Genomic DNA, 51,802 nt, shown 5'->3' on the forward strand with positions numbered 1-51,802 from the left:
AACCTTAGGATTTCTCCACCAGTTGCCTGTCAGTTACTGAGCGTCTTGGCACTTACTCAGGTTGGACTTTCACCAACTAGCAATTAACGGCTTGCTGGGCACGCCTTCAATAAGAAAAAGCTATTCTCCTTCTTGAAGAATAGCCCCCGTTAGTTGGATTTCATCCAAATCTTCATTGGCTTGCATAAAGGATAATTATTTTTCTTACCATTTGTTACTACATTTATTTCCGTTATTTTTATATCCATCCCTAAACACATAGTCTGCACTTTTGACCGAGTTTCATCGTCCTGAAGTGGTAGCTAAAACCATAAAAAACCCACCGACTGCAAGGGCAAACATATAATAACCCATAAAGAATAGAACGAAAGAACCTACAAGTGACATTATCATTATTATCAGTAAGTTTTTTAAAGATATATTGACTTTCTAAGCCATTAATTTTTACAATTTTTATAAAGTTACAATTACACTTTCTCGTTATTGAATTCGTAACGTCTATATTTGACCATAGTTATAATTCCAAGAATAGGTCCAATCGCTAATATTGCAAAGACCCACTCCCAACCAACGATTCTCTGAATAATAGGGATTAGATTTATAGAAAAAATAGTAAATAGGAAACCAATACACATCTGAAAAGTTAGGGCTGTACCAACATACTCATCTTCGGCTTTTTCTGAAACTGCTGCAGAAAATTGGGCAGAATCAGATATGACGGACATCCCCCAAATAATGGAGATAATTAGAGTTAACCAAATAAATTGCCCAAATGTAAAACCTATTAATATCGAACAGATAGCACTGATAATCATAGAGATAATCGTTAAATTGGCTCTCCCGATTTTATCTGAGATTAGTCCACCGACAACACAACCAATCCCTCCTGCAATTCCTATTGAAGTAAAAGAGGATAATGCAATGAACCAATGAGGAATTTCTGGTGAATTGGTTAAAAAACTACTAGTCAAAAATGCGGGAAGCCATGTCCACATCGCATATAATTCCCACATATGGCCGAAGTAACCGTAGTTCGCAAACATTACTGGTTTATTCATCACTACTTTTTTTATTAATTTTAACGAGAATGGCACTCTTTTCGATTTTACTGGGGCATCTTCTAAAATAAACAAAACAACGATAGCTGATAATAAAGCCAATACTGAACTACAAATGATTACAAATTTCCAGCTTAATGAAGAAAAGAATACAACAACAAAATGTGGCAATGATGATCCTAATGTTAGTGCTGCAATTAAGATTCCAATCGCCAACCCACGTTTTTTAGGAAACCATTCGGATAAAATTTTTACAGCGATTGGGTAGATACCAGCGAGAGTTACTCCAGTTAATATTCTTAGTAAAATTCCGAAAAAACTAGAATCTATCAGAATTAGCAAAGCATTAAATATTGCACCTAGAAATGCTGAAATTGCCAAAACTTTTCGAGCATTAAAACGGTCAGCAACCCCAAAATATGAACTAAATAATGCTCCTATCACAAACCCAATAGGAACAGAAGCAGAAAGCCAAGCTTCCGAATTAGGGCTAAGATTCCAAATTTCAATTAGTTCGGGCGCAATCACTGATGCACTATACCATAAGCTCAAAGCACATAATTCTGATAATCCAATCCATAGCAATGCTCTCCAAGAACCTTGAATAATAATACCCCCCAAGTGAATTAGAACAACTGATTCCAACATCTAATGTAAAGTAGAGAGCAATGTCTTTTAGTGATGTCTTAGCTTTCTTAATAAGATATTTTCATTTCTTTTGTTGCAAAGTATGAGAAAAAATAACTACCTGTTATCACGATGGCACTTTAACTAACCTGCCCCTTTAGTTAAAGTATTCAACAAAAAGGGCATCAATCCCTTCTTGGATCACCCCTCCGTTAGCTTAACAACGAATGTATTACCAACTATGAATTTCAAAGCAGAAATATCCAAAAGTTCTTCTTTTAATCCCATATTATTCATCTTCTCCTTCTTCATCTAACTTGCAGCATTACTTTAAGTAGAAAAATTCACAAACTCTTCTAATATATAACATATATTTCCAATCCTCTTTAAAGCTTTATTCCATTAAATGGCCCTTTTCATAAAGAAAGACGCTTTCCATATTTCAGAAAAGCGCCCTTTAATGGAATCACAAAAAATGAAGATTGATGTAAATACGCTTCTTGAACTAAAGCCCTCGTTACTTTAAGTACAATATTTCACAATCTTTCCTGTGTATTAGGAATAAAGGCGACATTCATATTGGAAAACTATAAAAAATTTTGAAAAGACATAAGGAAGACCAAGCAAGGCGAGATTTATATACTCTATATAAATATAAAATAGAAAGAAGCATCCAAGTTGGTTCATTTGGATGCCTTTTGTCTACAACCTATGACGAACACCCATATGATGTTCGCCCGAGAATAATTATTTTTCAGTTGCTGTCATTCCCATTGCAATAGAAATTCTATTCCAACTGTTAATTTGATTAACTATTAGAACAAAGTCAACATACTGTTTTTCGTCATAGTATTCACGCACTCTTTGATAAAGCTCATCTGGAACACGTTTTGTCGGTATTAATGTCACATGCTCTGTCAACTCTAAAGCTACTTTTTCTGCTTCTGTATAGAATTCACACTCTTGCCAAGCACTAATACAATATATTCTTTGTTCAGTTTCACCCATTTTTCGAGCATCTGCTGTATGCATATTCAAACAATGTGCACAGCCGTTTATTTGAGAAGCCCGAATATTTATAAGATCACGAAGTTTACGGTCTATACCTGTAGTTTTCGTGTACTTCACCATTTCCATCATTATTTTATGTACTTCTGGTGGTGCTACCTTGTAAATATCAATTCGTTGTTCCAAATTAATTACCTCCTAAATATTTAATATCTTATTAAACTACCTAAAAAAATATTATCTAATCTGATTAATATCTCCTTCAAACTTATTCAACAAATCTGTTCTGTTACTTTAAGTACACAATTTCACAATCTCGCTTAAACTTTAACCTAGATATCTAGGTGTTGTTCAACAATATGGACCGATTGTTGAATAAAAATAAATGACCATTCTTATTTGCTAGCTCAATTAAATAATATTTGAACTGTATAATGCTTTGTTCATTCTTGAATGCCCGTTGATATACCTCCGGTAACTCTTGATAAATTTGTTCGATCGTGATATTCATCAGTTGATGTTCTTGTAGCATAATTAGTGTTTCTAAGACTTCTTCCAAAATAGTCTGGGTAATTCGTAGTTCCTCTTTGTATCTGGCTTCTTCTCGCGTAAGTACTTAATCCATTGCTGCAAATAACATTGTAAATATTGAAAATAAATCTATTAATAGATGCAATTTATGTGGAAATATAATCCATGATAAAAAAGATAAGTCATATTGCAACAAAGAAGATAACCTAGATTGTTATAGGTAACGGAGGAAATTTGATAAAAGAATAGAAAGAAAAAATAAAAGGGGGTAATTCCCCTTTTTCAAATATTATTATGGTTTGTAAGTTTAGAACATATTTTGGAATCTCCCCTTCCTTGCCCGGACTATAAACTCATGCAGTTTTGAAGATTGCTAGCATCTGTTTTTCTAGTACATGTGTGTGTCCTAAAGTATTGATAAATTAAGGTTTCTTGCTTTCTGTTGTTTCCATGTAATTTCTAATTTTAATAATTTTGGCACCAAGCATGGCACCAAAAACCAAATTTAATAGAACAAGGGGAATAATTTCAAAGATGTGACTAATAAAAAAAGCATATGGAAAGCTAGGTCACATTCTTAAATGTCATGTTCAATACGATCATTCGGAATGTTCCCTAAGCTTAGCCGATGGTTAAGAAGGTCTAAATCTCTAGTACTAAAGACTTTTTTGTCTTCTTTCAAAATAACAAAATATGCCTTTTGTCCAATTACAAAATTTTACAAATAAAACTATAATTATTCTATAACAGAATTAAAAATTAAAGGAGGATATTATGAAAAGGTTCCTATTGCTTGTTACCGTATTACTTGTTGCCTTGGGCACCGTTCAGTTCCCGGCAACAGCGCAGGAAACTTCAAAGAAGAATTATATCGTGGTGCTTAAATCGACTCAAACAGACAGTGCTTCAATACATACACTAAAGGAATTAGGCGCGGAAATCATTTTCGAGGCCCCTCAAATTGGAGTTGTCAATATCAGCTCGGATGACCCTTCTATTTTGCAGAAGCTTGAAGGAAACTCCAAGGTCCTTGCTGTAACAGAAGATGTGGACATCCGTACTTCTGATGGAGAAGCCGAGGCCTTGAACCTTCAGGAAGCTGAAAACGCAGTAAGTGCTCAGCCAGATTTATACGAACAATATCAATGGGATATTAAACGGGTGACTAGAAACGGTGAATCCTGGAACATCAATCCGGGAAATAAAGAGACACTTGTGGCCGTTATTGACACAGGAGTCGATTTTAGCCATCCGGATCTAAAAGATAATCTTGTGTTCGGTAAAGCATTTTTCCCAGGTGCGTTACCAGGCGATGAATTGAAGGATTCCGGCTCACACGGGACCCACGTTGCTGGAACGATTGCAGCAAATGGGAGAGTAAAGGGGGTAGGAACGGAACTCGCCATTGCTTCCTACCGTGTAGCAAACAACCAGGGCAGGATGAACTGGACCGGCATATTATCAGCAATCACCACGGCTGCTGACGATGGTTCAGTATCCGCGAACTTAAGCCTCGGTACGTATAGCATTATGAATAACAAACAGGATCGTGCACTCCACTTGTCCTCTCAAAGGGCCGTCCAGTATGCCCTTAAAAAAGGGATGCTGATTGTCGGCGCCAATGGCAACGACGGAATGGACCTTGGTAAACGGATGAAAACAGAAAAAGGAACCGGCAAGGTATACGATGGCCCGCTATTCGACACATTCACGAGTATTCCAGGCGTTGTCAGTGTATCGTCAACCACAAACCGTGACACTTTGGCATACTACTCAAATTATGGGTCATCGAATGTTCATATTGCTTCTCCAGGCGGAGACTACGGCCCTAACTGGCCAAATCCGGAGAATGATACATCCAAGCGTGATCTCGAAGCGAGGACACTTTCCACAATTCCGGTTTCACAAGGCTCATACGGCTGGAAAATCGGAACTAGTATGGCTGCACCTAAGGTCACAGCTGCTGCCGCTCTAGTGAAAGCGCAATTCCCTCAATTAACTGCACAACAGATTGCCACCCGTCTTCAGCAGACTGCAGAAGATTTAGGAAAACCAGGCCATGATGAATATTTTGGCCATGGGTTGGTCAATGTGTATAACGCATTGCAAAAAAAATAAAGGGTGTAAGGGCGTGTGTTTCGGCATACGTCTTTTTCCTGTTTTAAGTGTCCGCCTTTAAGAAGAGGGATTCATTTTTAGTAGCCATTTTCTTAATCTTGATAGGTTCGCTTCTTAGTGCAGGAGTTTTCTCCCTTCTGGCAGCGATTTCCCTTCAAGACCTCCTTTATTTATTTGCCAGCATTTTTTATGTTTTAGCTGTTACTGCCTTCAATATAATATTTGGTTGAATTCTTTATCCTATTGCAAAGAAAATAAGGATAAAGTTTCAATCTACTTAATTTGTTTCCGTTATGCGAAAAATCCTTGTTTACCATTGACAAGGATTTTTTATTGGTTGCTCAATTCTTCAACGGTATTTTCTATCTCTTCTTTAACAAAATGACGATCACTCATAATATTTCCCCCATTATGAAAACTTCCTCCCATGTTCCTAATATTTTAATATTCATTTATTTTGGGGAAAAGAATTGATAACACCTGCTCCCTTTTCCTAAAAAGATCCATTATCTTTCTCTATTTTGCCTGTCCATTATAAAAAGTGGACAAGTCTAATGAGGGGTAAATTTACCCCTATTCAATCTTTTATCCCTCTCAGAGCCTTTCTTTTAGGTTCTAGGTTGCTTTACGTCATAAAGTGAACACACAGACTCAACAATAAAATCACCCGCTTAACTGATGTAATCTGGAGCGGGTATTTATTTTACTGATAAATTTTGCATTTATTTCTGTTTCTTAATTATCTAGTTTTTTAAGTCTTTTTTTAAATTATCTATTGTATTAAGACTTAGTTAAATAAGAACAAGATCATTGAGATAATCCGTTTTATCATTTTTACTTTTTTCTGTTGAATAAGAAAAAAACACCACTAATAAAACGATACAGGTACGGACCCCATCGTACATTAGTGGTGCTTCCGCATATTTAGAGTTGCTTTAATATCTGAATTCATTATTAACTTTCTAAAAGATTCTTAGCAAGATACTCCCCTTGATTTATCCCACCAGGGATTGCAAACATGGCACTACCGATATGCTTTGTATATTCGTTTAACAAATCTACTTGTGAAAGCTTTTTTAACATTGGAATAAGCTGCACTTCTGGATTTTTTTGAAAACTAATAAATGCTAATCCTGCACTCATATGTCCTGTTGTTTGATCGATGCCATCTGTATAAGAATAGGCGCGTCTAAATATTTGTTGACCTGACTCTTTAGCAAGTCGAACGTGTGAGTTAGCTGGTAATTGACTCAAATCAACTGAATCATGTTCATTTACTCTTCCATATGCAGCACCGCTCATTTTTTTCCTTCCGAATGTGTCTTCCTGACTCTTTAAAGAAGTGCGGTCCCAAATCTCTAGTGTCATTAGAATTTTTCTGAAAGCCATATACGTACCGTTCTTCATCCATCCTGGTTCATCTTGGTCGGCCCATACAATTTCATTTAAAGATTTTTTATCATTATTATCAGGGTTTGCTGTACCATCTTTAAAACCGAATAAATTTCTTGGTGTTTTCCCATCTGCCTTATTCAAAAATCCTGATTGCATCCAAGCTATTTCCGCTACCCCATTAGAAGCCTTCATTAAATTGCGAATGGCATGAAAAGCAACTTGCTGATTATCAGCACACACTTGAATACAGATGTCCCCTTCCACAAATGGTTCTTGAATAGCATCACGAGGCATCAAAGGGATATCTTTTAAGTATTTTGGTTTTTGATTAGCAATCCCAAAACGATCAACCCCATTTTTCATAAAGAAAGTAGGGCCTAATCCAAATGTAATCGTTAGATTAGAGGACGTTAAATCTTCTGATTCTCCTGTATCGGCTGGTGGAAGAAAATCATTTGAAGAACTAGCTGTTTTAACGCTCCCTTTGCTTAATGCTTCACTAAGATTAGTCCATTCTTTAAAAAGCTTGATAATTTCCTGTTTATGATCTGTTATTAAATGAAGAGCAGCAATATACATATAATCCTGCTGTGGTGTATCAATTCCAGCTTGGTGCTCTCCATAAAAAGGTATGACATCATTATTTATTTTTTTATTTTCTTTACTAGACGGTTGAGCCAAAACATCTGACATTGCTGTAACAGCACCGAAACCACCTGCGCCTAATGCCACTCCTACACCAGCAATAGCAGACATTTTAAGAAGATCACGTCTTGAATATTTGTTAGAGGTTTTCTCAGAAGACATTATTCCTACTCCTCTCTACTGTAAAATTTTTGCTGTTTGTGCCATTAATTCAGATAGTACTCCTAATTTTTGGCTTATTTCGCGAATTTGTTCTTTTGTTAATTCGGTATATAACACATACTGTCCGTTCTTTTTATAAGAATTTAATATTGTTGTCATTTGATTAAAATGAAGATCTAATTTTGAAGCAAGTTCTTTATCATTTTCAATTAGGGCAGGGAGTATTGCATTGTATATTTCGAATGACCCTTCAACGTTTGCTCCTAAATCCATTAAATCGACATGTGAATACCGTTCTTCTTCACCAGTGATTTTTGAAATAGATGCTTCATTTATTAATGAAATAGAACCTGCAACGACCTCAGTAGGTCTAAGTTTTAAATTTTTTACTTCTTCTTGTAGTTGTAATACATCTTTATATAATTGGTCGGCAACACTTGCCATACTATCAAGTGGTTCATTTTCCCATAAAGCCTTTTCTATGCGATGGAAACCACCCCATTCTGAAGGGTCTACATCACCTTCACGAGCGTCAATTTTTGGATCAAGTTCTCCAAAGCTTTCAGCAATCGGTTCAATCCGTTCATAATGAGTACGGGCTTCAACATAAAGTTCTTTTGCTTTTTGTACATCCTTGGCTTTTACTGCATTAGTGAAATCCTGAGTGCTACTTACTAATTTACTAGTTTCATCAAGTACATATAGCTTATATTGCTCAACAGCTTTATCTAAAGCAGCCGTACTTTTTTCTTCGGTTTCTTTTGCATTTTCTAATTTTGTTAAAGCTTCATCTAGTGAAACCGCTAATTCCTTTATTTTTGCAAGGTCCGGTTTATCAGTAGAAGCCTCGGAATATAAAGGTATCATATATTTTTCAATCTCTGTATATAACAAAGGAAATGTTTCTCGAATATTACTTTCACCAGAAAGCCATTGATAATTTAATTGCTCGCTTGTTTTTTTAACTTTATCACTATTTTTATTAGATACCGCTTCATTAAAGGATTTTAATGAACTTTTCAATTCAGCAGCGATTGTTTTTATTTCATTATTCCCTTCTTCTTGAGTGACAGCTGATGATTTATCTGTTGTAGTCGTTTTATCCGTATTTGAACTGCATCCTGCAAGGGACGGGATGAGAAGAGAAGATGATAATAATGCAACCATTAAACGTTTATTATTTAACTTCATGAGTAGTGCCTCCATTTGTCTTAGATAATTTCTTTTTGTTAACATATTGATAAGTTAAAACACCTACAGCCATTAAACTGATTATTAACTGTGGCAATGTACTGTACCAAGAAGGATAAATACCAATAAACGAAACCGTAGGAATACTTTCATTTACTGCTGAGTTGATGAGACCAGAAAGCTGCAAACTATGAATTCCCGTTCCCATAAATTTAATACATAAATAGAATACGATAATACTTGAAACAAAGAAAAATGGCTTCAATGGCAGGAATGAACCTACTTTTAGCATTAAGATTCCAAAAATGACTAAAATACCAATTCCCACTACAATCCCCATTAAAAACTTCTCAATAGGCATTCGATTTACCATTCCAATAAGGAAGATGACTGTTTCCAATCCTTCCCTTAAAATGGCTAGGAAAGAAAGAACTGCAAATGAAATTAATTTTCCATTACTAATGGCTTTCTCTGTTTTTCCTTTGATGAAACTGTTCCAGTTTTTCATATTGGAATTTCTATGTAGCCAGTAACTTACATATAGCAGCATAATGCTAGCGATTACCCCAGACCAACCATTAATCAGAAAGTTATTTTCTCCAAAAGATATAGCTTTTAGAAAGTAGGTTACTAACAGTCCAATTAACATACTGACTAGTAATCCGGATATTGTACCTCCCCAAATCCACTTTCTACCGTTAGATACTGTTGCTTTCTTTGTGACGGCTAGGAGTGATCCAATGACTAAAAGTGCTTCTACTCCTTCTCTAATAGGTATAAGTGCTGCATCCCATATCCCATATGAGTCCTTTTGAAGTGGCTCAAGATCAGTAATCATTTGATCTAATATTTTACTAACTTTTGAGAAATTGTTTTGTTGGATATAGCCTTCTAATAAGACAAGATGTTTCTCAGAATTGTTATATATACTCTGGGACTGACTAACAACATCCCCCTCAACTCCTAACCAGTCTTTCCTTAGTTGTTGAACTTGTTCTATTGCTTGATTCATATCTTTATTGGAAATCGACTCTTTTGCATTTTTTAATAACGTAATATACGAAGACAAACTCATTTTTTCAATTTTATTGGGATGATCATTTAACGTATCATCTGAATAATCTTTTATTGTTTTTGTTAAAGAAGATATGTCTGTTAATGATTTATTTTTGTCCTCATTTAGTAGTGATATCGTTAATGCTGCTGTTTTGGATTCAATTTCACTGTAGCCAATAATCGAATCTGAACGAATATCATTTTTTAATTTCAAAAATTGATTTTTATAATCATTGAAAGACAAATTTGCCTTTTCTAAATCATCATTGCTCACATCTATTTCTACCTTTTCTAAAAGCGGAATAAGTGTTTTTATTGCATCTCTTGCAGTATTTTCTTCAGCAAACCCTATTGAAAATATACTAAGTGAAACGAGGTATAGAATGATAACCAGAATATTTACTCTCTTGAACAATTTGAGGCACCTCACATAAATGCAAATGAAAATCAATATCATTATTATCTTATGTAAAATATTTATTTGTCAATATCGTAGTTCTTTCCAAAGTTGAATACCTATATATTATTTAATTTCATTATTTCATAGATTACTCGTTTTACTTGTCTTCTTTATTTTGTGGCGAAAACGATGTGCTACTTACAATTTCAAGTTGTGGGCGTAAAACTATTAATGTCTTTTGACATAAAAATTCCTCCGTATGCCTGATATTTTAGTTGGCGAATCAAAAATCCTTTTGCCCCGAATACTAGGCTATAAACTTTTTGGAACCCTACGCCTAGCCTTTTCAACAAAAAAAATACCCAAAGCGGTAGAGAAAATCCGATAATAATCTATTTCTGCTGATTTAAAAAAATAATTATATTTTTGTACCTTAGAGAAAAAATTCCATGTAACTTAATTGATAAAAAGTTGCATTCGTTTTATTAAAAATAATAGACTTGTTCTCTTCCTCCCTGCTACGCTATTTTTTATCATTTTATGTTACATTCAAAAGCGCTATTTTAATTGACTTTATAGGGTACCAACAGCAAAAACGCATATCTACAACGTAAAAGAAATAAAGAAATAAAAAAATAAAAAGCCAAATTTCTCAATTTAAATGCTGAGAAATTTGGCTTTATCGTTACTCCATTAAAGCGCCCTTTAGTGGAGTTAGAAAGGCTTTAAGATATTATCCAATTAATTAAGTAACTGAAGAAGAATTAAAACAATTATCCAACTTAATACGGTAATGCCTTAAAAAGAATTTCTAATTTTATTTCGTGTATCTTTAGTAAGGCTCTTTAAGTATCGGCGAGTTACTAACCCAATTGACCATGCAACAATAATGTTTAAAGCTAGAATAGTTATAAACCTTACATTAGGGATTGTATCACTAAATGCAGTTATAATTAAATCGTTTAAACCAAAATATAAAAGTAAAATAAGTGCTATTCCGTAACCACTTAAAAACCATAGGCTATTTTTATTTTTAGTCATTATGTCCCTCCCTATAATTATAATAATATTACACTTTTCAACTATCCTCCCCGTTACTTTAAGTACATTTCTTCACAATATCTTCCTAATTTTAGCATAATACCGTAACTGTTCCTCCACAATCTGGCACTTTCCATGAAGAAAAACGCTTTCCTTATTTCAGAAAAGCGCGCGTTTAAGGCAAAACAAAAGATTATAAAAAGACATGGTGTTGGTTGCTTCAAATAGTAATTGAGAATAAATCAAAGCATTGTTCATCTTATGAAAGAGAATAGTAATTAGGCTTAGAGATACTTTCTTCAACTAACGATGCACATCGTTTCATTTTGTTTTTCAATGTTTAAACTCCAAACTGTTTAAAATGATGGTCAAGATGCTTGTATATTCCTTTACCCCATTGCTCAGAAGTAAGTTCTCCAAAAAAAGGATGCGGATGAGATGTGCACTTCTCTGGTCCGTTATTTTGGAAAGTGATAATTTTTTGTTTAAGCTTTTCTTTTTCTGTCTCAAATTCTCTATCATCTGCAATCAAAATGGTTGGAATAGTAGACATATTATGGGGCAATGCCTTGTCATTGTAAATGATTTGTTTTGCAAACCTCCCTACTATTATTCCTAACCAACTCCTTGGTGGAAAAGAATTTCCCATTGCAATGTCTTGAAAAGATGAACAATGCGCTAGCATTTGGGCAACATCCATTTTTCCCCATTGTGGTTGTGAATTTGGACTCAATTTGTCAATACGCTTTAAAACTTCTGCTGTATGCATATGATTAAAAATATTTTTCATTAGTGCCTATCCCCTTTAATTATAATGAGTCAACCTTCTTAACTTATTTGGCCCGCGGTATTAACTTAATCCCTACTTTATCGGAACCAATACAATCTAAACGTGAAGTAACAATAAGGTCGTTTAATTTTGAAGTATCAAACTCGCATAGTACCTTAATTCTTGCAATAAAAAGTTTGGCGATAGCTTTATTATTTAAGAATTTTGCTTAATCGTATCTTCTACATAATTAAGAAAATTACTGTATATACATCCCGATACAGTAATTTTGCAATGCCTTTTAAATCATCTTTTTTCAATTTTGCTCTAATTAAGAAACCAAGCATAGGATGGCTTTTCTCCTTTATCAATTTTCTCTTAATGCAGCCATGCTAATTAAAACTCTGATTTCCCAAACCTACCCCTTAAATAATAAAGACGCGTTCCTAAATAAACGTGCCCTTTTATTGAATAAGCTGCTCTTTATTGCACGTTTTACAGAACAGTTCACACGGGAAACATTCGCCTTATTCCCATTTGTTTACTATGATTAAACCTAAATGCTCTTCCCATATTTCATTACTCTGCATGAATCTATTTCTTTTATTAACTAATAATAAGCAAATGAAAACAGTTTGTCCCAAAATCCTAAAGAAAGTAAATAATTCGCTTAAATAATGAATTACTATTTCAATTTTAATGGAAGTGATGTTTAAGTCATGTTTAACAATAATAAAAAAGCGAATAGCTTTGTCCTTTACTTATATTATTTATTCATCCTGCTTTTACTATTTTTTATGTATGGCTTTAGTGATGCCAATGCCGGGGCCTATATATACACTGAATTTTAAAAGTGGAGGTGTTTTCTAATGAGAATGTTATCTATTATAAAGGATTTTGCATTCACACAACCAGAAGCAGTGGCATTTATTTCACCAAACAAGAAAATTACATATGGTGAACTTTGGCGGAAGTCGGAACAAGTATCCACGTATTTATTAAAACAAAACATGAGGCCAGACTCACCGATTATAGTTTATGGCCACATGGAACCAGAGATGCTTGTCTCTTTTTTGGGAAGTGTAAAGTCTGGACATGCCTATATTCCTATTGATCTTTCGGTTCCATTGGAAAGAATCGAACGAATCATCAAAAGTTCTCAGGCAGAAATCATAATAAATGCTTCTGGAAGTCCATTGAACTTTGAAAGTTCATCTATTCTAAATATTACTATGGATGATATAGAAATATTTCCTTCCGTATTGAAAGAAGTAGAACAAGAATATTGGGTAAAAGAAGACGAAAATTTTTATATTATCTATACTTCCGGAAGTACTGGCAATCCAAAGGGTGTTCAAATTTCAGCCAATAATCTTCAAAGTTTTATTGATTGGATGGTAGAAGACTTCCCAATTAAAGGAGGATTTTGCTTTTTAAATCAAGCGCCATTCTCCTTTGATCTCTCGGTAATGGATCTTTACCCCTGCCTTGCAACAGGAGGAAGTCTCTATGCTATTACAAAAGAGATGATCGCTAAACCCAAAATGTTGTTTGAAGCCTTAATACAATCAAACATTCAGGTTTGGACTTCTACCCCATCATTTGTGCAAATGTGCTTAATGGATCCATCTTTTAATCAAGAATTGCTTCCGGAATTAACGGTTTTCTTATTTTGCGGCGAGATTTTAACCGTACCTATTTCCCAGCAATTGATGGAACGATTTCCAATGGCAAAGGTTTATAATACATATGGTCCAACTGAAGCGACAGTTGCGGTCACATATGTGGAAATAACGAAAGAAATTCTCAACCAGTATTCACCCCTCCCAATTGGAAGAGCAAAAAAAGATACGAAGTTGTTGTTGCTTAATGAAGAAGGGCAAGAGGTTCCAGAGGGAGAGAAGGGGGAAATCATTATAGTCGGCCCTAGTGTCAGCAAAGGATATTTGGGCCAAGCAGAACTAACAGAAAAATCATTTTACAGTATCAATGGTGAACAAGCCTATAGAACTGGTGATGAAGGCATAATGGAAAAGGATCTGCTTTTCTATAAGGGCAGGATTGATTTTCAAATTAAATTACATGGGTACCGCATGGAGTTAGAAGAGATTGAACAGCATATAGCCAATTCAAATTATGTCAAAACGGTTATGGTTATTCCCGTTTATAAAGAGGACAAGATAGAATATTTAACAGCTGCCATTGTTCCTGCTAAACATGAATTTGAAAGGGAATATCAGCTAACAGGTGCAATAAAAAAAGACCTTGTCGATAAACTTCCAGCTTATATGATTCCGAGAAAGTTTGTATGTTTTCAAGAGCTACCTATGACTCCTAATGGAAAAATTGACCGAAAGCGTATTAAAGAAAAGGTACTGCTATGACACCATATGGTTCATTTCTGTTCTTTATTATCACAGCCATTCTTTTAGCACCAACTGTCATCCTTGGTCTAAATGGGAAACAATTTCGGACCTATAATCTATTCGTAACGCTAATCTTTCTGGCACTAATCTTTTCATCAAATTTGCGAGAAACCTATGCGCTAATCTTTTTTACGATTTGGCAAGTGTTATTAATAAAAGGCTATATTGCCTATCGGAAAAAAGCTAACAGCGGGGTCGTTTTTTGTTTAGCTGTCATTCTTTCGCTGATCCCGCTTCTAATATCTAAATTATCACCCTATCTATTCATTCAAAATTTGTGGGGATTTCTTGGTATATCGTATCTTACATTTAAAGGCGTTCAAATGATTATGGAAACTAGGGATGGATTAATTAAAAACCAGATTCCGATTGTCCGCTTGCTGTATTTTATTCTTTTCTTCCCAACAATCTCTTCTGGACCGATTGATCGGTACCGCAGGTTTGAAAAGGATGTAAATGAAGATATCCCCTGTGAAAGATATAAGCTTTTTCTGTACGAAGGAATCAATAATATCTTTCTCGGTTTTCTTTATAAATTCATCATTGGATATTCCATTAATCACTATATCATCGTCAAACTTGGATTGATTACACATAGCGCTTTCCAACATCATCTTTTTTATATGTATGCATATAGTTTTTATTTATTTTTTGACTTTGCAGGATATAGTGCTTTTGCAATTGGAATCAGCTATATTATGGGAGTTAAAACTCCGGAAAACTTTAATAAACCCTTTATCAGCCGAAATATAAAGGACTTTTGGAATCGTTGGCATATGACACTTTCTTTTTGGTTTAGAGATTATGTGTTTATGCGGTTTGTCTATTGGATTCATAAGAAAAAATGGATTAAAAATCGTCAAATCATTTCTAATTCAGGTTATATCTTGTTGTTTCTATTAATGGGATTTTGGCATGGGCTAGAAATTCAGTATATTCTTTACGGAATATACCACGCCTTATTAATGGTTGTATATAATTCGTTTGAACAAGTTAATAAAAGACGCAAATGGTGGCCGCAAAATAAATTTACTCATATTGTATCTGTTGTCATCACGTTCCACTTAATATGCTTTGGATTCTATATTTTTTCAGGATACTTTATTCATAAGGGAGTATGATTCAAATGACATTTACCGATCAAGTTATCGCATTAGTAGCAGAAGTTTGCCAAGACGATATCATTAAGGATGATCCAAATATTGATTTATTTGATGCCGGGCTCCTTGATTCCTTCGGGACTGTAGAACTGCTTGTCCTAATAGAAGAACGTTTTGGGATTAACGTACCTATTACTGAATTTGATCGTGAGACTTGGGCTACACCTCGTAAAATTGCTGAGCGATTAGCTGATTTTAAATGAAAAAGGCTTTATTTTCACCAATGATTTTTGCTTTTCTTACCCTTTTTATTCTGATTATTATTCCAAATAGCTGGGTTGAACGTATCATTCCGGAACAAAGGGTAAGTGAAGCCGCAACAGAATTAAATCCATTTATGTTTCAAGGAAAATATGTTCAAACGAAAATGCTACAGGATGATCGTTACTTGCCAATATATGGCTCTTCAGAATTAGCTAGGCTTGATCGGTTTCATCCAGCCAATTATTTCGTAGAAAATGATGATGGGTTCACTCCTTTTCTCATTGGACGCGGGGGATCAATATCATTAATTCATTTTCTCAACTTTGCTGAGCATATCGACCAACTTAAAGGAAAGAAACTTGTATTTATCTTATCTCCACAGTGGTTTAAACCTCATGGGGCCGATCTATCACACTTCGTTCCAAACTTTTCGATTCTTCAGGGATATGATCTTGCTTTTAACAATAAGATTGACCCCGAGGTAAAAAAGATGGCGATTAAACGATTGTTACAATTTAAGCCAGTGAAGGATGATTTCATGCTTACAGCCCTGTATAAAGCGGAAATTTCTAATAACCCTTCGGATAAGAGAAAAGCAGCTCTGACTCGTCCATTTGCCTATATATATAGATCGATCCTCGAGAAAAAAGATTTGTATTACACCTTGTTAGGTGGGATTCCCCGCAAACGGGATATCAGTCCGAAGGTACAGGATAAATCCTGGGAGGAACTAAAACATCAAGCAAACTTAATAGGTAAGCAGGATTCGACAAATAATCGCTTTTTCATCATTGATTCTAAATACAATCATATTAAACATCTCGTGCCTTCTTTGAAAGATACAAAAATAGGTGCTTCATACGGAAAATCTGTTGAATATCTAGATTTTCAGCTTGTACTTGATCTTTTAAAACAATCAGAGGCAAAGCCACTATTCATTTCGGTTCCGGTCAATGGGACTTGGTACGATTATACCGGTTTTCCAAAGCAAGGTCGAACGGCTTATTACAAACGGATTAAACAGCAGATTGAGGCACACGGTTTTCCGATAGCTGATTTTTCCGACCACGAATACGATCCTTATTTTATGAAGGATACCATTCATATTGGTTGGAAAGGCTGGGTATATGTAGACAAAGCAATTAAAGATTTTTACGATGCAAATTAAGCATTTGAGTAGTGGCTATTTTTACATCCCCTCAAAAGAGAAGGTTTTCAAAATGAAAAAGCCCGATTCCTAACTAAAGTGTACCCTTTGTAAAGGACAAAAAAAAGCCTAGGAAATTTTAAGAAGATGATCTCTGTATTGAACAGGGGTCAGCTTCTTTAAATTCCACTGGTATCTATAGTTATTGTAATAAGTCATATATTGTTTAATTTCTTTTCTTAACTCATCTAGACTTGTACATGCTTTAATAGAGGACTCGTCTTTAAGATGGCCGAAAAATGATTCCTGTTTCGTCATTCAAACAATCTCGTCCTTAACATTAAGAAAGAACGTAATTCTTGCTGCAGAATGGCGCCCTTAAATGGGAGATCGTTTCAAAGACGTCATTAAGAAAAATCGTTAGTTTATTAAATCTTTAGCTTTATCGCTCTAGTAGCAATAAAAGTCTTAATATACTTGTCTAAAATCCTTGTTCCACCAAAATCATCTTCATAAAAACCTGAAATAACAAACCCGGCATGAATTTGTCCTTGGATTTGGTCTTCCAATGTATGTGCATATTCTATTGTTTGGCTGGAATTGATGTAATCTTGCACTTCATTCTCTGGCAAGTAATCCAATGTCGAAGAAGGTATGGAATGTTTAACATCAAGAATACCTTTTCTTTCTTGATTATCATCAAAAATCCATAGTAAAGGATTAGTAAAACCAACAATCAAAATACCTCTATTTTTTAACACTCTTGATACTTCATTCCATACAGGATGAACATCTTTGACAAATAAATTAGAAACGGGGTTAACAATAATATCAAAATATTCATCTTCAAAATCACTAAGGTCTGACATATCCCCTTGTAATGTTTTTAAAGTTAATCCATCACGTTTCGCTACATTTTCATCTTGTTCTAATTGCTTTTTAGATATATCAGTAACTGTTACATCTGCCCCAGCCGCAGCTAAAACGGGTCCTTGCTGTCCACCACCGGAGGCTAAACAAAGTATTTTTAATCCATCTAAAGTTTCTGGAAACCAATCTCTAGGAACTGACTTTTCGGTTGTAACAGTGATTTCCCATTCACCAGATTTACTTTTTTCAATAATTTCACTGCTTACAGATCGAGTATATCTTGAACCATCTTCAACCTTTTTATCCCAAGCGTTACTATTATGTTTTGTTATATCCATTGTAAGTCCTCCTTCTCCCAAACTTATAGGCTGCATTTAAATAAAACATTAGCAACTATTGATGTGTCATCTGCTTAAAGTATACTGTCCCTCGTGAAAAATTCCCTCAACAATCTGGCCCGTTTAAGGAATAGTGGTAAAAACTATGTCTAGAATGTTACACCGCTTAACTGCCAGTCAAGCGGTGTAACACTATGGTTACTTTAACTGTCCCAAACATTATTCCATACAAAAACGAAAATTCTTAATTTACGGGTTTTCTCCAAACGACTCCTCTTCGCTCATATTCCATTCGATGTTCAACTGCAGCTGCTATCTCAGCTCCTGAAAACCTCTCAATAATCCATAATCCTAGATCAATTCCTGAAGTAACTCCCCTAGATGTGATTACACTACCTTCATCAACAATTCGATATCCTAAGTAATCAGCTCCGTATCTAGGAAGTTCATCTTTCGCAAGGTAATGCATAGCAACTCTCTGGTCTTTTAAAATACCTGAAGCAGCAATCAACATGCCACCTGTACAAACCCCGCACACGATCGTACCTTCGTCATGCATAGCCGAGATGATCTGCGTTAACTCCCCCTTCTCCGCCTCCTGTCTGGCCCCGTGTTGGGCTTTATGGTTCCAGCCACCGCCAGGGATGATTAACAAATCTGGTCTGTTGTCTAAACGTAAAAAATCATGGACCGTCACTTGAACGCCAAAAGATGCGACGACTTCTTTTTGAGACCGACTTGCGACTAATTCAATCTCGAATGGAGCTCCTGCCTCGATTCCTCGCTTTAAAACTTCATAAGGTGCCAAAGCGACAAGTTCCCCAAATCCTTCAAATAATACAATTTGTATCTTCACCCTCATACTCTCCTTTAAAACCTCAAACACGATAACCCCATTCTACTTTTTTAGACGGGGTTAAAATTAGTTGTTTAATTTTTGATGTGCAAAATTTTTTCGCACTTAAAAATATAACAATAAAGTTGTTTAAATCTAAGGGGTTAATCCACAATCGCGCCCTTTAATTGAATAACTAAAACATGATCTCAATCTTAAAATCATTTTAAAATCAATTAATTTGTCTTTGGGTTAGCACCCTTTCGTAATATAGGGGTTAGTAATTTTAAATACTTTTTTGTGTTATAATTAAGTAAACACTATTGTGAATATTCAAATATATATTGCGTTACAAATAATAAGTTATAAAGGAGTGATTTTGTGAAAAAATTGATATTTATTTCAGTTCTCTTATTATCACTTCTCTTTGGTTGCAAAGGCTATAAAGAAACAACTTTTGACCCATCTAAATTAAATATAATTAATACTGCTTGGGATGAGCAGGGGAATGAAACATACATCAAATATGAAGCACCATCTGTAAAAGATGGCATAGAAGCGCTACCATTTAATATAAAATTACCCAAGACGATACCTATTGAAACTGATGGTTATAAACCTATTATTATAGATGATTTAGAAAATGACGGAAAAAAGTTATTGATCACTTTTCGCGCTTATTCGAAAGTAGAGAATCCGGATCATCCGATAATTTTTAAAATCAGAGTATACAATTTCAATATATTCCCAAGCTAACCCAAATATTATGATGAAGTGAAATTAAAAAATGGTGTTATTGGTAAATACTCGTCAACAAATCTTTATTTTCAAATAGATGATATTGAATATCATATTCATATTTTTGGTTTACCTGATGATGAGAGTTCTCGAGAGGAGTTAATCAATATCGCCAATCAAATGATTTAAATTATTAAATTTAAGAACCTAATAATTAAATGGAATAAATGCCCGTGGGACTTGCCTCCGTCCTTTTTCGCGCAACAAAGTTTAATTAGTGTTACTCCACAATCTGGCCCTTTTCATGAAGAAAGACGCTTTCCTTATTTCAGAAAAGCGCCCGATTGTTGAATATTGTTATTGAAGTAAAGCACGCGTTAGTTGAACAAGAAAAAATGGCGGCCGATAAGACAACTATATCTTGAACCAACATATAGTGAGTAAAACGACTTCAGCTGGGTAGTATATGTTTGGGATGGTGTGCTTTCATCATCAGCATATTCCCCATTAATAAACAAGGAAGTGAATAGATGAATCAGAGTAACGAACACAATAACTTTGGTGGAAATGTAGAAGAAAGTGGCAACAATCAAGCTGGTAGTAATGCTAATCAAGATGCGAGTGACTTTGGTGAAGCAGCAGGAGCTTTTAATGGAGCCGTTGCGGGTGCTATGATAGGTGCTCCATTTGGACTAATTGGTACTGTAATAGGCGGTGTTTCAGGCGGTGCTATTGGTAACCAGATCGTAGAGGGGGCTGAAGTCGATGACAATACAGCTTCCACAAATGGTGATGAGAGCAATAATAACTCTATAAATAAGTAGCAGGCACTTTACAAAAATGTATTAGTGTTAATCTCACCAAAAAAGGACAGTCAAAAAGACAGTCAAAAAGACAGTCTTTTTTTTCACTAAAGCACCCGTTAGTTGAATAAGAAAAGCAATTCTACTAAAGAATCGTACATACTTATGATACGGTTCACCGTAATGTAGTTAGTTTCCATTTTGCTATATATATCCTTACCAGCGAATCATCGCTATTTTCACCCAGACAACGTATAATAAGAGAGGCAGAAGAAGAAGAATTCATTTTTTCTCTAGTTAAAAAAAGAGGTGCAATTATTTGAAACAGTTTGAAACAGCATTACCTGAGCAGTTTGAAACATTAAAAAAACAGGCCAATTATACGTCTAGCTGGCGAGAGCGTTTAGACGCAGTCGAAATGTTATCGGCTTATCAACATGACAAAATCATAGATTTATTAAAAAATCGTATGCAGCATGATACTGTCAACAAGGTGCAATTAGCAGCCTATGAAGCACTTTCGGCGTTTGGCGAGGACGTAGAGAAGCCATCACCTGCACGTTTTGATATTATCAAAGGCACAGACAAAATTTTTCTACGGGTGAAAAAGAGCTTGCCGAAGGACCATACAGTGGCAGACTTTGCGGATAAGCTAAAACGTATGCGTTTAGATGTCTTTGATGCGTATGAAGGCGACAAAGGTATACAATTTATGAACTGGTTAGAGGAACGTTGGGCAAAACTGTAATCAGTAGTTTGGCGATTCATGAAGGAAAGTCATTCTCTCCGCATGTGGAGGGGATGGCTTTTTCTTATCTTACGGTACGGTTCATCGAAACTAATATTAAATTGTATTACTTCTTTTCTTTGATCATCTATCTTTATTGTTTAATGATAAAACAAACACCTTATTAAACTAAACTGCCCCGTTACTTTAAGTACAAAGTTTCACAAACTCACCTAAACTTTCACCTAGATATCTAGGTGTTATTCAACAATCTGGCCCTTTTATGAAAAAAGGACGCAAAACCTTATTCCGGATATGCGCCCGTTTGTTTAACTTTTGTATCACATCATATAGTGAGTAAAGAAGATTTCTTTTCAATCACAGCTTTTATAGTTGATACACTTTGTTCGGTTGATTGATTTGTTGTGTCAATAATATTGTATTCATAGATACCCAAATTGTTAAATTGCTCCCACATTTTTTCTACCAATTCTATGTTGGCATCTTCGTCCAATTTGGAACGATTGATTGCTCGTTTCATTGTTTCTTCCTTAGTCGCTCTTAAGATAATGTAATGTACTTCATAATTATCTTGTACGACTTTTAACCACGGCTTTATGAACCAAGGACCAACAATTCCATCTATAATCACATCGTACCCACCACATGCAAAACGTTTTGCAACTTCCAAAAAAGCTTCAATAACAATTAAGTTTTGTTCTTGTGATTCCGGTAAAAATGGAGGTATTGCCCCCTTTTGAATATAGTGATAAAAATCATCCGTGTGCATATGTACTGACTTTGATAAGTTAGACTCTTTAGCAACAATAGATGCCGTTGTACTTTTACCAGTCCCTGGTGAACCGGTAATGATAATAATTCTGCCTTGTTTCATAAATATTCTTCTCATTTCTATTATTCTTCTTTTCACATTAATACATTTTCTATTTCGGGACGCTACCCCAATGGGCCATGTTCAATTAAATGGCCCTTTTCATGAAGAAAGAAACTTTCCTTATTTCAGAAAAGCGCCCGATTGTTGAGTATCTAAAAAGGAATATATAGTTTTTACTAAGGCCATCTACAAATATTTTACTTTAATTACGATAATCCTCATTTATCAAAACGCTGTTACTATTTTAGGAATTGGATTAATAAACCGATCACTCATGGAAAGTTTTATCATCGCTAATCCTTGTATGGGTGCAAAATAGTAAAATGCCATATCTGTAGCACTTCCATGTTTAAACTGACCAAGTTCTTGACCTTTTTCAGTTACTTTTTTACGTATTTCAAAGACAAAAAATTATTGATTCCAATTTTCTTAGCCCTAATTTCTGGAAGAGGCTTTCTTTTGTACTCTTCAAATCCCAATTTGTTATATAATTCATTGCCGAAGTATTCGTATCCGCAACCTCTTCAATGACATAATCATTGTACGGAGTGTTTTCAATGATATGCTTTATAATTTGAGATGCTACACCCTGTCCTCTAAATTCTGAAGCTGTTCCAACAAACTCAATCGACCCTGTATTGGGAGGGAATTCTTCAAAAGGCGCTTCAAATTCCTTCTTTAGAAGGATCCCTGCCATGCTTCCCTTGAAAAATCCTAGATGCTTCCTTAATTCCTTTTTATTTAATCGAACCGATCTATCGGCACCATCCGTGCATGCTGTCATTCCAGCAATTTTATTATTAGCTATCGCTACATAAAATTGATTCAAAACAAACATATGAGCAAAAGCTTTTGCAATTTTATTTTTATCCTTTGAAAAAAAAACGAGCCATTGTGAGAACCCTTCCGAAAAAATCTCAGACATTTGTTTCCTCACATCAAAATCCACTTTATCTGCTTTCACAATGGTAAATTTATAATTCTCAGATTCCATATATTATATTACTCCCTTTTAATGAATGAATATATTAACTGAAGACTACGGTGTCAATGCTATTCCACAATCTGGCCCAATTCATGAATAGGGGCTTCTTGCTCAAGAAATGCGCCCTTTTCTGGAACAACTAGAGCATGGATTAAATCCTAAAACCGCTTAATTCTATTTAAATTAACGTATCTAGTTGAACAAGATATTTTGAAATTAGATATATGTAGGGCGAGTTATTGAGAAGGTTTTGATTTCCTCTCCAATATACTCATAAAGTTTTTTCTGTAGTAAAACAACAAATAAACATGAGTGAGGACGAGTATTACTGCTAAAATAAGTAACGAATGGTCTAGGAACAGATGAAGTAAAAAAATATTGGCTACAATTGGTGATAATATTGCAATGGCTAATGGGGTAAATTGGTTGATTATAAGTAAAATTCCACATGTAACTTCTAAAGATTTTTCTGCAATTAACAAATATTCAAACTCGAATAATGCCATTGCTTCGAGGCTAGTTACAATAAATGGTTCAAATCCAAAGATGACAAAATAGCCGTTAATACCTGCAACCAAAAAAATGATCCCTAAAAATAATCTACTTATTTGCATGAATATTTTAGACAATTTGCACACCTCCTATTAAAGTCTATTACAACTCGAAAATTTTATTATATTAAAAACCTAAAAAATATTTAAGGTTGGTGTACTCATTCAATAAACTCCGATGTAATTTGAATTAACTCCCAGAATAGAAACCACACCGGCATCCTTTAAAATACGTTTATTGACTTCTCAGGTTCAAGAATTTGACCCTGAAATGGAAAAAGCACTTTCCTTAATACAGGAAAGCGCCCTTTTATGGAAGATCATTACTCAATTTTATTGAGGATACCTATTATGAAAAATGAAATTATATTAGATTTTATTTCAAATAATTACTAAAACCAAATGTATCTTTATCTAGTTATTTATGCTCCATTGAGGAGTTAATACCACTTATTTTTGCCAGACGGTGACGATAAAATGGAACCGTCTCCTTCCAATACTTAGGGGATTAACTGCTCGATTCTCATAGATAACCCAACAATTCATCATAATGACTCTTCCAGCGTCTAGCGATTTCCTCTTCAGAGGATTATCATCATAAGCTGGTGAAATAAGCGGGGCAGCCTGTAAAACCTTAACTAAGACTACAGCCTTTATGCGGCTTGGATTTGTTTCCCTGCTTTGCTTAAAGTGTTCAACGATTTTGTTAAAATAATAGATACTTACATAAAAATCACATAAAAAAAGTGAAATCATGAAATTTCACTTTTCTTAAGTTAAATTGTTTTTAAGGTAAAAAAATTATAATACGACAATCTACTCATAAAAAATTTATGATTATTCGAACTCGCTCAATGCGATAAGTGCAGCTGATTTAATTGATTTATTTTCATGCTTTGAAAAAGTCGAGAGCGTATGGGCGTATTTCTTATTATGAGACAAACCTAAAATACTGATTGCAGTGGGTATACACTCACTTGGTAATTCATTTATATGCTGTTCAAGTATATCCCAATTTATTTTCTCAGTATTTTTATATGTTGCTGCGTCTAGAAGGGTATCAAACAATTCTTCTTTTACCTCATTATTCTGTTCTTCAATTGCGAATTTCAATAACAAGACAACAAGATCATCAAAATTGGCAATATCCTTATTGTAGGATTCAAACACATCTGATAAGTGGGAGATCGTTTCTATTTTGGATTCTAGATTATTTCCCTTCAATATTTGTTCCAGTTCACTTAGTTCCAATGAAAACACCCTTTACTCAATTTTTTAGCCCGTAAATGGTATATGTGAATCATTTGCAATGGCCTCATCATAATGGGGACTATTTGGATTAAAAACATTCTTTTTATAAAAATTGCCCTGTGAATCCATTGTCCACTTGCCTGATGGAGTTTTTACCTCCACCCTATAAATCCATCCCTTAGAAGCATTTGATCCAGCTGGAGCAGATGGATCTATACCATGCGCCCTCACATTCCAAACATTCCCATCACTATCTGTCCATCTATACTTCTCTCCTTCTGCAGCACCTCCAGGTACCTTTTTCCAAGGCAGTTGAGTAGCGTTACCAGGAATTCTTGAACGAAAATCATTAATGTCTTTTACACCAGAGAAATCACCTTTTGTCACTTTACTGTGACTACTCTTACTTTTCGGATTGCTTCCATGTTTACCAGGATTACTCTTCTTGTCTGGTAATATCTTTTTAATAAATGGTTTTAGCTTCGATGATACCCGTTTACCTATTTTCTCCAACGCTCTTCCGAATGGAATCCTCGTCATTAGTGCATCTATACCTATGGCAATTGCGGTCTCTGGTGTTAGTAATTTTTTCGGGTGACGGACGACATCTGCAGTCTGATGACCCCCTGCAGCTATTCCAATTCCAGACGATACCATACCGACAGAGGACCAAAATCCTAGTAATGGAAAACTTAAAGCAAATGCTCCAAGTATAATTAAACCTTTTTCCCAACCAGATAATCGATCCCACCAGTTTTGCAGCATATCAAATAAACAGGCAATACACCCCTCCGAACCATTGTACGTATTCACCCAGTCGACTAATAGAAAAACGGTTAAAAAAATAATGGAGATCACTGTCAATGCTGCATAATAATTTTGTATACTTGCCTGCAATTTTGGTAAAAGTTCTTTTGCATCTTTTTTGCCATGTAATTGTGTAAAAGCGAGTTCTCTACGTTCTCGATAAAACAGTAGCAAATAAGCAAAAACCTGTCTATCCTTACATGCAGAAATAATTAGATTCCATAGTTCGGAAAAGGGATGAATCGTTCTTTCCCCATCAAGCAAAGGAATTTTCCCTCGTAAACGGTTTAATTCCCAATAATCGATAAATAACGCAGCACAGAGCATTAATAAGAACACCGGCTTTGAAGCATAGCCACTTCCTAACAAATCATGAAATCCTTCAAGCCATTTTGGAGCATTGTAGCTAGCGTTCCAAATGGCGTGATCAAAAATAGACCAAAACAGAAGGAAAAGGGGAAAAAGATAGGTGTAGCGTTTAAAACGATGACTGTACCTCAGAGCTAACCCGATACCTAGTGCAATCATCGCAGTCAGTAATGAATGCCCCGCGGTCATCTTGTCTGGCAAAAAGCTTTCCTCAAAATACCCGGGGAACAATGTGAATAAGTCCCAATTGAGTACTTTTCCACCAAATAAAGTCACACCATAATGATTTCCAGAAGCAATCCTTCGCGTAGTCTCTTCAAAAAATTGGAAACCAGCACCAGATGCCGCTCCGATTAAAGCAAAGTCAGTTAAGCTTAACGATGAGGCCCGACGAGACACAAATAGATAAACACCTAAGGGAATTAATTTTATCACTTCTTCAGCAATTGGGGTTAAAACTGACATACTCCATATATCAGATTCCATCCCACCGAATAAAAACGTAATGAAACGGACTACCATTGAAGTTAGTGGTGCAATCAACCATGCTCCCACTAGAAAGAAAAGAGTATACTTCTTCCAAGACAAGGTTTTACTGCGACATAAAAACCAAAATTGAATAATCACATAAAATGACCATAAAAATTGGACATACATTTTACGTGATTCTTCTACAAAAATAAAACTAAGAACAAGAGCTATCAAGGATAGCCAAGAAAAAAGTGTGCAGATTCTTAATATCATAGGATGTTTTTGAATAAATGACTTCCAAAATTGAACGATTGTATCAAGATTCGTCCTTACATTGAATCTGAATTTTTCGATTCTACTCGTCAAACATCACCACTCCGAATACCATTTTTGCCAGTTAAAGTCACATATTCGATTTCATAATATACCGTATAAAATCAGAAATTAGAATAGGTCAAATATTACAAATTTAATTACTGCATGATATAGGAACTCTTTTTTATTCTCAGATATATGGAATCGAAACGAGTTACGACTTGATTAACACGAAAAAATTCATTCATCACCTGCTACTGGATAACTACTTAATACCTGAAAGGTTCTAGCTACTTTAGTTGCAAAATTTAATGGAGGTTCAACGGATTGAATATGAAGATATAAAAGGGAAGGTTCCATGAAAATCCAATGTTTATGCATTGCACTAATCATGATTCCTTGTTGAACGATGGAGTGGACAAATGCAGGAATTTCTTCTTGAAGGATTGCTATTTCTCCTAGGTTTACAGCATTTCCATGTTGATCTAAGGATTCAAAAGTAAACATCCTTTTACAAAATAAAAAGAGGACTGAATTTCTCAGTCCCCACACATTAATTAATTTAACTCTTTATCTCTTTATACACAATTACTTTTAATGCTATTAATTCTCATATAGGGCATTTTATCCTAATGATCTTCTAGATTTAAGATTCTAAATTTCAACTCGTTATTGGCATCTAAAACCCCTATGATAATCTGATTATCTTCAGTTATTGTGATATACCTTAAAGTTTCATCACCTTCGGTCATAAAGTTTTTATCCGAAGGTGTCTCCATCTTTGCAAAAACAGTTTGTGTGTATTCAAGTGGAAGTATATCGTCTATCCCTTCCTCTGGTCTATCGAGCCACTTAAACATGATATCTTTCAGTTTCATTTGTTCAATTATTGATAAACTTTTCTTAAATACTAGTTTGTCTATAGTTACTTCTTTCAACTTTACCACTCCTTAAATGTAGGTAAAGTTTATACGTAAAGAATCCTAACAACAAGGGTATCTCAATTACAATCGCTTTACAATTTAATTACTTGCTAAGTAAGTGTTTATATACCAGTTTTATTGCATAAAAAATACACCTCTTTAAGGTGTTTTTTATCGCCGCTATAGACCCCCGTAAGTTTAATAAGAATATTCATTACTTTTCTGCTGTATCCAGTAAATAACCTATAAATTCCTCGTGTAATGCAGTTTCTTTTTGAAGTGATTCTCGTGTCTTTCTATCCACTAAATCAATTAAATATTTATCCGCGAGTTCATCCCCACCATCTATCATTACAAAAATCGAGTGATTACCCCTTGAATAATTACATTTTGAACTTTACGATAAGCAATTAATTCTTCCTGTGAAAAAAGTTAGGTTTGTAGAATTTTGTACTCGTCTTCATTTTCAGACCAGATTAAATCTGAATTAGGATTCAAGCTATAACCGGATGTTTTTGTCCAGTAGTCCTTTATATTTTTTAAGTTCTGTAGAAGTAGCTGTTGTTTTTTATCCATATTAAATTTCCCCCTATGAAAATGTCATTACCAATTTTAGTCTAGCATTTGATTCTCTCACCACAATTAAAAGTTATATAGTTCAACTAGGAATTATTCCAGTCATTCCAGAATAAAAGTAGGTATAAAATGTAAATGGAGGGATTATTTTGGCTTATGTTGCAATATATACTGTTGGTAGGTTAAAACATTCAAATGACCATCCTGCCTCTCGTGAGTTTTTTGAAGTAGGAAATGAAGTAATTCGACAGGCTGCTAAAACTGGGCATCTAATAAAGCAATTTTCACCTAATAGAGTAATTTTCCCCGAGAAAACGATCAAAGGAGAGGGTTCACCCATTCTCACATTAACAGTATGGAAAAGCCTTCAATCTTTATATCGTTTTACCTATTCAGGTCAACATAAGCAAGCTTTACGGGACAGGAACAAGTGGTTTGGATCTCTTCAGGAGAGACAACCTAATTATGTGGTGTGGTGGACGGAGAAGGTAACGGATGTTTCATGGAAGGAAGCTTTTAAGAGATACGACTATTATATTCAACATGGACCAGATCCTTTTGCATTTGACTTTAAGCACGCATTTGATGAATCTGGGGAGACGATCTTGCTTAGATAGTTGGGTGTCAATTCTCCTGATCTGTATAGGAAGTAGGACATCTCCTTATTGATCAAACCTGCAATTTCATTTAAGTGTATTTCTTCACAATCTCACAAGAATATCCAGTTTTTTGTTTAAGAGTCTTATTTTATTAAATAGCCCTTTAGTTGAAAAAGGTTTCTATGGAAAAATGAATACCATATACAAATCCGGTTAACATAAAACTGCTTATAGGCACTGAAAAAGGATCTTCGACTGGAAGATCCTTTTAGATACTTGTTCAATTTAAGCGCCCGATTGTGGAAGATCGTTATTAAAGTAAAGCACCCGTTAGCTGAATAACTTCAAAGGTCCATTTCTCCAAGTAAGTAAGAAATAATATCTTTATTCGTGCATTGCAGAGAGCCTGGCATATCTTCACGAATTGATTTCAATGCAAAATAATGTGTGTTCTCATTACCTTGAAAAAAGCTATATTGCAAAATATTCTTTTCACTTGCAAGTGTACTTATGATCTGTTCAAAGAATTGTCCCTGAGTTATCATATCCTCTGAAACTAAGTGAAATATGCCTTTTAGCTTATTTTCAATAATGAACCGTAACTGTCTTGCTAACAGAACATCCAAAAGATTGTTGCATACTAAATTACTATACACATCAATCATTTTATTTTGTTTTATGCTTTCTATGATTAAGTTCCATCTTGGAGAATCCTTACCCCATATCGCTGGGATTCGGATAATCATCACTCGCTCATCTAAAATTTCTTTTAGTATATTTTCACATTCAATTTTGAATTTCCCATAATCTGATTCGGAAATCGGTATATCTATTTCAGTATGTGGTTTTGAACAGTCCCCATCAAAAACATTTGTGGTAGAAAAGAAATACAAACGACTACTGCTATTCCTTAATTCCATTGCCAATTCTTTATGAAACTGGAGTTGGTGATCAAAATTTCCTCTTAGGCAAGAAATCACTACGTCAGGTTTAATTGAACGTATAATTTGCCTCATCTTGTCGATATGTTGAACTTCCAATTGGAACTGCTTACCATCGGAAAGACTCGTCAATGAAGAAGAATATGTTCCATATAGGTCAAATTCTTCTTTAAATTCATCGATTAAAGCTCTTCCTACAAGACCGCTTGCCCCAAGAATAAGTACCTTTTCCATTGTAATTTCCCCTTTAGCTAATCGCTTTTTATCACAAACAGACAATAATTGGAAAAAATATATGAAATTTAAAGTTATTTTACGAGAACTCATCCGAAAAAAAGCTTATCTTACTCTTGTTTTCTACATACTTCATGTTCCTTTTAGTTCTCCTATTTTAAAGTTTATTAGATTAAGAATAAAGATTTCTTTTTCAACTAAAGTGCCCTTTTCATGAAGAAAGACGCATTCCTTATTTTAGAAAAGCGCCCTTTAGTTGAGCTAAAAAGAGGTTCTTTCTGGACTTTAATTACTCATACGATCTATTCATCAACACTATTCGCCAGCCATCTGGATCTTCTATTGTAATTCCTTGTTCTTTCCAGTATCCATTATCAGGCTCCACTTCTCCATATCCTATTTTTTGTAACCGATCAGATACTTTATTGATTTCATTTTTATTAGTTATATAGAAAACTAAAAGATTATCTTTAGTAGGTGCAGGGCATGGACTTCCGTCAATATGACGAGTGAATTCTAAGTGGTAATTTACATCTGGCAATCCAATAATAACACCTTCATATCCATTTCCTTTAAATTGCTGTATTTGTTTAAGCCCTAAACCATTTACATAAAAATCAATGACCTCTTCGAATTTGTCTGTCGGTCTAGCTATTCTAACCTGAGCAGCTGTAAAGTCGTTAAATTCCATATAATAACCAACTTTCTGTTTTATGTTTGGTAGCTTATTTATTATAATAATTTTACTATTTTCATTTCTAGGGTCTTTATTTAATCCATTTTACAATCTTTTGCTAAATACATGGATTAATTCCCCTTTAAAAATTTAATGTTGGTATTTTCTAGCATAATAGGGGTCCAGCCGACAAAATGCGGATAAAAAACTAGGGGGTAAGGCACTAGGTAGTAATCAATCCAGCCTATCGTAAATTTTTTAATGCACCGCTCCATGCAATCGTTTGATCTAACATAACATTGACATTACCAAGGTGTAAATCAGTTGGTTTAAATGTCCTGAAGTTTTCAAAGTCTGTAAATAATGATAATGTTGGATGTACACGAACGTCCGCAACTAGTAATTCACCTAAGATTCCACGTAAATGTTCAGCAGCGCGTGCTCCGCCTGTTGAACCATAGCTTACAATACCTGCTGCCTTATTGTTCCATTCATCGCGTGCTGAATCCAGAGCATTTTTTAATGCTCCTGTAATGCTGTGATTGTATTCTTGAACAATAAACACGAATCCATCTAAGCTGGAAATCTTTTCTGACCAAGCTTTTAATCCTTGTTCTTCACCAGTGCCTTCTCCGAAAAATGGTAATTTAAAGTCTGCTATATCTACGATTTCATAATTTGCATCTTCTCGTTTATCAGCGACTTCTTTTACCCAATTCCCTACTTGTGGACTTACGCGTCCTTGACGTGTGCTTCCTAAGATAATTCCAATGTTCAATTTTTCCAATGTTTTCCCTCCTCGTTGATTATCCATCTATAAATTTTTAAAAATAAAAAATTTATAATTTAAATGTTTTACGAGTTTTCAATGTCTTCCACCAACGTGTAGTACCCACCTTCTACTCCTTCAATTAGATGTTTAATCTTGTTAAAGTGTTCCATGAAGTCACTTTTTTCTAACCAACTTTTATGAAAATCAATACTCTCAAAGGTGGTTACCATAATGGCTTTGTTATTATCAACGGAACGATGCCAACGACTACTAATCCAACCAGGAACACCTTGAATTCCTTCCCTCTTAAAGTTGTGTAGTTCTTCAGCTTGGGTAGCAACCAATTCATCTAATTTACCTGGTTTGGCAGTAAATACATTAATCCATACTATTGATTTACTTGATTTCATCCTACATAACCTCCTTAGATTTAATTATCTTTTGCTAATTTCGTTAAAACGGTTTATTTCTTTAAAAAAGCATATTTGGGTGTCTGTGCTGACTGACACAATTTTGTGAAAAAACTAGGGGGTTAAAGCCCTAGTAAATATCTGTACACTTTCCATTATAAATCCGTCGAGTGTAACGCTCGGAAAGTTAGTCTCGTCATCCAAATTGTTCATAAATGCACCAAAATGCATCATCATAAATGACAGTGCCTGTCGTTCCGGGTTTGTATTAATCAGTTTGCCTTTTTCATACATCACCTCAAAATAATCCGTCAAGAATGTCATCAGTTGCCGGGGATGCTCCTGAGTTCTATGCCGAAACCCAGATAATTGAGCTTCTTCTTTGATGGCGATCATAATCATTTTTCGGTTTCGGTTCATGATGTCATGATACGTCCGGCTAATCAGAAGCAGGTCGGTATGCAAATCCCACACAATTTTCTCGTTAAAAAGGTTTCTCATGTCTTCAGTATATTGAAAGCGATTAAAGGCAGCTTCAAGAAGATTTTGCTTGCTGCCGAATTGGCGAAACAGCGTTTTCTCGCTTAAACCAGCGGCAGAAGATATTTCCATGGTCGATACACCTTTGTAGCCTTTCTCCGCAATGAGATCGATCGCTGCCAAAAGCAGCTTATCCTTACTACTTAAATTTTTACTGTTGATCATACTCTCCCCCTTCTGAATAGGCTGTCAGCACTGACTGTCATTTAATTTTATTCTATTCCTGCTGTATAAATTTGTTACGATAAATTTCACTTTTGACAGTAAAAATTTTATGAACATTGTTTCAACTTTTTTGACTATAACGCCTATGTTAATCATTCAAAATAAATAATGAGGAATATGCGGTTATGGATTGAAAGTTGAAACATCCAATTCATTCCATAACCTCTAACCTCATAAAGATAACGATACCGCCCTCAAGCATTACGAGTCCCAGATAATCGATAGTATTTCTTATTGGAGAAATGTACCCTTTCGTTGAACAACACGATCATAATCTCCCCCCCCCCCCAGAAATACCCTGCTAATCTTTCACAATCTGGCCCGATTGTGGAACAAGAAAAAATCCTGCACATCAACACAGGATTTTTAATCAATCTTAATTTTAAATAATCGAACTAATTTATTGAAAAAGGTAGAGGTTTTCAAATGCCCAAATATGGGCAATTTTTACTATCTTTCATTTCTAAAAAAGGGTTAAGCATCTACTAAAGAGAATTAACAAGTTAATCTTAGTCATGTTAGAACGTACCATTTCAAAGAAAGAAGGTAAGTAATATGGATGGAAATTTTTTTGCTAACTATAAAGATTTTATTATTTACCCTTTGGAAAAAGATAATCCGAAAGAATTTGATCCTCAAGATTATGCTACACATTATATTCTCACGTTGTCACTATATGATTCTCTTGTATCAAATTGGGGAGAAGCAAATAAATATGAAGTAGACGTAAAAAAAAGTATTGAAAAGGTATTAAAAGAATTCAATAATACCCAGAAAGGGAGTTATCACCTTCAATTACTTGAACTTGAAAGTGATAAATCGTATTTTGTCCTGTCACTATCATGTAAAACTAAAATTGAAAATTCGGAAGCAAATGATCGCATTTCTTACATCATCGATAAGATCATTTCAAATCCTTTTTATGTTGGTCAATCTTGGTACCGGCTTATCGGTGATAAAGGAAGAATTACACGTAAACTCTTCTGCTTTTCATTCAAAGAATATACACATGTTATAGAGGAGAATGAAGTTGCTAGGCTTTCTACTCTGGCATGAACACATCAACATAGTAGGACGTTATTCGCTCCCATACTTCCTGAGGGATCAGAGATGGCCGATTATGTACATTAACACATGGACCAGATAACATAACCGAATAACATTAAAAAGGAATCCTATGCCCGCTAAATTCATAGGATTCCTAGTGTCCGCCAATACTTAATGCATGTTGGTTCCATTGCTACACTAGCATTAAGTGATACTGTTTCAGGGCTTAATAATGTATTACATCCTACCCCGCCATTAAGCATTCAGAAGATGATACTAGAACAAGTTGTTCTTTATTTTAATTCTTCCTTAAATTAACCTCTCTTTAATATAAACATCAGATCTACGATTAGTTATGTAGTTTTAAACTCCTTTTGCTTTATGTATTTCCGTGATCCTTATGCCATTAAAGCGCTCGATTCTTGAATAAGCATCTACCTACTTTTAGCTGTTTTGCTGAAGATCATTAATAAAGGAAAGCACCCATTAGAGTTTAAGTGAACTAATTTACAATGTACATTTCCATTGAAGAACGACAACAATCTCATTTATTTTAGACTTTAAAAATGTATAACCCCGTCCTAATAATAGGACAGGGTTAACGTAAAGTTGTTTAATTTTTGATAAAAACAACTTCACCGGTCTTAAAACTTGCCAATAAAATCGTTTAGAACTAGGTTACTTCGGTATGAAGTTACTTCTGCACTATCTGAATAAGGTTGCCGCAAGTATCATCGAATACAGCTATTGTGATTTGGCCCATTTTTGTCGGTTCCATAGTAAACTTTACGCCTTTTTCCAGTAATCGTTTGTACTCTTTGTGAATATCTGCAACGCCAAACATTGTTGCTGGGATGCCATCGGCAACTATCTTCTTTTGGTACTCCTTTGCGGCAGGATGGTTATTCGGTTCGAGCAAAAGCTCGGTACCGACTTGATCATCGGGAGTAACAAGGGCTATCCACCTAAATTCTCCAACTGGAATGTCATGTTTTTTTACAAAGCCCAGCTTTTCTGTATAAAACTCCAATGCCTTGTCTTGATCTTGAACGAAGATACTGGTAACAATGATTTTCATAATGTTATTGCCTCCTTTGATATTTTCGAGGTATGGTACTCTGCTAACAATCTGGCTCCAAGCAGAAAAACCATACATTCGTCAGAAGTTTTTTTAATAAAATTACTCTATCCATCCCTTCAGCAAATTTTTAAGTGGTTCATTGTTGAATATAAGTACTCGATATTTTCCCTTTCGTTTTGATTTTACGAGCCCAGCATCTTCCAATGCAGAAAGATGTTTAGCTATCGCCTGTCGCGAAATGGAAAGGTCGTGCTTCATAATGAGACGTATCGTAAGTTCATACAACGTGAGCTCGTTACGTTCGGATAGTTCGTCTAATATAAGCCGCCGAGTCGAATCGCCAAGTGCTTTGAATATAGCGTCTTTGTCCCAATTCATATATCGAGTATAAGCAACTCTACGGTTGCTTGTCAAATATAAGCAACTGTAGAGTTGCGTGACAAAGGAATCGTATCATGCAATCTTAACAAGACTCAGAGGAATCACTACAAATACAATTGGCTTTAAAGATTTTTAGACTATTAAATAAAAACTTTATGAAGAAATGAAATAGTTAAGAGCCCGTCAAAAATTATTTTGAGGGGCTCCAAAACAAAAGGTTTATCAACGTTATGATGCAACTTGTTCAGTTCTATTTTTAGAACCACTATAATTATTTGTGACCACACTTACAAAGATCATACCAATTATATTTATAGTAAGTGCTATGATCCCACCTTCAAGCGGGAATTTGAAGAATAGCGGCAATACCAGCAAGGAACGGAATGATCGCCAAAATTTTGATCAGTTTCAAAATACATCCTCCTTTTATTCTCTTAAAAGTATCTTTTACTAGCATTGATAGCACTTAAAAATATGCAAAGACAGATTGGTTTTTAAAATTATAAAAAATATTACGGAAATTTAAATAAAAATGTTTTCGTATATTTAAATTATCTTTACTTTGTTCTTAATAATGGAACCTCCTTGCCATTAAATCCAGTAGCAATGATGGTTACTATAATCTCATCTTTTAAGTTTTCGTTAATGACAGAACCGAAAATCATATTTAACTCGTGGCTTGAAGTAGAAGTAACAATGTTTGCTGCCTCTTGTACTTCATATAGACTTAAATTGGTGCCCCCTGTGACTTTCATTAGCACACCTTGAACTCCATCAATAGAAGTGCCAAGTAACGGGCTGGAAATAGCTCTCTTTGCAGCTTCAGCAGCACGGTCTTTACCTGCTGCGCTACCAATTCCTATTAAGGCAGATCCTTTATTGGACATGATCGTTTGTACATCAGCAAAATCAATGTTGATTAATCCTGGTACAGCTATTAAATCGGAAATACCTTGGATACTTTGACGAAGAATATTATCCACTTCTCGAAATGCTTCGACTATGGGTGTATTTTTATGTATAATCTCCAATAAACGATCGTTTGGAATAACAATTAATGTGTCCACTGCTTTCTTCATTAAGGCGATTCCGATTGCCGCTTGTTTTGCACGTTTACGGCCCTCAAACGAAAATGGGAGTGTAACGATTCCAATGGTCAGTATGCCAAGATCACGGGCAATTTGAGCTATAGCAGGGGCAGCACCCGTACCTGTACCGCCGCCCATTCCTGCTGTAACAAATACCATGTCAGTGCCTTTTAATACTTCTTGGATCTGCCCTTTGCTTTCTTTTACTGCTTTTTTACCTACTTCTGGATTTGCCCCTGATCCTAATCCTTTTGTCAATGTTGCACCGATTTGTATCTTGATCTCTGCTTTTAATAAATTAAGAACTTGCGCATCTGTATTAACAGCAATATATTCTACACCCTGAACTCCATGCTCGATCATACGGTTAATAGCGTTATTCCCTCCTCCGCCAACACCGATTACTTTAATGTTGACTAATGAGTTTACTCTTGTATCAATCTCCATCTTATCGTTCCTCCTAGTTCATCGAAATTACCTTTTTTTAAACTATTCATTCAAATTTCTGAAGCACTTATTTCTTTTATTTAGGCTGTGTTAAATTTGCCTGTTGGTTAAAAAATCAACAATGCTCTTTAACTTAGCTTTTATTAAAAAAATCATTTTCTTTTATTTAGATATCTAGCAATGAAAAAGGCATTGTCGTTAGCAGTCCCGTAAAGGAAGTTGCTAAAGACAATGCCTTTCATTGAATCTTACGACTATTCACTGAAAAGTCGGAAGGATTCGACACCCAAAAAAGGGAATCCCTACTTCTAATTCTAAGATATTTCCATCCTTAATTCAATTTACATATACTAATATGCTAACATAGGAAAAACTGCGACAAGCCGAAGGCAGACACTAAATACCCCGCTAGATTTTTTTGGCACGGATTTTTCTCCTCTTTTGCTCGAAAAAATAATAGTTAAGTCTTCTTGAAAATGGTTTATTCATCATACTTATTTTGAATCAAGAGAACCTGAAACGATTTCTCCTTTGAACATCGTTGCTACACGATTTGATCTTCGTGCAACGGCTTCGGCGGAACAAGAAGCTTCAACAAACACAATACTCGCTTCGTCCCCAATTTGCGGCCAAACTTGATTTCCTTCAGAATTAAGCGGTGTTTTTCCATCGGTAATAAACTGGAGCGTTGGTGCTAAAGAACGTTCATCTGCCCATCTTGAAATCTCCGCCAAACGACCAGCTCGTTCTAAAACGTCCCCATTTCCAAATGGTGACCAAACATCAAAAATATTATCACATCCAACGGCAACCGATACACCTTTCCTGTGTAATAAGCCAACAGGCGGAAACCTTCTATTAAGAGGAACACTCGTAATAATGGTGATTCCTGAATCAGCCAATAGTTCTGCCATTTCTTCAGCTTCAGATGGAGGAATATCCCCAAGTGCAAATGCATGACTAATCGCCACTTTACCTTGAAGACCTGCTTCTTTCGTTAACTGCACCAATCTCTTTATTGTAAAGATACCTAAATGATCCCCGTCATGCAAATGTAAATCAATCCCCGCATTTTCTGTTGCAGCAAGTTCAACCATCAGTTGTAAAGATGCTTCAATATCGCCATCAACGGTTGCAGGATCTACGCCACCTACAAAGCTCGCTCCTTGACGGAGAGCCTCTCTTACTAAATCTTTTGACCTCGTACGCAATAAACCGTGTTGTGGAAAGGCAACTATTTCATAAGATATCTTTCCTTCAAACGTTTGCAACGCTTTATGAACTTCTTCAAAATTCTTCAAGCCAACCTCAGGGTAAATATCAACATGTGTACGTACGTGGGTTACTCCGGATTTCAAATAAATATCAAGCAACTTTTCCGCACGTTCCTGAGTAGTAGTTTCTAAGTTAGGAAGAACACCTTTCTCAATTTCAAGTCGTTCAAAAATATTGTTAACAGGTGTTACTGAACGCCATCGGACACCCAGCAATGTTTTATCTAAATGACAATGTTTTTCTATAAAAGATGGAAGAACCAACAATTGTTTCACATCTTTTTTTGGTAAATCGTCTGTAATAGTTTCATCAGAAGATACGATCTTCGCAATTTTCCCGTCCTTGATCAAAAGATGGTAACATTCCGTATTTGTACCCGTTATGACGCCATTTTCAACGTCGTAACCACTCTCTAATCGTGCATTTGTTAGCCAAAAAATAGAACTCATCTTATATCTACCCTTTCTATATATATATTGTAGAATGTGGTGAGAATAAAAATTTACTAATTCACCGATTTAAAGGATTTATGCCTTTAATCCAAAGATTTATTCTTATTTAAGTGCCCCAGCGACTATATTTCCTTTAAATAAAACAGCTATTCTTTTTGCTCTTCTAGCAACAGCTTCAGCTGAACAACTGGCATCAACGAAAACGAAGTCCGCATCGTCTCCTACATTTGGCCAAATACGTTCTCCTTTTTTATTTAAAGGGGTTACTCCTCCTGTAATAAACCCAAGAGTTTGTCCTAGTGATTGTTCATCACTTAAGCCAAAACGTTCTGCTAACGTCCCTGCTTTTTCTAAGCTGTCTCCTTTTCCGAAAGGAGACCAATGATCCGTAATGCTGTCATCACCGAGGGAAATTTCTACTCCTTTTTCCTTCAAGAGAGGAATCGGAATCGTCCTTCCAATAGGAACGGATGATGTAATCGAAATCCCCTGATGAGCGAGTAATTCTGCGACTTCACTCGCTTCTTTAAGCGGGATATCACTAAAAGCAAATGCATGGCTTATGGTAACTCTCCCTTGCCATCCAGCTTCATCCGTTAGAAATGCCAATCGCTTAAATGTAAAAATACCAAGATGTCCCGGGTCATGTATATGAAGGTCAATGTTTGCATTTGCTTCTACGGCAAGTTCCATTACCATTTGTAACGATTTCTCGATATTTTCGTCAATTGATGCAGGATCAACTCCACCTACTAATGAGGCTCCGTTTTTTAATGCTTCCCTAACTAGCGAAACTGAATTGCTGCGTAATAATCCGTGCTGTGGGAAAGCGACTATTTCGACAGCAGCTTTTCCTTTATAAGCTTCCACCGCTTGTAAAGTTGCTTCGAGGTTTTTCAATCCGATTACAGGGTCGACATTGCAATGTGTGCGTATGTGAGTTGAACCTGAATGTAGCAATAAATCTAATAATTTTTTCGCTCTTTCTTCTGCAACAGGCAATAAGCGTGGGAGTAGTACCTCCTCTTCTTCTAACCTTGTCATAAGACCCTTAGTTGGAATCGTTGGCGCTTTCCACGGACCTCCGTAATATGTTTTATCAATATGGATGTGCATATCTCTAAATGATGGAAGCATTAAATAATTATTCGCATCCCGTTTAGGTAAAGTAGTTTCTAACTTTTTATCAACAAAGACAATTTCATTTATTTTCCCATCTTCAATTCTCAGATGGAAAAGCTTCGTTTCTGTTCCCGTAACTGTACCATTTTCATAATGGTATCCAGTTTCTAATCTTACATTCGTTAACCAATATGCTATATCTGTCACTTTCTTTAGCCTCCTTTATTTTGAATTGTATTTAATTTTTTCATGCCTCGGCATAGGACTTTTGCCCTTGTTCCCAAAAAAAGCTGCATATGCAGATGATATTTTATAAAATAAAGCACCCGTTTGTGGAATATCTCCCAACATCTGTATGCTCAAGGAGCTCTTGAACGACATCTACATATCTGTGTTCAGAAGCTGGAATTAGTGCTGTGCCACCGTATCTGTTTAAAAGCTTTGGGTAGCCCCAGCCTCAATTGTGTGTGTTAAGATTTCTAACTAACCTTCTGCTCCCGCATAAAGAAAAGGATTATTTTTCATATCATCCCCTATAGGGCTTGATCCTTTACTCTCCTATTTTCTTGGGGTATTACTCCATTCTTAATCCCTACCCACTTGACTGATACGAAGCTGCTGACAAGTAGTACGACTGCTCCGAATAGATAAGGCAGGTTGATATGAATATCGAATAACCACCCCGCAAGCACTGGCCCAAAAATTTGTCCGAGACTCATATAGGCATTGTTCAACCCTGCTACAAATCCTTGCTCATTTCCAGCTTCCTTCGAAAGTAACGTGTTAATCGTCGGCCGTAATATGTTATTAAATGTGAAAAACAACATCGTAATTACCATTACATAAAAGAAATTGCCCGAGAATAGCAAGAACACAAGAGATACTGCCGATAGCAAGAGCATGCTGCTAATAATTGGCTTTTCCCCAAACCTTTGTGTAAGCCGGTTAGTCAGCATCAATTGGTTGAATGTACCGATCAAGGAACAAACCATAAACAAGATGGAAATATCTCTAGTTGTAAATCCATAGCTCTGAGTAACGAACAACGGGTATATCGCCTCAAAGTGAGTAAGTCCGAATGTAATAGCGAATATCATTAACAATAGGATAAAATAATGAGATTTAACTGACTGTGCAAGTTGACGAAAAATATTTTCTTTCTTCGGTTTCGATTTCAGATGCATGAGACGAACCTCTCCTGATTGGGATTCCGGTAATAATGGTATACAACAGATTACCGCCAAAAGACCAATACTTGCAGACGCGAAGAAAGGAGCCCTAGTTCCAAACTCAGCAAGCAATCCTCCCAAACCCGGACCAATAATAAAACCTGATGACATCGAAGCGCCTAGAAATGACATCGCTCTAGGCCTCTGTTCTTCTGTCGTGATATCAACGACATAAGCCATAATGGAGGGAACCATGGCAGCAGAACCCATACCGCCAATTAATCGTGAAACAAGAAAAAGCGAGAAATCATCTGCAGCAGCAGCCAATAAGTTGGAAATAACGAATAAGCACAGTCCAACGACAATCATCGGCTTACGTCCGTATTTGTCTGAGAATTCACCAGCAATTGGCGAGAATAAAAACTGTGTCAAGCCGAAGGCGGATACTAAATATCCTGCTGCTTTTCCGCCTGCTCCGAAATCTATTAGAAGCTCAGGGAGAATCGGAATAACAAGCCCAATGCCAAGCATCGCAAGAAACATATAAGTCAGTAAAAACGGAAACGCAGATTTTGTTGGCATGGATTTTTCTCCTCTATTACTCGAAAACAGATGTAATTGTTTCTGTCTTAGAAATGATATTATATTCTTTACTTGATCCAAGAGAGCCTGAAACAATCTCTCCTTTGAACATCGTAGCTAGTCGTTTCAATCTTCTTGCAATGGCTTCAGCGGAACAAGAAGCTTCAACTAACACGACGCTTGCTTCGTCTCCAACTTGCGGCCACATTTGTTCTCTACTATCATTAAGCGGTGTTTTACCACCGGTTAAAACATCTATTTTTTTAGATCTCAATACTGTATATTACTGCTCAAGTTGAACCATCCGAATCGGCTCGTTCTTCATGTGATCCTTTTTCGTTTTATACAAATATGCTAGCATAAGACCAACAATATGAAAAATATATAAAAAGTAAATTTTACTTAAGTTTTTCGTATATTAAAAAGGAATGTTCTCAACGATAGATATCAAACAACTGCAAATTCTCATAGAATATGAGCATAGATTGGACTTTTCCATGAATAACTTATTTGTTGAGAGTGAATTTGTTTGAAAAGCTTTCTACTACCAATAAAGCTGATGGCATGTGGACGATGCGACTGCCCGTCGCAAAAAAGGGGAATGGATTTCACCATTCCCTTGACGACACGTCAATCTTATTTAAAACTAAATTTCGGTTTAAAATCACCTTTATAAGGTTCATGTTCAACGAATACAGTTATGTCCTTGCCGTCTTTATCTTTACCAGTTCTTTTATACGTAAATTTATTATTATTAAGTTCGGTAAGTTCAAGAGCAGCACCATACTTATTATCTCCAATTGAAACATGGGCTCTTATTTTATTTTCGTGTACAATATCGAAGTAGCCATAATCACCGCGGCTTTTGCCTGTTTCAACATTGAAAAACTCATATTTATTAGTCTTGTCATCAAATTTTGCTAGACTTATAAACATCGAATTATACTTTGTAACGTCATTGCCATCTTCATCTAATACCTTTGTTCCGTTCCAAAGGGTACTACCTAAAATTTTATCTCCATCAACGTCTTTAACAATATCTCCTGTAGTAGTGTCTAACTGCTTGTCCGGATCAGTAAAAGACAGCTCTTTTTCTTTATATGGAACATGTTCAACGAATACTTCTACATCGTTGCCATTAGCATCTTTTCCCATTCTTTTATAAGTAAAAACATCTTTATTTAGTTCTGTCATGTCAACAACAGCTTGATAATTCATTGATTCTGAAATTAATATTCTCTTCTTCCCATCATTGGTGATAAAGAATGTTCCTTTATCGCCACGACTTTCACCTGTCTTAGCATCAAAAAATTCATATCTTCCCGATCTCACATCATATTTCGCAAGACCAATGAAGTTTGCATTCTCTTTTGTTAAGTCATTATTATCTTTGTCATACACTCTCGTACCTTGCCAATTTGTACTGCTAAGAATGTTAGCTATTTCCTGTCCTTTGGTTAACTTATTTTCCTTTTTAGTCTCTTTAACAGCTTGTTCTTGCTTTTGTTTACTATTATTTTCTTTGGCGTCAGCACTAGCACTGCACCCTGTTAATACTAATGTGAATCCGAGCAGTATTGATGATATTGCTTTTGCGTTTTTGTTCATATTTATCGTCTCCTCATTTTCCTATTGTGGTGTATTTTAGACTATCCTAATATTTAAGCAGTAATATGGTATTAATTTTACTTGGAATCTTATACAATCTGGCTATTTTGCTCCTGCTGTTAACAAAATTTGTTCAATCTCTTTAAACCCTTTTTCACGTGCATGTTGCAACGGAGTTATATTATTTCTATCCGGAATGTTCACATCCGCATCAAATTCACCTGCCTATCTTTCTTTATTATTTTTTGCTATAAATTGTAAACAAAAGACTCAGATCCACTCAATGAACTTAGTTACTACTTCTATTATGTTAGTACCCAATTATAAACTCCCTCTAAATAAATTCTTAAAAAAAGATAAACTCAATCTTAAAATTTCTTCATATTTATAAAAAAAATAACCGCCACCTTTGTGACGGGTCAAAAAAACACATAATTTAAATTAAACATTGAATCGATATCCGGCTCCCCAAACGGTTTCCAAGAATTTCGGCTGTGCAGGGTCTCGTTCAATTTTCCCACGTATTTTCCTGATATGAACGGTGACCGTTGAAACATCTGCTGCCGATTCTAACCCCCATATATTTTCATAAAGCTGTTCTTTACTTAATACTTGATTCGGGTGCAGTACAAGAAATACTAATAAATCAAATTCCCTTGTTGTAAACGGAACTTCTTCTCCGTCAATATAAACTTTACGTGCTGACTTATCAATCGATATTCCATGAACAAAAATGGTATTTGTTTGAGTTTGATTTCCTGCTAAACGTTCATAACGCTCTAAATGTGCTTTCACCCTAGCTACCAGCTCACTTGGACTAAAAGGCTTGGTAATATAATCATCTGCCCCTAAACCGAGACCCCGAATTTTATCGATATCCTCTTTTTTAGCTGATACAAACAAGATTGGAATATTTTTAACTGCGCGTATTTGTTTACATATCTCAAACCCATTTACTCCTGGAAGCATGATGTCCAAAATAATTAAATCATAATTTCCTTGAAGAGCCAGTTGGAGTCCTGCATCACCAGTATGTTGAATATCGACGTGAAAATCATTTATTTCTAAATAATCTCTTTGCAATTCTGCAATACTAATATCATCCTCAATAAGTAATATTTCTTTCACTTTTTTTCACCTTTCTTTAGGGAGAAAAATAAAGTTGTACCTTTACCTATCTCGCTTGTGGCCCAGATTTCCCCTCCATGCTCCACGATAATTTGTTTTGCAATCGCAAGTCCCAAACCACTTCCGCCTGTCTGAGAATTTCTCGATTGTTCTGCACGGTAAAAACGTTCAAAAATATGTGGTAAAGCAGAAGGTTCTATACCTTGCCCATTATCTGTTACTTGTACAACTACATCACGTAATCGTTCATTTAGAGCAATAGAAATGTTCTTTCGGTCTTTGGTCATATATTTCACACAATTGTTTATTAAGTTGGCCAATACTCGTTTTAACTTCTCTCTATCCGCTATCACGTAGATCTGTTTATTCAAAAAATGAAGTTCAATATGAATTCCTTGCTGAAGTAAATCCAAATATAGTTCTTCTACGTAGTCTCTCATGTATTTATCTAGTTCTACAGTTTCAAAATGGAATGGTTCCTTTTTCAAATCCAGCTTGGAAAATAAGAACAGCTCATCAATCAGTGAATCCATGTCTTTAGCTTTTGAATACACAGTCGATAAATACTTTTCTATTTTTTGAGGGGTATTTGCTACACCATCTTGAATTCCCTCTACATATCCAATAATCGAAGTGATCGGTGTCTTCAAGTCATGCGAAATATTGGTCAGAAGCTCTTTTCGGTTTTCTTCATACCGAATCTGGAGATTTATGGATTCTTTTAATTTTGTTCTCATTTCCTCAAACGCCCTGTTTAATTGTCCGATTTCATCATTTGAAATAGCCTTGATTTCAAAATTTAAATCTCCTGATTTTATTCTTTCGGCACCTTCTTTAAGAATTGAGATAGGCTTAATAATGCTTCGTGAAACTAAATAGTTCAATATACCAATAACCATGATAAGCAGAAATAGCAAAAGTCCAGATAAAATGGGAAAAAGCCCTCGAATGAGCTCAGCATAGGAACTTGCCTTTCTTAATACGAAAACACTACCTTTACTTTTATCAGGAAAATAAAAATCAAACTTCACATAAGTAAAAAAATAGTCGTTGATTTTAATCGTATCTCGCGTATTGATGTTGGTTTCTTCAAACCCGGGAAGAGATTTAACCAACGCCTGTTTGTCAAGAGCAGGGGAAGCATACTCGACTTTTGTGCCCTTTCTAACAACAATCTCGATATCCTCCTGCTCAATCCTCTTGAGCTCCTTTTCATTGAGGAGCTGTTTAGGATTATTTTTAGCAAAAAGCTTCAAATCGAGAAACACACTTTCTTCTACGGTTGTCAAAGGTTTTTGTACATACGTTTTTTTGTAAAGATGCTCTATAGATTTTACATCACCTGTTATGGCAAAAATAATTAAAAAACCAGCTGCCAATAATAAAGTGATAGAAAAAAGGATCACCCCAACATAAGACAACAGAAACCTCATTTTAATTGACATCTCTTTCACTCACTCTGTTTTAAAATTTTCACCAGTTCATCCTTATTCTTAGCATGGTAGATACTTTTATAAACCACACTATCCCGATTAAAGAAGCTCATTTTTATAAGAAATTAAAAGAACTATATCACACAAATCTTAAAACTTTCTAAAATATGTATGAAATATTTCTAAACACCATAGAATAAGTGATCCTTTATTCTGTAGAGTCTTATTATCTAGCTTAGAATCGAGTTCATCTAATGTGACCGCAGATATGGTATCGAGCTTTTGTTAGTTCCGCCTGTAGGATTCAAAGACAACATCTTCCAACTTGCTCCAACAATCATTACATGATAGCCAACTATCTTAAAGGGTGTTAAAATAAATGATATTCATCTAGAAGGAGCAACAGGTATGCAGAAAAAAATATCATTCTCAACATACGCAGTCATCGGTACAATGCTGTTTGGTATGTTCTTTGGGGCAGGAAATTTGATTTTCCCGATTCAGATGGGACAGGTTGCTGGTACTAACTTTTGGCCAGCCTTAATTGGTTTTCTAGTAACAGCCATTGGTTTGCCATTTATGGGGATCTTAGCATTCGGGCTATCCGGAAGTAATGGACTTCGTGAATTAGCAGGACGGGTGCACCCGAAATTTGGAGTCGTCTTCGCCATGGCCCTTTACTTAACCATTGGACCGTTTTTCGCGATTCCACGGACAGCAACAGTACCTTTCGTGGTCGGTTTCGAACCATTTATTAATCCTGAGCACGTCAGTTTATATCTTGGGCTCTTTAGCTTCGTATTTTTTGCCATTGTCTACTATTTCTCATTAAATCCTGCGAAAATTATAGACTATATTGGTAAATATCTAACACCTGCATTTTTAGTATTTTTATTCTTTTTAATTATTATCGCGATTGTCAAACCTATGGGACACTTCGGGACGCCAACGGGTGATTACAGCCAATTGGCATTTATCACTGGTTTTAAAGAGGGTTATAACACGATGGATGCCCTCGCTTCATTAGCATTTGGTATTGTTGTCATCAATGCGATTAAAGGACTAGGGATCACCGATAAGAAGACAATTGCCAAAGCAACATGGAAATCAGGCATTTTCGCTATGGCACTAATGATGCTGATATACGGTCTCATTACTTATATGGGGGCATCGAGCGTATTTACCATCGGTACATTCGATAACGGCGGGTTAATCTTTGCTAAGGTCGCGCAGCATTACTTTGGACAATTCGGTGCGATCCTTCTGGCAATTATTATTGTACTGGCATGTTTAAAAACGAGCATTGGACTCATTACCTCTTGTAGTGAATTTTTTAATAGTATTTTTCCAAAAGTAAGTTATAAAATATTCGTACTTATCCTAAGCCTTTTGTCATTTATCATCGCCAATTTTGGCTTAAACAATATTATTCAATACGCTGTTCCAGTATTAATGTTACTATATCCTTTAGCGATTGTTCTGATTTTGTTGACGCTCAGCTCATCATTTTTTAAACTTAAGCAAAGTGTATATGCAGCGTCTATGCTCCTTACTTTTTGCGTAAGTTTCTTCGATGGTTACAGCACGTTAGTTGAAAGCTTACCGGGGGCGACCATTCCTTTATTTGAATCCCTTAAAGCTGCGTACATTGAATATTTACCGCTTTATAGTATTGGTCTTGGATGGATATTACCAGCAATAGTTGGTGCGATTATCGGAAATTTCTGGCCAACAGGGTCCAAAAAGGCTGTTATTCAATAATAAATTAGACCACCCATTTTTATCAAACGGGTTCGGTTTTGAAGTACAAAATAAACTATTTAAAAAGAGGTGCCATTAGCACCTCTTTTGTATTTTTTTTAGCAATTAAATTAGCACCCCGATTGGCGAATTATCGATAACATCGTTTATGGTTAATTTGAACTGATGGTTTCTTGGAGTCTTTCCATTATTTTGGTACATCATATCATTCGTTGGAATAATAACTTAAGTAAGACAATGAACAAGTATAGACCAAATAAAATCCATATCCCTATCTTGAAAATTCTTTCTCATTTTTCAACAAATCCTAATTCTTACTTCTTATTGAACTATTATATTTAATATTACGCTTAATTTTAATATATCAATATACTAAATTTGAGTAAAAATGCTAAAAATCACGGGTTTAGACTTTAAATTTATTATTTTAATACAACTTCATACATTACTAACGAAAATTTGTCATACTAGTATCTGATCAACATCAGGTACTAGGTTGCCTCTATATATATATCCACTATCCAATATCATCTAACTTATGTTCTTTTATATAATCTTCTTCAAATCGGACTCTCTATTTAATTCATGTAGTATCTTATTTCTTCACATCTCCATAAGTTAATATTTTCCATAAAATCCACGAATTTTCTGAGGCGCTCTGTGAGCAAATGAATGGCCCATCCTATTAGAAAACAAAACTAATTTCGTCTCAGAGCGTTTCTCAGACATGCGAATTATTAGCTTACTTTTTAAAAATATCACTATATAGAACAAGTATTCTATGATAAAATCATAGTAAAGATAATTAGGTCTTATCTTTACTATACATAATAAGATTATTATCAACATAGGAGACGATCTAATGAATGATTTAACGCTTATTGATCAGTTAACGAGTGAACAATATCTAACGAAGCTCAATGATAAATTAGAACATCGGCGTCTGCTTGATGAACATAGAAACCTCTCCCTCTCAGACAGTTCTGAAAAGGAGTTTTTGGAATTATTTTTTTCGGAAAAAATATTTACACTAGATAAACAACTTTCCTCCCATACGATTAGAGCATATCGTTCGGATGCTAAAACCTTGCTCACCTTTTTAATAGAGCATTCTTTATCTTTTCGAGATATCGGTTTTCCAGAAGTTAAAGCCTACAATAAATATATTAAAGATAAGTATGCTCCTAAATCAGCTATTAGAAAACTAGAGTTTTTTCGGAGACTTTTAGACTTTGGGTATGAAACACAATATTATAAAGCTCATCTTTCTACTTGGATCTCCAAGCCTGCTGCGAAAAAAGGACACTATATAATAGAAGAAACTCGTCCAAATATAGGACAAACTCGAATGCAGGTCAGAGAATTGAATCAGAGAGATGCCGAATATTTAATCTCTTTATTCCCGAAAATTGTAAAAACAGATGCAAATCGTGAACAATTGGAAAAACGTAATTTGTTGATTGGTTATCTCTTATATACTACTGGCCTTCGTGCGAGTGAACTATTAAGCTTGAATTGGGGGAGTTTTCGTTACAATCGTCAAGGTTATTTATATGCCGATGTCATTGGTAAAGGTGGAAAACAGCGAACCATTCCCATTAAAGAAGAGACGGAAAGTCTATTATTTGATTACCGAAGAACGATCGGTGAATCTGTTGAGGTAGACCCGGATGATACTAGCCCACTTTTCTTTGCTCTTTATAATAAGAAAGGTCCATTTGAACAAAAAAAGCGCTTAACTTATCCAGGCTTATATAAAATTGTGAAGGAATCTGTTCATTTGGCAGGGAAAAACTCAAAAGTTTCTCCCCACTGGTTTAGGCACACATTTGTTACAATGTTACTTGAACAAGATGTTCCGCTTGCTATTGTGAAAGATTGGGCAGGTCACTCTGATATCTCAACCACAAATATTTATTTAGAACGTGTAAATCAGGATAATACCCATATTCATTTAAATAAAATAAATGTATTTAAGTGATAATATTAAATACTCCTTTTGTTATTGCTGTATTCGGAAACAGATAATGCTATAAATGTAGTTAATCCCCGTTTTATGTAAAAAGGGCCAAAGTACGCAGGTAGTGCATAAAAACTTGCATATTTTGGCTTTTTTATTATATTGGATAATAAGAACAAAAACGTCAGATCATAGCAAAGAATCAATTCATCCCTCTCTTAATTTAACCATGTTATACCAGCTTACTCCACCATGTTTTGATTCAGACATGCCATGACTAACAAATCCAAATTTTTCATAAAAAGAAACTAATTCTTGTTTACATGTTAAAGTGATTCCTTCTCTTTTATTTTCTTCTACGAGCTCATTCATTTTCTCAATTAAAATCTTTGCAATTCCTTGATTTCTAGCCTGTTTGGACACTGCTAATCCTAAAACACTCTGATATCCTCCTCTTTTTGGGTTCTCTTTAATTTCCTTAAAAAGATTATCCGTTATATAAGGTTGATTAATAATAGGGCCATTAATATAACCAAGTATTTCCCCTTCCTTTTCTGCCACAATAAAGGTATCAGCTATCAACTTAATCCTCTCCATTAACGCTTCTTTTGTGGCAGCTTCTTCTATTGAAAAGCCTTCATTCTCAATAAATAACAGCTGTTCTAAATCTGTAGGTTGAACAATTCTTAAAGTAATCATCTTATCTATAACACCTTTCCTAACTAGATTGACCTAAAAATATTAGTTGTATGGTACTTAGCATTTGTTTGATTCACATTTTCAGTATCTTTCATTTCGCCCTGTAACCATTCGACTATAACAGTAAATTACACACTATTAGTTTTTTATTATATCACTGTGTATTAATCTTTTAGTATTTATACAGTTTGTTTTTGGAAAAATGATTCCTAATTATTAATAAACATACTGATGATGACCTCATCAGTTATTACAGGATTTCTCGGCCACTTCTCCAGCTCAAATTTCCCCTCACAATTAAGTATTATCTTTATAACTTTCCTACCCATTATCCACTCCCTATTTTTCATAGTTGTTGCAAATGAAAATAAAAAACCCGCTTGCTAGTGGGCAAACGGGTAAATTAGGAAAAATTTTATTTGACATTTCGAGATAAAGTTTTAATATTTGATAGCTTATATTGTAAATTTTCACAATCACGTTTCATTTGTTTAAGGCGATTCATGACAATTTTTTCGCCATATCCTTTTGGAGCGGAGGCAATTAATATAACATTTTCTTTGTTACTCATTTATAAGACCCCCTATTAATTTTTTTATATAGGAGCAATACGTGTATCCCTTTGATTCAAGTATAGCATTAAAGATATAATCTTGAAAGGTCTGGAGTTTATATGGATCCCAACCTCCCAATAATGGAAGATGAAAACAAAATACATAAGGCCCTGCTTTAAATAGGAAGTAGCATGTCTTTTTTTCAAGTGAATAGTACAGTTTCTCGTTATTTTCGTGATCATGGTAAGTTTGTACAACATAGGAAGTAAGGTCGTCTAATGAAAAGTTATCGGGTGTAGCTATTCCATCATATTCTTTACAAATCATTTGATCGCTGATTCTTTCATATACAGTGAGTGCATTTGAATCCATAATGGCTCCTGCAGATTCCTGTTGATATTTAGTTCGAGTCGTCAAAATATTAAATCCACACATTTGTGAACGCAATATGGCTAGAAAGCTTCGCCAATTAGTTATTTGCCCTTTATGAAATAAGCTAACCAATTCAAGAGACTTTTCATAATAATCTCCGTAAACATTCACATACTCAAGACTTTGTTCAATTTCTGGACGAATGTTTAGATATTGAAGGCTTTCTTTAAATAATGAAGAAAGATATGCAGCAATATTTGATACCACTTCAGTACCTATTGAACATCTTTCGAAATATACTCCTTTTTGCTCAGCATCATAAAGAAAATACCAAACATAAGGATCAATATCATTTAATAATTGACCATTCACACATTCGTTAATAAAGTCGAACATAGAATCGGGTTCTTTTCCATGTTCGTGAATAAATGCCTTTAAAGCCTTCAGGATTTGATACCGAACTTGTTGGAAATATGTATCGAGAACTTGATCATAAACATATACAATCAACCGCTTTTTTTCATAATATGCCCGCAAAAATTCAAGGTGAGTGACAGATTTCCTTTCATCAACTACAATTGTACCTCCTTTATTTGCAATGAATAAAAGAAAAATATCACTTTTCGAAACATATTCTAAACACGTCTGAATGGAATCTTCATGAATGTATCTCATCGAATCTTCAAATCGTATAGGTTCATGCCCCATCCTTTTGATTTCTTCAAATGCAGAGTTTCTTATTGAAGGCGTGCCCAGCAAGCCGTTAATTGCTAGTTGGTGAAAGTCCAACCTGAGTAAGTGCCAAGACGCTCAGTAACTGACAGGCAACTGGTGGAGAAATCCTAAGGTTGAAG

General features: G+C 35.1%; 48 protein-coding genes and 4 pseudogenes. 13 read left to right on the plus strand and 39 right to left on the minus strand.

What is annotated here, in order from left to right; all coding sequences use genetic code 11:
• Nucleotides 1–467: 467 nt before the first annotated feature.
• Nucleotides 468–1,667, minus strand: coding sequence for an MFS transporter (locus F7731_RS24125; protein WP_151537393.1), 1,200 nt, complete (start codon nt 1,665–1,667; stop codon nt 468–470).
• Between the two features lie 765 nt (nt 1,668–2,432).
• A complete protein-coding gene (locus tag F7731_RS24130) occupies nt 2,433–2,879 on the minus strand; it encodes a carboxymuconolactone decarboxylase family protein (protein WP_151537350.1) in 447 nt (148 codons plus the stop codon).
• 1,119 nt (nt 2,880–3,998) lie between these two features.
• Here F7731_RS24130 and F7731_RS24135 point away from each other — a divergent pair.
• On the plus strand, nt 3,999–5,342 hold the full coding sequence (locus F7731_RS24135; protein WP_151537351.1) for a S8 family serine peptidase: 1,344 nt from the start codon (nt 3,999–4,001) through the stop codon (nt 5,340–5,342).
• A 954-nt stretch (nt 5,343–6,296) separates the two neighbouring features.
• Here the strand turns inward: F7731_RS24135 and efeB are convergent.
• The 5 genes from efeB to F7731_RS24160 form a co-directional block, all read right to left on the minus strand.
• Nucleotides 6,297–7,544: an iron uptake transporter deferrochelatase/peroxidase subunit gene (efeB, locus tag F7731_RS24140; RefSeq protein ID WP_151537352.1), complete on the minus strand. Its 1,248-nt coding sequence runs from the start codon at nt 7,542–7,544 to the stop codon at nt 6,297–6,299.
• 15 nt (nt 7,545–7,559) lie between these two features.
• Nucleotides 7,560–8,735: an iron uptake system protein EfeO gene (efeO, locus tag F7731_RS24145; protein ID WP_170289795.1), complete on the minus strand. Its 1,176-nt coding sequence runs from the start codon at nt 8,733–8,735 to the stop codon at nt 7,560–7,562.
• Complete coding sequence (locus F7731_RS24150) at nt 8,722–10,206, minus strand: FTR1 family iron permease (RefSeq protein WP_246197425.1); 1,485 nt, start codon at nt 10,204–10,206, stop codon at nt 8,722–8,724. The genes efeO and F7731_RS24150 overlap by 14 nt, the downstream gene beginning before the upstream one ends.
• Nucleotides 10,207–10,989: 783 nt before the next feature.
• Nucleotides 10,990–11,232, minus strand: coding sequence for a hypothetical protein (locus F7731_RS24155; protein ID WP_151537355.1), 243 nt, complete (start codon nt 11,230–11,232; stop codon nt 10,990–10,992).
• 340 nt (nt 11,233–11,572) lie between these two features.
• Entirely contained in the window at nt 11,573–12,022 is a 450-nt protein-coding gene (locus F7731_RS24160) for a DUF1569 domain-containing protein (RefSeq protein WP_151537356.1), read from the minus strand.
• A 698-nt stretch (nt 12,023–12,720) separates the two neighbouring features.
• Between F7731_RS24160 and dltX the strand changes: the two genes are divergently transcribed.
• Genes dltX through dltD form a run of 5 tightly spaced genes read left to right on the plus strand, consistent with a single transcriptional unit; the run spans nt 12,721 to nt 16,959 of the window.
• Complete coding sequence (dltX, locus tag F7731_RS24165; RefSeq protein WP_151537357.1) at nt 12,721–12,852, plus strand: teichoic acid D-Ala incorporation-associated protein DltX; 132 nt, start codon at nt 12,721–12,723, stop codon at nt 12,850–12,852.
• 18 nt (nt 12,853–12,870) lie between these two features.
• Nucleotides 12,871–14,385 carry a D-alanine--poly(phosphoribitol) ligase subunit DltA gene (dltA, locus tag F7731_RS24170; protein ID WP_151537358.1) on the plus strand — a complete coding sequence of 505 codons (1,515 nt, stop codon included), beginning with the start codon at nt 12,871–12,873 and terminating at the stop codon, nt 14,383–14,385.
• Nucleotides 14,382–15,548: a D-alanyl-lipoteichoic acid biosynthesis protein DltB gene (dltB, locus tag F7731_RS24175; RefSeq protein WP_151537359.1), complete on the plus strand. Its 1,167-nt coding sequence runs from the start codon at nt 14,382–14,384 to the stop codon at nt 15,546–15,548. The genes dltA and dltB overlap by 4 nt, the downstream gene beginning before the upstream one ends.
• A gap of 5 nt (nt 15,549–15,553) precedes the next feature.
• Nucleotides 15,554–15,790 carry a D-alanine--poly(phosphoribitol) ligase subunit DltC gene (gene dltC / locus F7731_RS24180; protein WP_151537360.1) on the plus strand — a complete coding sequence of 79 codons (237 nt, stop codon included), beginning with the start codon at nt 15,554–15,556 and terminating at the stop codon, nt 15,788–15,790.
• On the plus strand, nt 15,787–16,959 hold the full coding sequence (gene dltD, locus F7731_RS24185; RefSeq protein WP_151537361.1) for a D-alanyl-lipoteichoic acid biosynthesis protein DltD: 1,173 nt from the start codon (nt 15,787–15,789) through the stop codon (nt 16,957–16,959). Before dltC ends, dltD begins: the two co-directional genes overlap by 4 nt.
• A 108-nt stretch (nt 16,960–17,067) precedes the next feature.
• Here dltD and F7731_RS24190 read toward each other — a convergent pair.
• The 3 genes and pseudogenes from F7731_RS24190 to F7731_RS24200 all read right to left on the minus strand — a co-directional run.
• Nucleotides 17,068–17,247: pseudogene (locus F7731_RS24190) on the minus strand (IS3 family transposase); the annotation flags it as partial.
• Nucleotides 17,248–17,366: 119 nt separating this feature from the next.
• Entirely contained in the window at nt 17,367–18,146 is a 780-nt protein-coding gene (locus F7731_RS24195; protein WP_151537362.1) for a class I SAM-dependent methyltransferase, read from the minus strand.
• Between the two features lie 244 nt (nt 18,147–18,390).
• Complete coding sequence (locus F7731_RS24200; protein WP_151537363.1) at nt 18,391–19,002, minus strand: DJ-1/PfpI family protein; 612 nt, start codon at nt 19,000–19,002, stop codon at nt 18,391–18,393.
• Nucleotides 19,003–19,362: 360 nt separating this feature from the next.
• Between F7731_RS24200 and F7731_RS24205 the strand changes: the two genes are divergently transcribed.
• The 3 genes from F7731_RS24205 (at nt 19,363) to F7731_RS24215 (ending at nt 21,270) form a co-directional block, all read left to right on the plus strand.
• A complete protein-coding gene (locus F7731_RS24205; protein ID WP_151537364.1) occupies nt 19,363–19,737 on the plus strand; it encodes a hypothetical protein in 375 nt (124 codons plus the stop codon).
• A gap of 512 nt (nt 19,738–20,249) precedes the next feature.
• Nucleotides 20,250–20,543, plus strand: coding sequence for a tape measure protein (locus tag F7731_RS24210; RefSeq protein WP_151537365.1), 294 nt, complete (start codon nt 20,250–20,252; stop codon nt 20,541–20,543).
• A gap of 298 nt (nt 20,544–20,841) precedes the next feature.
• Nucleotides 20,842–21,270 carry a HEAT repeat domain-containing protein gene (locus tag F7731_RS24215; RefSeq protein WP_151537366.1) on the plus strand — a complete coding sequence of 143 codons (429 nt, stop codon included), beginning with the start codon at nt 20,842–20,844 and terminating at the stop codon, nt 21,268–21,270.
• 325 nt (nt 21,271–21,595) lie between these two features.
• On the opposite strand, the gene F7731_RS24220 is transcribed toward F7731_RS24215, so the two are convergent.
• From F7731_RS24220 to F7731_RS26970, 9 genes are all read right to left on the minus strand, one after another.
• Nucleotides 21,596–22,144 carry a P-loop nucleotide/nucleoside kinase family protein gene (locus tag F7731_RS24220; protein ID WP_151537367.1) on the minus strand — a complete coding sequence of 183 codons (549 nt, stop codon included), beginning with the start codon at nt 22,142–22,144 and terminating at the stop codon, nt 21,596–21,598.
• 397 nt (nt 22,145–22,541) lie between these two features.
• Entirely contained in the window at nt 22,542–23,138 is a 597-nt protein-coding gene (locus F7731_RS24225) for a GNAT family N-acetyltransferase (RefSeq protein ID WP_343032875.1), read from the minus strand.
• Between the two features lie 227 nt (nt 23,139–23,365).
• On the minus strand, nt 23,366–23,758 hold the full coding sequence (locus F7731_RS24230) for a DoxX family membrane protein (protein WP_151537368.1): 393 nt from the start codon (nt 23,756–23,758) through the stop codon (nt 23,366–23,368).
• Between the two features lie 372 nt (nt 23,759–24,130).
• Entirely contained in the window at nt 24,131–24,436 is a 306-nt protein-coding gene (locus tag F7731_RS24235) for a hypothetical protein (RefSeq protein WP_151537369.1), read from the minus strand.
• A gap of 81 nt (nt 24,437–24,517) precedes the next feature.
• The gene (locus F7731_RS24240) at nt 24,518–24,931 is read right to left on the minus strand and encodes a hypothetical protein (RefSeq protein WP_151537370.1); all 414 of its coding nucleotides are present in this window, start codon (nt 24,929–24,931) and stop codon (nt 24,518–24,520) included.
• A gap of 24 nt (nt 24,932–24,955) precedes the next feature.
• Nucleotides 24,956–26,851 (minus strand): polymorphic toxin type 30 domain-containing protein, encoded by a 1,896-nt coding sequence (locus tag F7731_RS24245; RefSeq protein ID WP_343032876.1) that lies wholly within the window; start codon nt 26,849–26,851, stop codon nt 24,956–24,958.
• A 282-nt stretch (nt 26,852–27,133) separates the two neighbouring features.
• A complete protein-coding gene (locus tag F7731_RS24250; RefSeq protein ID WP_343032877.1) occupies nt 27,134–27,451 on the minus strand; it encodes a DUF1259 domain-containing protein in 318 nt (105 codons plus the stop codon).
• Between the two features lie 71 nt (nt 27,452–27,522).
• On the minus strand, nt 27,523–27,831 hold the full coding sequence (locus tag F7731_RS24255; RefSeq protein ID WP_151537373.1) for a hypothetical protein: 309 nt from the start codon (nt 27,829–27,831) through the stop codon (nt 27,523–27,525).
• Nucleotides 27,832–28,248: 417 nt separating this feature from the next.
• Nucleotides 28,249–28,392 carry a hypothetical protein gene (locus F7731_RS26970; protein ID WP_246197427.1) on the minus strand — a complete coding sequence of 48 codons (144 nt, stop codon included), beginning with the start codon at nt 28,390–28,392 and terminating at the stop codon, nt 28,249–28,251.
• A gap of 149 nt (nt 28,393–28,541) precedes the next feature.
• Here F7731_RS26970 and F7731_RS24265 point away from each other — a divergent pair, with 149 nt between their 5' ends.
• A complete protein-coding gene (locus F7731_RS24265; RefSeq protein ID WP_151537374.1) occupies nt 28,542–29,009 on the plus strand; it encodes a DUF3291 domain-containing protein in 468 nt (155 codons plus the stop codon).
• A gap of 326 nt (nt 29,010–29,335) precedes the next feature.
• On the opposite strand, the gene F7731_RS24270 is transcribed toward F7731_RS24265, so the two are convergent.
• From F7731_RS24270 to F7731_RS24290, 5 genes are all read right to left on the minus strand, one after another.
• Entirely contained in the window at nt 29,336–30,166 is an 831-nt protein-coding gene (locus F7731_RS24270; RefSeq protein ID WP_151537375.1) for a sugar nucleotide-binding protein, read from the minus strand.
• Nucleotides 30,167–30,455: 289 nt separating this feature from the next.
• Nucleotides 30,456–30,857 (minus strand): VOC family protein, encoded by a 402-nt coding sequence (locus tag F7731_RS24275; protein ID WP_151537376.1) that lies wholly within the window; start codon nt 30,855–30,857, stop codon nt 30,456–30,458.
• A 229-nt stretch (nt 30,858–31,086) separates the two neighbouring features.
• Complete coding sequence (locus tag F7731_RS24280) at nt 31,087–31,629, minus strand: NADPH-dependent FMN reductase (RefSeq protein ID WP_246197429.1); 543 nt, start codon at nt 31,627–31,629, stop codon at nt 31,087–31,089.
• Between the two features lie 68 nt (nt 31,630–31,697).
• A complete protein-coding gene (locus F7731_RS24285; protein WP_151537378.1) occupies nt 31,698–32,024 on the minus strand; it encodes an antibiotic biosynthesis monooxygenase family protein in 327 nt (108 codons plus the stop codon).
• Nucleotides 32,025–32,138: 114 nt separating this feature from the next.
• A complete protein-coding gene (locus F7731_RS24290; protein ID WP_151537379.1) occupies nt 32,139–32,729 on the minus strand; it encodes a TetR/AcrR family transcriptional regulator in 591 nt (196 codons plus the stop codon).
• Between the two features lie 615 nt (nt 32,730–33,344).
• Between F7731_RS24290 and F7731_RS24295 the strand changes: the two genes are divergently transcribed.
• Nucleotides 33,345–33,845: a hypothetical protein gene (locus F7731_RS24295; RefSeq protein ID WP_151537380.1), complete on the plus strand. Its 501-nt coding sequence runs from the start codon at nt 33,345–33,347 to the stop codon at nt 33,843–33,845.
• Nucleotides 33,846–34,530: 685 nt separating this feature from the next.
• Here the strand turns inward: F7731_RS24295 and F7731_RS24300 are convergent.
• The 12 genes and pseudogenes from F7731_RS24300 to F7731_RS24345 form a co-directional block, all read right to left on the minus strand.
• Nucleotides 34,531–34,914: a VOC family protein gene (locus tag F7731_RS24300; protein WP_151537381.1), complete on the minus strand. Its 384-nt coding sequence runs from the start codon at nt 34,912–34,914 to the stop codon at nt 34,531–34,533.
• A gap of 102 nt (nt 34,915–35,016) precedes the next feature.
• A complete protein-coding gene (locus tag F7731_RS24305) occupies nt 35,017–35,295 on the minus strand; it encodes an ArsR/SmtB family transcription factor (RefSeq protein WP_151537394.1) in 279 nt (92 codons plus the stop codon).
• A gap of 560 nt (nt 35,296–35,855) precedes the next feature.
• Nucleotides 35,856–36,833: a cell division protein FtsZ gene (gene ftsZ, locus F7731_RS24310; RefSeq protein ID WP_151537382.1), complete on the minus strand. Its 978-nt coding sequence runs from the start codon at nt 36,831–36,833 to the stop codon at nt 35,856–35,858.
• 494 nt (nt 36,834–37,327) lie between these two features.
• On the minus strand, nt 37,328–38,557 hold the full coding sequence (locus tag F7731_RS24315; RefSeq protein ID WP_151537383.1) for an amidohydrolase: 1,230 nt from the start codon (nt 38,555–38,557) through the stop codon (nt 37,328–37,330).
• A 105-nt stretch (nt 38,558–38,662) separates the two neighbouring features.
• Nucleotides 38,663–39,889, minus strand: coding sequence for an amidohydrolase family protein (locus tag F7731_RS24320; RefSeq protein WP_151537384.1), 1,227 nt, complete (start codon nt 39,887–39,889; stop codon nt 38,663–38,665).
• Between the two features lie 139 nt (nt 39,890–40,028).
• Nucleotides 40,029–40,219, minus strand: a pseudogene (locus tag F7731_RS26660) (ankyrin repeat domain-containing protein); the annotation flags it as partial.
• Nucleotides 40,216–41,433: an MFS transporter gene (locus F7731_RS24325; protein ID WP_151537385.1), complete on the minus strand. Its 1,218-nt coding sequence runs from the start codon at nt 41,431–41,433 to the stop codon at nt 40,216–40,218. The pseudogene F7731_RS26660 and the gene F7731_RS24325, both read right to left, overlap by 4 nt.
• A 16-nt stretch (nt 41,434–41,449) precedes the next feature.
• Nucleotides 41,450–41,683: pseudogene (locus tag F7731_RS24330) on the minus strand (hypothetical protein); the annotation flags it as partial.
• A gap of 386 nt (nt 41,684–42,069) precedes the next feature.
• A complete protein-coding gene (locus tag F7731_RS24335; protein ID WP_151537386.1) occupies nt 42,070–43,041 on the minus strand; it encodes a DUF4822 domain-containing protein in 972 nt (323 codons plus the stop codon).
• Between the two features lie 102 nt (nt 43,042–43,143).
• Nucleotides 43,144–43,260 (minus strand): annotated as a pseudogene (locus F7731_RS27385) (ankyrin repeat domain-containing protein); the annotation flags it as partial.
• 222 nt (nt 43,261–43,482) lie between these two features.
• Nucleotides 43,483–44,169, minus strand: coding sequence for a response regulator transcription factor (locus F7731_RS24340; RefSeq protein WP_151537387.1), 687 nt, complete (start codon nt 44,167–44,169; stop codon nt 43,483–43,485).
• Complete coding sequence (locus tag F7731_RS24345; protein WP_151537388.1) at nt 44,166–45,614, minus strand: sensor histidine kinase; 1,449 nt, start codon at nt 45,612–45,614, stop codon at nt 44,166–44,168. The genes F7731_RS24340 and F7731_RS24345 overlap by 4 nt, the downstream gene beginning before the upstream one ends.
• A 396-nt stretch (nt 45,615–46,010) precedes the next feature.
• Here F7731_RS24345 and brnQ point away from each other — a divergent pair, with 396 nt between their 5' ends.
• Nucleotides 46,011–47,363 carry a branched-chain amino acid transport system II carrier protein gene (gene brnQ / locus F7731_RS24350; RefSeq protein ID WP_151537389.1) on the plus strand — a complete coding sequence of 451 codons (1,353 nt, stop codon included), beginning with the start codon at nt 46,011–46,013 and terminating at the stop codon, nt 47,361–47,363.
• 862 nt (nt 47,364–48,225) lie between these two features.
• Nucleotides 48,226–49,344, plus strand: coding sequence for a tyrosine-type recombinase/integrase (locus tag F7731_RS24360; RefSeq protein WP_151537390.1), 1,119 nt, complete (start codon nt 48,226–48,228; stop codon nt 49,342–49,344).
• 186 nt (nt 49,345–49,530) lie between these two features.
• On the opposite strand, the gene F7731_RS24365 is transcribed toward F7731_RS24360, so the two are convergent.
• The 3 genes from F7731_RS24365 to F7731_RS24370 all read right to left on the minus strand — a co-directional run bounded on the left by F7731_RS24365 (nt 49,531) and on the right by F7731_RS24370 (nt 51,737).
• Entirely contained in the window at nt 49,531–50,022 is a 492-nt protein-coding gene (locus F7731_RS24365) for a GNAT family N-acetyltransferase (protein WP_151537391.1), read from the minus strand.
• A 415-nt stretch (nt 50,023–50,437) separates the two neighbouring features.
• The gene (locus tag F7731_RS26665) at nt 50,438–50,593 is read right to left on the minus strand and encodes a hypothetical protein (RefSeq protein ID WP_170289797.1); all 156 of its coding nucleotides are present in this window, start codon (nt 50,591–50,593) and stop codon (nt 50,438–50,440) included.
• Nucleotides 50,586–51,737, minus strand: coding sequence for a DUF4062 domain-containing protein (locus tag F7731_RS24370; RefSeq protein ID WP_151537392.1), 1,152 nt, complete (start codon nt 51,735–51,737; stop codon nt 50,586–50,588). The genes F7731_RS26665 and F7731_RS24370 overlap by 8 nt, the downstream gene beginning before the upstream one ends.
• Nucleotides 51,738–51,802 lie beyond the last annotated feature (65 nt).

This window comes from Cytobacillus depressus (assembly GCF_008923245.1).
Classification (GTDB): domain Bacteria; phylum Bacillota; class Bacilli; order Bacillales; family Cytobacillaceae; genus Cytobacillus; species Cytobacillus depressus.

Excerpts from the sequence above, each read along its gene's own strand:
- ftsZ (WP_151537382.1), bottom strand. The coding sequence starts at position 36,833 with ATGGAGATTGATACAAGAGTAAACTCATTAGTCAACATTAAAGTAATC.
- F7731_RS24285 (WP_151537378.1), bottom strand. The coding sequence starts at position 32,024 with ATGAAATCAAGTAAATCAATAGTATGGATTAATGTATTTACTGCCAAA.
- F7731_RS24305 (WP_151537394.1), bottom strand. The coding sequence starts at position 35,295 with ATGAATTGGGACAAAGACGCTATATTCAAAGCACTTGGCGATTCGACT.
- F7731_RS24345 (WP_151537388.1), bottom strand. The coding sequence starts at position 45,614 with ATGTCAATTAAAATGAGGTTTCTGTTGTCTTATGTTGGGGTGATCCTT.
- efeB (WP_151537352.1), bottom strand. The coding sequence starts at position 7,544 with ATGTCTTCTGAGAAAACCTCTAACAAATATTCAAGACGTGATCTTCTT.
- F7731_RS24290 (WP_151537379.1), bottom strand. The coding sequence starts at position 32,729 with ATGATCAACAGTAAAAATTTAAGTAGTAAGGATAAGCTGCTTTTGGCA.
- F7731_RS24220 (WP_151537367.1), bottom strand. The coding sequence starts at position 22,144 with ATGAAACAAGGCAGAATTATTATCATTACCGGTTCACCAGGGACTGGT.
- F7731_RS24210 (WP_151537365.1), top strand. The coding sequence starts at position 20,250 with ATGAATCAGAGTAACGAACACAATAACTTTGGTGGAAATGTAGAAGAA.
- F7731_RS24270 (WP_151537375.1), bottom strand. The coding sequence starts at position 30,166 with ATGGAAAAGGTACTTATTCTTGGGGCAAGCGGTCTTGTAGGAAGAGCT.
- F7731_RS24245 (WP_343032876.1), bottom strand. The coding sequence starts at position 26,851 with ATGATATTAAGAATCTGCACACTTTTTTCTTGGCTATCCTTGATAGCT.
- F7731_RS24160 (WP_151537356.1), bottom strand. The coding sequence starts at position 12,022 with ATGAAAAATATTTTTAATCATATGCATACAGCAGAAGTTTTAAAGCGT.
- F7731_RS24365 (WP_151537391.1), bottom strand. The coding sequence starts at position 50,022 with ATGATTACTTTAAGAATTGTTCAACCTACAGATTTAGAACAGCTGTTA.
- F7731_RS24335 (WP_151537386.1), bottom strand. The coding sequence starts at position 43,041 with ATGAACAAAAACGCAAAAGCAATATCATCAATACTGCTCGGATTCACA.
- dltA (WP_151537358.1), top strand. The coding sequence starts at position 12,871 with ATGAGAATGTTATCTATTATAAAGGATTTTGCATTCACACAACCAGAA.
- F7731_RS24325 (WP_151537385.1), bottom strand. The coding sequence starts at position 41,433 with ATGCCAACAAAATCTGCGTTTCCGTTTTTACTGACTTATATGTTTCTT.
- efeO (WP_170289795.1), bottom strand. The coding sequence starts at position 8,735 with ATGAAGTTAAATAATAAACGTTTAATGGTTGCATTATTATCATCTTCT.
- F7731_RS24275 (WP_151537376.1), bottom strand. The coding sequence starts at position 30,857 with ATGGAATTTAACGACTTTACAGCTGCTCAGGTTAGAATAGCTAGACCG.
- F7731_RS24300 (WP_151537381.1), bottom strand. The coding sequence starts at position 34,914 with ATGAAAATCATTGTTACCAGTATCTTCGTTCAAGATCAAGACAAGGCA.
- brnQ (WP_151537389.1), top strand. The coding sequence starts at position 46,011 with ATGCAGAAAAAAATATCATTCTCAACATACGCAGTCATCGGTACAATG.
- dltX (WP_151537357.1), top strand. The coding sequence starts at position 12,721 with ATGTTTAACAATAATAAAAAAGCGAATAGCTTTGTCCTTTACTTATAT.
- F7731_RS24135 (WP_151537351.1), top strand. The coding sequence starts at position 3,999 with ATGAAAAGGTTCCTATTGCTTGTTACCGTATTACTTGTTGCCTTGGGC.
- F7731_RS24155 (WP_151537355.1), bottom strand. The coding sequence starts at position 11,232 with ATGACTAAAAATAAAAATAGCCTATGGTTTTTAAGTGGTTACGGAATA.
- dltB (WP_151537359.1), top strand. The coding sequence starts at position 14,382 with ATGACACCATATGGTTCATTTCTGTTCTTTATTATCACAGCCATTCTT.
- F7731_RS26665 (WP_170289797.1), bottom strand. The coding sequence starts at position 50,593 with ATGAGTAACAAAGAAAATGTTATATTAATTGCCTCCGCTCCAAAAGGA.
- dltC (WP_151537360.1), top strand. The coding sequence starts at position 15,554 with ATGACATTTACCGATCAAGTTATCGCATTAGTAGCAGAAGTTTGCCAA.
- dltD (WP_151537361.1), top strand. The coding sequence starts at position 15,787 with ATGAAAAAGGCTTTATTTTCACCAATGATTTTTGCTTTTCTTACCCTT.
- F7731_RS26970 (WP_246197427.1), bottom strand. The coding sequence starts at position 28,392 with ATGGATAAAAAACAACAGCTACTTCTACAGAACTTAAAAAATATAAAG.
- F7731_RS24195 (WP_151537362.1), bottom strand. The coding sequence starts at position 18,146 with ATGGATATAACAAAACATAATAGTAACGCTTGGGATAAAAAGGTTGAA.
- F7731_RS24360 (WP_151537390.1), top strand. The coding sequence starts at position 48,226 with ATGAATGATTTAACGCTTATTGATCAGTTAACGAGTGAACAATATCTA.
- F7731_RS24315 (WP_151537383.1), bottom strand. The coding sequence starts at position 38,557 with ATGAGTTCTATTTTTTGGCTAACAAATGCACGATTAGAGAGTGGTTAC.
- F7731_RS24235 (WP_151537369.1), bottom strand. The coding sequence starts at position 24,436 with ATGATTTCACTTTTTTTATGTGATTTTTATGTAAGTATCTATTATTTT.
- F7731_RS24295 (WP_151537380.1), top strand. The coding sequence starts at position 33,345 with ATGGATGGAAATTTTTTTGCTAACTATAAAGATTTTATTATTTACCCT.
- F7731_RS24225 (WP_343032875.1), bottom strand. The coding sequence starts at position 23,138 with ATGGAATCTGAGAATTATAAATTTACCATTGTGAAAGCAGATAAAGTG.